Source organism: Sphingobium xenophagum NBRC 107872 (genome assembly GCF_000367345.1).
Classification (GTDB): domain Bacteria; phylum Pseudomonadota; class Alphaproteobacteria; order Sphingomonadales; family Sphingomonadaceae; genus Sphingobium; species Sphingobium xenophagum.
In genome coordinates this window covers 1-57,671 of record NZ_BARE01000006.1, presented here as the reverse complement: position 1 = coordinate 57,671, position 57,671 = coordinate 1, and the positions used below count along the sequence as shown (strand labels likewise).

General features: G+C 61.1%; 49 protein-coding genes, 2 tRNA genes, 1 pseudogene and 1 riboswitch. Of the genes and pseudogenes, 26 read left to right on the top strand and 26 right to left on the bottom strand.

The annotated features are described in order from the left end of the window. The first annotated feature begins 353 nt into the window (after positions 1–353). The 3 genes and pseudogenes from SX1_RS02910 to arsB all read left to right on the top strand — a co-directional run bounded on the left by SX1_RS02910 (position 354) and on the right by arsB (position 2,145). Complete coding sequence (locus SX1_RS02910; RefSeq protein ID WP_019051838.1) at positions 354–686, top strand: ArsR/SmtB family transcription factor; 333 nt, start codon at positions 354–356, stop codon at positions 684–686. Between the two features lie 16 nt (positions 687–702). Next, positions 703–1,113: an arsenate reductase (glutaredoxin) gene (gene arsC / locus SX1_RS02905; protein ID WP_019051837.1), complete on the top strand. Its 411-nt coding sequence runs from the start codon at positions 703–705 to the stop codon at positions 1,111–1,113. After that, a pseudogene (arsB, locus tag SX1_RS22345) lies at positions 1,113–2,145 on the top strand (ACR3 family arsenite efflux transporter). Before arsC ends, arsB begins: the two are co-directional and overlap by 1 nt. A gap of 3 nt (positions 2,146–2,148) precedes the next feature. On the opposite strand, the gene SX1_RS02895 reads toward arsB, so the two are convergent. The 4 genes from SX1_RS02895 to SX1_RS02880 all read right to left on the bottom strand — a co-directional run bounded on the left by SX1_RS02895 (position 2,149) and on the right by SX1_RS02880 (position 3,624). Continuing rightward, entirely contained in the window at positions 2,149–2,490 is a 342-nt protein-coding gene (locus SX1_RS02895; protein ID WP_254908086.1) for a 3TM-type holin, read from the bottom strand. A gap of 5 nt (positions 2,491–2,495) precedes the next feature. After that, on the bottom strand, positions 2,496–3,035 hold the full coding sequence (locus SX1_RS02890) for a glycoside hydrolase family 108 protein (RefSeq protein WP_017181737.1): 540 nt from the start codon (positions 3,033–3,035) through the stop codon (positions 2,496–2,498). 97 nt (positions 3,036–3,132) lie between these two features. Further along, positions 3,133–3,372 (bottom strand): hypothetical protein, encoded by a 240-nt coding sequence (locus tag SX1_RS02885; RefSeq protein ID WP_019051836.1) that lies wholly within the window; start codon positions 3,370–3,372, stop codon positions 3,133–3,135. 165 nt (positions 3,373–3,537) lie between these two features. Next, a tRNA-Leu gene (locus tag SX1_RS02880) sits at positions 3,538–3,624 on the bottom strand. 169 nt (positions 3,625–3,793) lie between these two features. Between SX1_RS02880 and SX1_RS02875 the strand changes: the two genes are divergently transcribed. Then, on the top strand, positions 3,794–4,288 hold the full coding sequence (locus SX1_RS02875) for a hypothetical protein (protein ID WP_017181739.1): 495 nt from the start codon (positions 3,794–3,796) through the stop codon (positions 4,286–4,288). A gap of 5 nt (positions 4,289–4,293) precedes the next feature. On the opposite strand, the gene gltB is transcribed toward SX1_RS02875, so the two are convergent. From gltB to SX1_RS02845, 6 genes are all read right to left on the bottom strand, one after another. Further along, a complete protein-coding gene (gltB, locus tag SX1_RS02870; protein ID WP_019051834.1) occupies positions 4,294–8,832 on the bottom strand; it encodes a glutamate synthase large subunit in 4,539 nt (1,512 codons plus the stop codon). A gap of 86 nt (positions 8,833–8,918) precedes the next feature. Further along, positions 8,919–9,641, bottom strand: a complete 723-nt coding sequence (locus SX1_RS02865; protein WP_026149441.1) for a DUF2059 domain-containing protein — start codon at positions 9,639–9,641, stop codon at positions 8,919–8,921. Further along, positions 9,641–11,089, bottom strand: coding sequence for an NAD(P)-dependent oxidoreductase (locus SX1_RS02860; protein WP_019051832.1), 1,449 nt, complete (start codon positions 11,087–11,089; stop codon positions 9,641–9,643). Before SX1_RS02860 ends, SX1_RS02865 begins: the two co-directional genes overlap by 1 nt. A 165-nt stretch (positions 11,090–11,254) precedes the next feature. Further along, the gene (locus SX1_RS02855; RefSeq protein WP_017181743.1) at positions 11,255–12,064 is read right to left on the bottom strand and encodes an undecaprenyl-diphosphate phosphatase; all 810 of its coding nucleotides are present in this window, start codon (positions 12,062–12,064) and stop codon (positions 11,255–11,257) included. Positions 12,065–12,190: 126 nt separating this feature from the next. Beyond that, the gene (locus SX1_RS02850; RefSeq protein ID WP_019051831.1) at positions 12,191–13,117 is read right to left on the bottom strand and encodes a complex I NDUFA9 subunit family protein; all 927 of its coding nucleotides are present in this window, start codon (positions 13,115–13,117) and stop codon (positions 12,191–12,193) included. Positions 13,118–13,193: 76 nt separating this feature from the next. Beyond that, complete coding sequence (locus SX1_RS02845; protein WP_019051830.1) at positions 13,194–13,772, bottom strand: TMEM165/GDT1 family protein; 579 nt, start codon at positions 13,770–13,772, stop codon at positions 13,194–13,196. A gap of 18 nt (positions 13,773–13,790) precedes the next feature. Next, positions 13,791–13,981: riboswitch (yybP-ykoY riboswitch) on the bottom strand. Positions 13,982–14,014: 33 nt separating this feature from the next. On the opposite strand from SX1_RS02845, the gene SX1_RS02840 reads away from it, so the two are divergent. Next, positions 14,015–14,431 carry a DUF1801 domain-containing protein gene (locus tag SX1_RS02840; RefSeq protein WP_019051829.1) on the top strand — a complete coding sequence of 139 codons (417 nt, stop codon included), beginning with the start codon at positions 14,015–14,017 and terminating at the stop codon, positions 14,429–14,431. An 8-nt stretch (positions 14,432–14,439) separates the two neighbouring features. Here the strand turns inward: SX1_RS02840 and SX1_RS02835 are convergent, their stop codons facing one another. The 4 genes from SX1_RS02835 to yajC all read right to left on the bottom strand — a co-directional run bounded on the left by SX1_RS02835 (position 14,440) and on the right by yajC (position 17,881). Continuing rightward, positions 14,440–14,781: an Mth938-like domain-containing protein gene (locus SX1_RS02835; RefSeq protein ID WP_081490874.1), complete on the bottom strand. Its 342-nt coding sequence runs from the start codon at positions 14,779–14,781 to the stop codon at positions 14,440–14,442. Positions 14,782–14,837: 56 nt separating this feature from the next. Next, positions 14,838–15,821 (bottom strand): protein translocase subunit SecF, encoded by a 984-nt coding sequence (gene secF / locus SX1_RS02830; protein ID WP_019051827.1) that lies wholly within the window; start codon positions 15,819–15,821, stop codon positions 14,838–14,840. Between the two features lie 118 nt (positions 15,822–15,939). Further along, entirely contained in the window at positions 15,940–17,538 is a 1,599-nt protein-coding gene (gene secD / locus SX1_RS02825; RefSeq protein WP_019051826.1) for a protein translocase subunit SecD, read from the bottom strand. Positions 17,539–17,545: 7 nt separating this feature from the next. Continuing rightward, positions 17,546–17,881 carry a preprotein translocase subunit YajC gene (yajC, locus tag SX1_RS02820; RefSeq protein ID WP_017181750.1) on the bottom strand — a complete coding sequence of 112 codons (336 nt, stop codon included), beginning with the start codon at positions 17,879–17,881 and terminating at the stop codon, positions 17,546–17,548. A 202-nt stretch (positions 17,882–18,083) separates the two neighbouring features. Between yajC and SX1_RS02815 the strand changes: the two genes are divergently transcribed. Next, positions 18,084–18,160: transfer RNA gene (locus tag SX1_RS02815), tRNA-Pro, on the top strand. A gap of 114 nt (positions 18,161–18,274) precedes the next feature. Here the strand turns inward: SX1_RS02815 and SX1_RS02810 are convergent. From SX1_RS02810 to SX1_RS02800, 3 genes are all read right to left on the bottom strand, one after another. Then, a complete protein-coding gene (locus tag SX1_RS02810; RefSeq protein WP_370670727.1) occupies positions 18,275–18,757 on the bottom strand; it encodes a PilZ domain-containing protein in 483 nt (160 codons plus the stop codon). 181 nt (positions 18,758–18,938) lie between these two features. Beyond that, on the bottom strand, positions 18,939–20,048 hold the full coding sequence (locus SX1_RS02805; protein ID WP_019051824.1) for a glycosyltransferase: 1,110 nt from the start codon (positions 20,046–20,048) through the stop codon (positions 18,939–18,941). A 6-nt stretch (positions 20,049–20,054) separates the two neighbouring features. Next, on the bottom strand, positions 20,055–20,840 hold the full coding sequence (locus SX1_RS02800) for a sulfite exporter TauE/SafE family protein (protein ID WP_017181753.1): 786 nt from the start codon (positions 20,838–20,840) through the stop codon (positions 20,055–20,057). 296 nt (positions 20,841–21,136) lie between these two features. On the opposite strand from SX1_RS02800, the gene SX1_RS02795 reads away from it, so the two are divergent. The 4 genes from SX1_RS02795 to SX1_RS02780 all read left to right on the top strand — a co-directional run bounded on the left by SX1_RS02795 (position 21,137) and on the right by SX1_RS02780 (position 23,589). Next, positions 21,137–21,625, top strand: coding sequence for a hypothetical protein (locus SX1_RS02795; RefSeq protein WP_019051823.1), 489 nt, complete (start codon positions 21,137–21,139; stop codon positions 21,623–21,625). Positions 21,626–21,710: 85 nt separating this feature from the next. Next, complete coding sequence (locus SX1_RS02790) at positions 21,711–21,977, top strand: spike base protein, RCAP_Rcc01079 family (RefSeq protein WP_019051822.1); 267 nt, start codon at positions 21,711–21,713, stop codon at positions 21,975–21,977. Then, entirely contained in the window at positions 21,977–23,245 is a 1,269-nt protein-coding gene (locus tag SX1_RS02785; protein WP_019051821.1) for an SGNH/GDSL hydrolase family protein, read from the top strand. The genes SX1_RS02790 and SX1_RS02785 overlap by 1 nt, the downstream gene beginning before the upstream one ends. 155 nt (positions 23,246–23,400) lie before the next feature. Beyond that, on the top strand, positions 23,401–23,589 hold the full coding sequence (locus SX1_RS02780) for a hypothetical protein (RefSeq protein ID WP_026149440.1): 189 nt from the start codon (positions 23,401–23,403) through the stop codon (positions 23,587–23,589). Positions 23,590–23,593: 4 nt separating this feature from the next. Here the strand turns inward: SX1_RS02780 and SX1_RS02775 are convergent, their stop codons facing one another. From SX1_RS02775 to SX1_RS02765, 3 genes are all read right to left on the bottom strand, one after another. Further along, a complete protein-coding gene (locus SX1_RS02775) occupies positions 23,594–23,905 on the bottom strand; it encodes a hypothetical protein (RefSeq protein WP_229380560.1) in 312 nt (103 codons plus the stop codon). 99 nt (positions 23,906–24,004) lie between these two features. After that, positions 24,005–25,486: a TolC family outer membrane protein gene (locus tag SX1_RS02770; RefSeq protein WP_019051819.1), complete on the bottom strand. Its 1,482-nt coding sequence runs from the start codon at positions 25,484–25,486 to the stop codon at positions 24,005–24,007. Between the two features lie 102 nt (positions 25,487–25,588). Further along, on the bottom strand, positions 25,589–26,911 hold the full coding sequence (locus tag SX1_RS02765) for a cell wall hydrolase (RefSeq protein ID WP_019051818.1): 1,323 nt from the start codon (positions 26,909–26,911) through the stop codon (positions 25,589–25,591). 136 nt (positions 26,912–27,047) lie between these two features. Here SX1_RS02765 and SX1_RS02760 point away from each other — a divergent pair, with 136 nt between their 5' ends. Then, positions 27,048–27,944 (top strand): sulfotransferase family protein, encoded by an 897-nt coding sequence (locus SX1_RS02760; RefSeq protein ID WP_043145228.1) that lies wholly within the window; start codon positions 27,048–27,050, stop codon positions 27,942–27,944. Beyond that, a complete protein-coding gene (locus tag SX1_RS02755; protein WP_019051816.1) occupies positions 27,932–29,110 on the top strand; it encodes a sulfotransferase family protein in 1,179 nt (392 codons plus the stop codon). The genes SX1_RS02760 and SX1_RS02755 overlap by 13 nt, the downstream gene beginning before the upstream one ends. Here SX1_RS02755 and SX1_RS02750 read toward each other — a convergent pair. Continuing rightward, complete coding sequence (locus tag SX1_RS02750) at positions 29,044–29,841, bottom strand: WecB/TagA/CpsF family glycosyltransferase (RefSeq protein ID WP_026149438.1); 798 nt, start codon at positions 29,839–29,841, stop codon at positions 29,044–29,046. The two genes, SX1_RS02755 and SX1_RS02750, sit on opposite strands and share 67 nt — an antisense overlap. A 161-nt stretch (positions 29,842–30,002) precedes the next feature. Between SX1_RS02750 and SX1_RS02745 the strand changes: the two genes are divergently transcribed. Further along, positions 30,003–30,545 carry a polysaccharide biosynthesis/export family protein gene (locus SX1_RS02745; RefSeq protein WP_229380562.1) on the top strand — a complete coding sequence of 181 codons (543 nt, stop codon included), beginning with the start codon at positions 30,003–30,005 and terminating at the stop codon, positions 30,543–30,545. Positions 30,546–30,854: 309 nt separating this feature from the next. Then, the gene (locus SX1_RS02740) at positions 30,855–32,231 is read left to right on the top strand and encodes a sugar transferase (protein ID WP_255209686.1); all 1,377 of its coding nucleotides are present in this window, start codon (positions 30,855–30,857) and stop codon (positions 32,229–32,231) included. Between the two features lie 73 nt (positions 32,232–32,304). On the opposite strand, the gene SX1_RS02735 is transcribed toward SX1_RS02740, so the two are convergent. Beyond that, positions 32,305–33,120: a glycosyltransferase family 2 protein gene (locus SX1_RS02735; RefSeq protein WP_026149437.1), complete on the bottom strand. Its 816-nt coding sequence runs from the start codon at positions 33,118–33,120 to the stop codon at positions 32,305–32,307. 285 nt (positions 33,121–33,405) lie between these two features. Between SX1_RS02735 and SX1_RS02730 the strand changes: the two genes are divergently transcribed. The 3 genes from SX1_RS02730 to SX1_RS02720 all read left to right on the top strand — a co-directional run bounded on the left by SX1_RS02730 (position 33,406) and on the right by SX1_RS02720 (position 38,011). Then, the gene (locus tag SX1_RS02730) at positions 33,406–34,758 is read left to right on the top strand and encodes an O-antigen ligase family protein (protein WP_255209685.1); all 1,353 of its coding nucleotides are present in this window, start codon (positions 33,406–33,408) and stop codon (positions 34,756–34,758) included. A gap of 2 nt (positions 34,759–34,760) precedes the next feature. Continuing rightward, entirely contained in the window at positions 34,761–35,681 is a 921-nt protein-coding gene (locus SX1_RS02725; protein WP_043145197.1) for a sulfotransferase family protein, read from the top strand. 155 nt (positions 35,682–35,836) lie between these two features. After that, complete coding sequence (locus tag SX1_RS02720; RefSeq protein WP_217996399.1) at positions 35,837–38,011, top strand: GumC family protein; 2,175 nt, start codon at positions 35,837–35,839, stop codon at positions 38,009–38,011. A gap of 217 nt (positions 38,012–38,228) precedes the next feature. Here SX1_RS02720 and SX1_RS02715 read toward each other — a convergent pair whose 3' ends face one another. From SX1_RS02715 to SX1_RS02705, 3 genes are all read right to left on the bottom strand, one after another. Continuing rightward, the gene (locus tag SX1_RS02715; RefSeq protein ID WP_255209684.1) at positions 38,229–38,765 is read right to left on the bottom strand and encodes a prolyl-tRNA synthetase associated domain-containing protein; all 537 of its coding nucleotides are present in this window, start codon (positions 38,763–38,765) and stop codon (positions 38,229–38,231) included. 63 nt (positions 38,766–38,828) lie between these two features. Beyond that, on the bottom strand, positions 38,829–40,808 hold the full coding sequence (locus tag SX1_RS02710) for a tetratricopeptide repeat-containing sulfotransferase family protein (protein WP_019051808.1): 1,980 nt from the start codon (positions 40,806–40,808) through the stop codon (positions 38,829–38,831). Between the two features lie 75 nt (positions 40,809–40,883). Next, positions 40,884–43,466: a TonB-dependent receptor gene (locus SX1_RS02705; RefSeq protein ID WP_019051807.1), complete on the bottom strand. Its 2,583-nt coding sequence runs from the start codon at positions 43,464–43,466 to the stop codon at positions 40,884–40,886. A 513-nt stretch (positions 43,467–43,979) separates the two neighbouring features. Here SX1_RS02705 and SX1_RS02700 point away from each other — a divergent pair. The 8 genes from SX1_RS02700 (at position 43,980) to SX1_RS02665 (ending at position 55,460) form a co-directional block, all read left to right on the top strand. After that, the gene (locus SX1_RS02700; RefSeq protein ID WP_026149435.1) at positions 43,980–45,233 is read left to right on the top strand and encodes a sarcosine oxidase subunit beta family protein; all 1,254 of its coding nucleotides are present in this window, start codon (positions 43,980–43,982) and stop codon (positions 45,231–45,233) included. Between the two features lie 16 nt (positions 45,234–45,249). Beyond that, positions 45,250–45,549, top strand: a complete 300-nt coding sequence (locus SX1_RS02695) for a sarcosine oxidase subunit delta (RefSeq protein ID WP_026149434.1) — start codon at positions 45,250–45,252, stop codon at positions 45,547–45,549. Beyond that, entirely contained in the window at positions 45,546–48,539 is a 2,994-nt protein-coding gene (locus SX1_RS02690; protein ID WP_019051804.1) for a sarcosine oxidase subunit alpha, read from the top strand. The genes SX1_RS02695 and SX1_RS02690 overlap by 4 nt, the downstream gene beginning before the upstream one ends. 9 nt (positions 48,540–48,548) lie before the next feature. After that, on the top strand, positions 48,549–49,115 hold the full coding sequence (locus SX1_RS02685) for a sarcosine oxidase subunit gamma (protein WP_217996398.1): 567 nt from the start codon (positions 48,549–48,551) through the stop codon (positions 49,113–49,115). 132 nt (positions 49,116–49,247) lie between these two features. Beyond that, complete coding sequence (glyA, locus tag SX1_RS02680; protein ID WP_026149433.1) at positions 49,248–50,516, top strand: serine hydroxymethyltransferase; 1,269 nt, start codon at positions 49,248–49,250, stop codon at positions 50,514–50,516. A gap of 48 nt (positions 50,517–50,564) precedes the next feature. Then, entirely contained in the window at positions 50,565–51,950 is a 1,386-nt protein-coding gene (locus SX1_RS02675) for an L-serine ammonia-lyase (protein ID WP_019051801.1), read from the top strand. A 186-nt stretch (positions 51,951–52,136) separates the two neighbouring features. Further along, the gene (gene fdhA / locus SX1_RS02670) at positions 52,137–53,324 is read left to right on the top strand and encodes a formaldehyde dehydrogenase, glutathione-independent (protein WP_026149432.1); all 1,188 of its coding nucleotides are present in this window, start codon (positions 52,137–52,139) and stop codon (positions 53,322–53,324) included. A gap of 144 nt (positions 53,325–53,468) precedes the next feature. Then, the gene (locus SX1_RS02665; RefSeq protein WP_019051799.1) at positions 53,469–55,460 is read left to right on the top strand and encodes a BCCT family transporter; all 1,992 of its coding nucleotides are present in this window, start codon (positions 53,469–53,471) and stop codon (positions 55,458–55,460) included. A gap of 94 nt (positions 55,461–55,554) precedes the next feature. Here the strand turns inward: SX1_RS02665 and SX1_RS02660 are convergent, their stop codons facing one another. Further along, positions 55,555–56,706 (bottom strand): GlxA family transcriptional regulator, encoded by a 1,152-nt coding sequence (locus SX1_RS02660; RefSeq protein WP_019051798.1) that lies wholly within the window; start codon positions 56,704–56,706, stop codon positions 55,555–55,557. Between the two features lie 238 nt (positions 56,707–56,944). On the opposite strand from SX1_RS02660, the gene SX1_RS02655 reads away from it, so the two are divergent. Continuing rightward, positions 56,945–57,671 (top strand): electron transfer flavoprotein subunit beta/FixA family protein (locus SX1_RS02655; protein WP_019051797.1); only part of this gene is annotated, 727 nt, incomplete at its 3' end.

The window sequence follows — 57,671 nt, the reverse complement described above, 5'->3', positions numbered from 1 at the left end:
GAAGTCGGCCATAACGGGCTTCAACATAGCGAAAGGAGGTGATCCGATGTCTCATGGTTCAGCAATGGGGTCGGTCAAGTCCATTCGGGGAACGCGCCGCTGAGCGACGCCATGCCGTCGATCTCCCTCCACATCGCGAGATAAAGCGCGCCGATATACAGGCCGTCTCCCGGTGGAGAAGATAGCGCGACCTTCGTTTCCCCTGGGCGGCACTTCCGGCCGCTGACCATGCACATGATGGGCCGTCGGGCTTTGACCCGGCGGCCCCTCTCATTTGCGTTTCTCGCCGCCGCGATTCCTTTCTTTCCTCACAACCGACTTGCCATGCTCCATATATCCATTAATCTGGATATATGGAAAACGAATCCGCAATAGCTGCCTTGGGCGCTCTCGCCCAGTCCACGCGGCTCGACAGTTTCAGGTTGCTCGTCCGCCACGAGCCCGATGGCCTGCCCGCCGGGGAAATCGCCCGGCTGGTCGGAGTCCCGCAAAATACCATGTCGTCCCATCTGGCGATCCTGTCCCGCGCTGGACTGGTCCGCGCGGAGCGGCAGAGCCGATCCATTCATTATCGCGCCGATCTGGAGGCGTTGGGCGCACTGACATTGTTCCTGCTCAAGGATTGTTGTGGCGGGAACGCGGCTTTGTGCGCCCCGATCATTGCTGAACTGACCCCTTGCTGCTGATCCAAAGGACATTCCCTTGGCCACCGACATCATCATCTATCACAACCCCGCCTGCGGCACGTCGCGCAACACACTGGCGATTATCCGCCATGCCGGGATCGAGCCGCATGTCATCGAATATCTCAAGACGCCGCCGTCGCGGGCTTTGCTGGAACAATTGATCGCCCGTGCCGGCATCGCGCCGCGCGCCCTGTTGCGGCAGAAGGGCACGCCTTTTGCCGATCTGGGGCTGGACGATCAGACGCTGCCCGACGCGGCGCTGATCGACGCGATGATGGCGCACCCCATATTGATCAACCGCCCGCTGGTCGTGTCGCCCAAAGGGGTGCGACTATGCCGCCCGTCCGAGGCGGTGCTGGAGTTGTTGCCCCATCCGCTGCCCACACCCTTCGTCAAGGATGATGGCGACGTGTTGGGAGCCGCCTGATGTCATTGTTCGAACGCTATCTCAGCCTCTGGGTCTCGCTGTGCATCGTCCTGGGGATTGGACTGGGGCATCTGTTCCCGTCAGCCTTCGCGCTGATCGCTGGAGCCGAGATCGCCAACATCAACCTGCCGGTAGCGGCGCTGATCTGGCTGATGATCATACCCATGCTGCTGCGGATCGACTTTGCTGCGCTGGGCAGCGTAAGGCGGCACTGGCGCGGTGTCGGGGTGACGCTGTTCATCAATTGGGCGGTCAAGCCTTTCTCCATGGCGCTGCTGGGCACATTGTTCATCGGCCATTTGTTCGCGCCCTACCTGCCTGACGGACAGGGGCCGTCCTATATTGCGGGCCTGATCCTGCTGGCCGCCGCCCCCTGCACCGCGATGGTGTTCGTCTGGTCCAACCTGCTGGATGGCGATCCAAGCTATACGCTCAGTCAGGTGGCGCTCAACGACCTGATCATGCTGTTCGCCTTTGCGCCGATCGTTGGACTGCTGCTGGGCGTCGCCTCGATCAGCGTGCCATGGGATACGCTGCTGCTGTCGGTCGGCCTCTATATCGTCGTGCCCGTGGTCGTCGCCCAATGGCTGCGCCGGGCGCAGTTGCGGGCAGGCGGACAGGCGGCTCTGGAACGGCTGCTGACAAGGCTCAGGCCATTTTAGCCTGCTAAGCCTGTTCGCTACACTCGTGCTGCTCTTCGCCTTTCAGGGGGAGCAGATCGTCGCCCAGCCGCTGGTCATCGCGCTGATCGCAGTGCCGATCCTGCTTCAGGTCTATCTGAACGCAGGCCTTGCCTATTGGCTCAGCCGCAGCATGCGCGTCGACTGGTGCGTTGCGGGACCGGCTGCATTGATCGGTGCATCCAATTTCTTCGAACTGGCGGTCGCCGCAGCGATCAGCCTGTTCGGCCTCCACTCTGGCGCGGCTCTGGCCACTGTCGTCGGCGTATTGGTGGAAGTGCCGGTGATGCTCTCTATCGTCGCTCTCGTGAAGCGTTCGCGCGGCTGGTATGAAGGGCGCGCGGCCGCCTAGGCGCTACCGCTCTGCCCCCTTCGCCTTGCCCCATGCGCGCGCGGCAGTGTAGCCCAGATAACCTGTGCCAAACAAAGCGTAGAGCGGTTCAGGCAGGGCGTTGAGATAGTCGCGCATCCCCGCCGTGATCGCCGCCGCCATAGCGGGTCGCCACCCCGCGATGACGCCCATCGGCAGCGACCAGAGCAGCAGCGCATACATGACATAGAGGAAAGTGGGCCGCGCGCGCATAGCCCAGGGATCGGGATCGATAGACTCGGAAACCATGGCTTCATATCCTGATTGAAAAGACAGTTCCGGGCGTCGTTCGCGCGATAGCTTGGCGCAAAACGCACGAGTGTTCATAAGAGCTAACCGATTCGGTTGGCCAGCCAGCCGTAGAGAAACGCCTCATTGGCGGGGCGGTTTTCCGCGAGCGCGATATAGCGTTCACCCTGCATCGCTTCGATCGCCTTCAGCAGTACCGCCTCACCCGCCTTGCCCCGCAACGCACGAAAGGCGCGCAATGCCCCCAGCGTCCTTGCGCCGATCGCCCGGTCCAGCGTCAGATCCGGATAATCGCGCTGGTTGCGATTGAGCGCGTTAAGGGCGCGCTGGAGAAAGCCGGTCGCGGTTCCCACGCCCATATTGACCGCAGTATCGAACAATTCGGCCGCGACGGAGGGCGCGGTTTCCGCGACGAAGGCGTAACCGGGCTGATCCCAGTAAATCCGCCGGTAAATCGCCACCGCCGTCGCGCGCGGCAAAGCTCGCATGTCGCCGACAAACCCATTGTCCCGCGCCACCGCCTGGGTAATCCCCCAATTGGTCGGCCCGCCCCGGTCAGCCGGATGGTTGGAATAACCGCCTTCGCGGGCGATAACATCGTCAATGAGCGTAAGGATGTCCATGCTGCGCCTCTCTGTCTCGAACGAGGCGGATCATTTATCCCATATGGTTTGTTGTAGGACAGGGGAAATTCCGGCCGAAGATCGGAAACCGAACCTGTCAGCTTTCTGCGCGCAGTTTTTCCGCCAGTTGGGCGATTTCATCCGGCTCCAGCAGCCAGGTGCGCGTCCGGCGACCTTCCCGATGAACCGGCTGGGTCAGCAACACACGCGCCTGCGCCTTGGCCTCTGCCTTGAAGATCGCGAAATGCTGCGCGCATTGGCGGATCGTGCCGATCAAGGGCGCCTTGCCATCCAGATCAATCATGGTGGCTGGCTGATCCCAGTCTATGGCGGACATGGCAGCTTCCTTTCATCTCGTCATCCGGGTCCGTCCCGCGCGCCCGCGTCAGATAGGCGGTCGAACCACACCCCTGCAAGGTCCGTGCGATCAAGCGCAATTGCCCCTGCCCTTGCGGGGCGGGGACTGTCAATTCCGGCTGATCCTGAGCATCAGGCAAGTGAATGGTGCGGCCAAGAAGACTCGAACTTCCACGGGCTTTCGCCCACAACGACCTCAACGTTGCGCGTCTACCAATTCCGCCATGGCCGCACATTCAAAGGGAAACCGGCAGGACCGGCATCTGGTAGGCGCTGGCCATTAGCAAAGGCTTTTGCGCCATGCAACAACCGATCTGCATCTGCGTTATGATTGATTGTCGTGCACGATGCGGCACGCCGAAAGGCCAGTGCCCGCCAGCAAAAGGATGGAAAGCAGGACCATGCAGCATTGGATACTGTCAGGCGTGACAGTGGCCGCCGCGACGGTCATGGGACTGGGTTTGGGCGCCTATGTCACCAGTCCGCAATCCTCTGCTCCAAGAACACAGAAAGATGTCGCCTATGCCGAGCCCAGCGATAGCAGCCTGTCCGATCAGGTCGCCGATCCGGCCGGTCGCGGTCCCGACATAATCCGCTGTACCGGTTGCGGACCAACGCTGGTGGAACGGCAAATGGCTTCGGACATGGCGGGACTGGACGCAGACGGCATGATTGACGGCACCAGCGATCCGGTCGTGCGTGACTATCTGGCACAAGGAGAGGCGGCGGAAGCGGTCGATCCCGTCCCACCGCCATCACCGATTCATCAGCTGCCACCGCCAATTGCGCGCTTCGCCGCCGGAGAGACGGCCACGCCTCCACCGACTCTGCAACCTGCCCAAGGGAAAGCCCCTCCTGCCGTCATGGCGACGGCAGCAGGCAGTTCCTTCCCTTAGAACGCCTATTCGGCAGCAACGACCTCCGCCGGCGCATCGCTCAGCGGATGGGTAAGGCGGCTGATCATCTCCTTGGGGCACACTTGCCAGATATAGCGCCGCCAACGGTCCCAATCCTCCAATATGGTGCTGGACCATTTGCTGTCGGTCGCCTTGGCGTGCTGGGCGATCAGATCCTTGACCTGCGCCTCCCAATGCGCGCTTTCCAGCCGCTGCCAGACGATCCCTTCCGGGTTGGCCCGCGACATGAAGCTGCCATCCTCGTCCAGGATGAAGGCCATCCCGCCGGTCATGCCCGCGCCGAAATTGGCGCCGGTCTTGCCCAGGATCACGGCAATGCCGCCGGTCATATATTCGCACCCATTGGCGCCGCAGCCCTCGACCACGACCTGCGCGCCCGAATTGCGGACCGCGAAGCGTTCGCCCGCCTGCCCTGCCGCGAACAGCTTGCCACTGGTCGCGCCATAAAGGACGGTGTTGCCGATGATCGTATTATCCTTCGACGACAGGGGGCTGGAGACGGTCGTGCGCACCGTGATGATGCCGCCTGACAGGCCCTTGCCGACATAGTCATTGGCGTCGCCGAAGATTTCCAGCGTGATCCCCTTGCACAGGAACGCGCCCAGCGACTGGCCCGCGGACCCGCGCAGGCGCACGGTCAGATGTCCATCGGCCAGCGCCGACATGCCGAACTTGTCAGTCACCGCCGACGACAGGCGCGTGCCGACCGCGCGGTGCGTGTTGCGCACCGTATAGGTCAGTTGCATCTTCTCGCCCCGCTCGAACACTGCCTTGGCGTCGCGCATCATCTGCGCGTCCAGGCTGTCGGGCACGTCGTTGCGCCATTGCTTCAGGCTGAAACGGCGCTGGTCGTCGGGGGCGTCCACCTTGGCCAGGATCGGGTTGAGATCCAGATCGTCCAGATGTTCAGCGCCACGATTGACCTGCTTCAACAGTTCGGTCCGCCCGATCACCTCGTCCAGGCTGCGGAAGCCCAGCCGGGCCAGCACTTCGCGAACTTCCTCGGCGATGAAGGTCATCAGGTTGATGACCTTTTCCGGGGTGCCGGTGAATTTGGCGCGCAGCTTTTCATCCTGCACGCACACGCCCACGGGGCAGGTGTTGCTGTGGCACTGACGCACCATGATGCAGCCCATGGCGACCAGCGACAATGTGCCGATGCCATATTCCTCCGCGCCCAATATCGCGGCGATCACGATGTCGCGCCCGGTTTTGAGGCCGCCATCGGTGCGCAGCTTCACCCGATGCCGCAACCCGTTGAGGGTCAGCACCTGATTGGCTTCGGACAGACCCATTTCCCATGGCGTCCCGGCATATTTGATCGAGGTTTGCGGGGATGCCCCGGTTCCGCCGACATGGCCCGCGATCAGGATGACGTCGGCATGCGCCTTCGCCACGCCCGCTGCGACCGTGCCGATGCCCGCCTGGCTCACCAGCTTGACGCAGACGCGTGCGCGCGGATTGATCTGCTTGCAGTCGTAGATGAGCTGCGCCAGATCCTCGATCGAATAGATGTCATGATGGGGCGGCGGCGAAATCAACGTCACGCCGGGCGTCGAATGGCGCAGCCTGGCGATGAATTCGGTGACCTTGAAGCCGGGCAGCTGCCCCCCCTCGCCCGGCTTGGCCCCCTGTGCGACCTTGATCTCTATCTCTTCGGCCGACGCCAGATATTCGGCATGAACGCCAAAGCGGCCCGACGCGATCTGCTTGATCACGCTATTGGCATTGTCGCCATTTTCATAGGGTTTGAAGCGCGCCGCATCCTCGCCGCCCTCGCCCGACACCGCCTTCGCGCCGATCCGGTTCATCGCGATCGCCAGCGTCTCATGCGCCTCAGGCGAGAGCGCCCCGAGCGACATGCCCGGCGTCACGAAACGCTTGCGGATTTCCGTGGTGGCCTCCACCTCGTCGATCGGCACGGCTTCGCGCGCGAAATTAAACTCCATCAGGTCGCGCAGATAGACCGGTGGCAGATCGCGCACCCCGCGCGAGAATTGCAGATAGGTCGAATAGCTGTCGGTCGCGACCGCCGTCTGCAACAGGTGCATCAGTTGCGCGGAATAGGCATGCGCCTCCCCACCGTTGCGCTGGCGATAGAAGCCGCCGATGGGCAACCGCACGACCGATGCGTCATATGCCTGCTGATGGCGCAGGATCGCGCTATAGTGGAGCGAGGCATAGCCTTCGCCCGAAATCTTCGCCGGCATGCCTGGGAACAGATCATTGACCAGAGCGCGCGACAGGCCGACCGCTTCGAAATTATAGCCGCCGCGATAGCTGCTGATGACCGCAATGCCCATTTTGGACATGATCTTGAGCAGGCCTTCGTTGACCGCGACGCGATAGCGCTCGAAACAGGCGTCAAGGTCGAGAGACCCGAACAGCCCGCGCGCATGGCGGTCGGCGATGCTGGCTTCGGCCAGATAGGCGTTCACCGTGGTCGCGCCCACGCCGATCAGCACCGCGAAATAATGGGTATCGAGCGCCTCGGCGCAGCGCACGTTGATGGACGCATAGGAACGCAGCCCCTTGCGCACCAGATGCGTATGCACCGCGGCCGCCGCCAGCACGCCAGCAATGGCGATGCGCGTCTCGCTGACGCCCTCGTCGGTCAGGAAGATTTCTGTCCGCCCTTCACGTACCGCCTGCTCGGCTTCCTCGCGAATGCGTGCGATTGCCGCGCGGAGCTGCTCCTGCCCGCCATTTGCCGGGAAGGTGCAGTCGATTTCCGCGACCGCCGGACCGAAATGCGCCTTCAGCCGCGCCCACTCCGCGCTGGTCAGAACCGGCGATTCCAGCACGAGCACATGGCTGTTCTGCGCATCCTGCTCCAGGATGTTATGCAAATTGGAAAAGCGCGTTTTCAGGCTCATCACATGCCGTTCGCGCAACGGATCGATCGGCGGGTTGGTGACCTGGCTGAAATTCTGGCGGAAGAAATGGCTAATCGTTCGCGGCTTGTCGGAAATGACAGCCAGCGGCGTGTCGTCGCCCATTGATCCGATGGCCTCCTTGGCATCCTCCACCATCGGCGCCAGGATCAGTTCCAGATCCTCCAGCGTCAGGTTGGCCGCCACCTGCCGCCGCGTCAGTTCCGCCTTGTCCCAGTCGGGCAGCGCGGTCGGCGCATCGGTCAGGTCGCTGATCGCCATGAAGTCCTTGATCAGGTCGCCATAGGGCCGCTCACCCGCGATCCGATCCTTGATCGCGGCATCGTCGTAGATTTCGCCCTCGGCCAGATCGATGGCGATCATCTGGCCCGGACCCATGCGCCCCTTGCGCACGATGGTGGTTTCGGGAACCACGACCATGCCGGTCTCCGACCCGACGATCAGCAGATTGTCGCCAGTCAGCGTGTAGCGCAGCGGGCGCAGTGCGTTGCGATCCACCCCGGCCACGACCCAGCGCCCGTCCGTCATCGCCAGCGCGGCAGGGCCATCCCACGGCTCCATGACGGAGGCGAGATAATCATACATGTCGCGATGCGCCTTGGGCAGTTCGCCATTGTCGGCCTGCCAGGCTTCGGGCACGAGCATCAGCTTGGCGGTGGGCGCATCGCGGCCCGACCGGCAGATCGCCTCGAACACGGCGTCGAGCGCAGCGGTATCGGACGCGCCCGCCGGAATGACCGGCTTGATATCCTCCGACTGCTCGCCGAACGCGAGGCTAGCCATCTTGATCTCGTGGCTCTTCATCCAGTTCTTGTTGCCGCGGATGGTGTTGATCTCACCATTATGGGCAAGCGTGCGGAACGGCTGGGCCAGCCACCATTGCGGGAAAGTGTTGGTCGAATAGCGCTGGTGGAAGATCGCTACCCGGCTCTCGAACCGCTCGTCCTGCAAATCGGGATAGAATACCGACAGCGATTCGGCGAGGAACAGCCCCTTGTAGATGATGGACCGGCACGACAGGCTACAGACATAGAAATCATTGATCTGCGCGGCGATCACCTGCTTTTCGATCCGGCGACGGATCAGATAGAGGTCCTTTTCGAACTCGGCCTGATCGCGCACTTCGGGCATCGGCCCGGCGATCATGATCTGCTCGATTTCGGGGCGCGTGCGCTGCGCCTTTTCACCGATGACCGACACGTCCACCGGCACCTGCCGCCAGCCATAGATGGTATAGCCCGCGTCGATGATCTCGCTCTCAACGATGGTGCGGCAGGTTTCCTGCGCGCTGAGGTCCGTGCGCGGCAGGAAGATCATGCCGACAGCCAGGCGATTGGGCAGCGGCTTGTGACCGGAGTCCGCGATCGCATCGTCAAAGAAGCGCACCGGCAGGTCGACATGGATACCTGCGCCATCGCCAGTCTTGCCATCGGCATCGACCGCGCCCCGATGCCACACAGCTTTCAGCGCATCGATCGCGGAGGCGACTACACGGCGTGAAGGGCGGCCATCCGTCGCGGCAACGAGGCCCACGCCACAGGCGTCGCCTTCCAGGTCTGGATGATACATGCCCTCGGCGGCGATCCGCGCGCGTTCTTCGGGGCTTGCGGTGAAGTTGGTGTCCGTCATGATGACTTACCCTTGCCTGTAGCCGTCCATTTTTGGGCACGGCCGCTGTCATTTCCGTTGATTGCCGACCTGATCGGCGTCGATTGTCAGTTTGCCTTCTTCGCGTCCTTGCCGAGTAAGGCGGTAAGACGGTCGCGTTCAGCTTTTGTCAGCTCATTATATGTTCGCGGCTTTGGCAGCTTTTCGAGTTCGGCTGCGGACGATTTCATGATCTCCGGCATGGCCTGCATCATCTCAGGCATAACCTTCTGCATCCGACCAATATAATGCGGATCGGCGGCAAGCTCCATGAAACCCGCACCGAACTTGGCGCCAATGGGGGTCTTTAGAAACGTAGCGATCTGGTCCAGTTCGGCAGCAGTGTATCGGTAGGCGAAGGCCTCGGCCATGCCTTCCCGCATATCCGGCTCATATCGCCCCATGAAACGGCCCATCGCCGGCATCATGGTGTTGACGACGACGTCCATCCGCTTGCGGAAATTCGGGTCGATGATCGCCATCATTTCCTCGACGGTACCCTCGCCCAGATTATCCACCTGTTTTGGATCAAGGCCGCCCATCCTCAGAAATTCGCGGATCGGCATCTTGGTCATGCCATCCATCATCGGCCCCATCATCTTCTGCATCATCGGCCCCATCATCTTTTCGATGGTGCCGTCCGGCAGAATGACAGAAGCGATCGGCTTGGCCTTGGCCAAACGTACCGGATCGACAGATTGACCTGTTGCCGTCGAAGCCTCAGCCTGAACCTGGGCACCGGCCGGAGCCGATAGGAGCAGGCACGAAAGGGAGAGAAAAGCAGCGCGCATCACGCCGCAACCCTCTCGCCCGCTGCCTTGGCTTTCGCCTTCAAATAGCGGTGCATATGCTCGGTCACGTCGCGGCCGTCGCGGATCGCCCAGACGACAAGGCTTGCGCCGCGCACGATGTCGCCTGCGGCGAACACGCCGTCCATGCTGGTCATCATCGTCTTGTGATCGACGCGCAGCGTGCCCCAGCGGGTGACGGACAGGTCGTCCGCGCCGAACATTTTCGGCAATTCTTCAGGGTCATAACCAAGCGCCTTGATGACCAGATCGGCCTCCAGCGTATGTTCGCTGCCCGGATCGGGCTCGGGCGCGCGGCGGCCCGATGCGTCGGGGGCGCCCAGCCGCATCCTGGTGACCTTGACGCCGGTGACATGCTCGGTGCCTTCAAAGGCGATCGGCGCGGTCAGCCAGACGAATTCGACGCCTTCTTCCTCGGCATTGGCGACTTCGCGCTGCGATCCGGGCATATTTTCCCGGTCGCGGCGGTAGAGGCATTTGACCGATTTCGCGCCCTGGCGGATCGCGGTGCGGACACAGTCCATCGCCGTGTCGCCGCCGCCGATGACGACGACATTCTTGCCGGTCGCGAGCAGGCTGCCATCCGCATGTTCGGGGACATCGTCGCCAAAACCGGCTTTGTTGGAGGCGGTGAGATAATCGAGCGCCTTGACCACGCCCGGCGCGCCAACGCCCGGCGCGCGAATGTCGCGGGGCTTGTAGACGCCGGTGGCGATCAGGATCGCGTCATGCTTCTCACGCAGCGCTTCCAATGTCGCGTCGCGGCCAACCTCGAAATTTTCGTGAAAGACGATGCCGCCATCGCGCAACCGCTGGACCCGGCGCATGACCACGTCCTTTTCCAGCTTGAAGCCGGGGATGCCGTAGGTCAGCAATCCGCCAGCGCGATCATGCCGGTCATAGACATGCACCTCATGCCCCGCCGCGCGCAGATATTCCGCCGTGGTGAGGCCAGCCGGCCCCGCACCGATCACGCCGATCGACTGGCCGGTGGGCTTGCCAGGGACCAGCGGTTCGACCCAGCCTTCCTTCCAGGCGGTGTCGGTGATGAACTTTTCGACACTGCCGATCGTCACGGCGCCATGGCCGGAAAATTCGATGACGCAATTGCCCTCGCACAGCCGGTCCTGCGGGCAGATGCGGCCGCAGATTTCGGGCATGGTGCTGGTCAGGTTGGACAATTCATAGGCTTCACGCAGGCGGCCTTCGGCGGTCAGGCGCAGCCAGTCGGGGATGTGATTGTGCAACGGACAGTGAGTTGAACAATATGGCACACCACATTGCGAGCAGCGCGACGCCTGTTCTTCCGCCTTGTCGAGGATGAAGCTGCGGCTGATTTCCAGAAAGTCGTCGGCGCGGGCATCGGCATCGCGCTTGTCGGGGTAGGCTTGTCCCTTGCCTACGAATTTCAGCATTGGATTGTCGGCCATGATACGCCCCTGACTCAAGTTACAAGGGCGCGCATAGCATAAAAACCCGCGGAGTCACGCGGATTCTGTATTTTAGGTCAATAGTGCTGTCTAAATTACACCCTGTATCCACTCTAGTTGCGAAATGATCGCAGGAACTTATCGCATAAATAGACCGTTTCGGCCCTATCTCATCCCCAGCCATATCAGAGCGGCCACGCCAGCGACGATTCGGTACCAGGCAAAAGGCGCGAAGCCATGTTTGGACACAAGCCCGACGAACCAGCGGATGACCAGCAACGCGACAATGAAGGATACGACAAAGCCCAAGGCTATGCTGCCCCAGCCTACCGCTGCGCTGGTGATCTGATCGCCCTTCTTGATCAGTTCCAGCGCGGTTGCGCCCAACATGGTCGGGATGGCGAGAAAGAAGCTGAACTCCGCCGCCGTGCGCCGTTCGACCCCGAGCATCAGCGCGCCCATAATCGTCGCGCCGGACCGGCTGACCCCCGGCACCATGGCCAGACACTGGATGAAGCCGATCGCCAATACACGCACCGTCGGAATATCGGCGATGCCATGAAATCGCTGATCCTTGACCGCCCGTTCGATCAGCAGGATCGCGATGCCACCGGCAATCAAGGCCCAGGCAACCACCTGCGGCGCGCCAAGCAGAATTTCGATATAATCGTGCAGGGCAAGGCCGATAACGGCCGAGGGCATGAAGGCGATCAGCAGATTGCGCAGGAACCGCCAGCTTACCGGCTCACGCCGCAAAAGCCCCATGCCGACCGCCCAGAAAGTGCGCCAGTAGAGCACAACGACCGCCAGAATGGCGCCAAGCTGGATGACGACGTTGAACATCGCCCAGGTCGATGCATCATAGCCCAGCAATTCGCTGGCCAATATGAGGTGCCCGGTCGAGGATACCGGCAGAAATTCGGTCAGCCCTTCGACAATACCCAGCAGGATGACGGTCAGATAGTGCAGGTCCATGATTGGGATCGTCCTCCGATAATCATCCCGTCACCCCGAACGTCATGCTGAACATGCTTCAGCATGACGATGAAGGAGAAGATTGTCTTGCAGCTGATAGCCCCGCGTCGCGGCGGAGCCATGCCCTTAGGCGCTCACCCGACCGGCGAAGCGACCATGCTTGCGGTAACGGACCATCCATTTGTCCGCGACCCCCGCCATCGGCGTAGCGACGACGCCCAGTGCGTCCAGCCCCTTGGCCCCCGGCGCCACGACATTGTCACGCCCCAGCATCGCCAGTTGATCGCTGGTGATCGGCCCGCCCGGCAGCATCGCAAGCAGCTTCGCAGCCGCATGCGGCACATCGACCAGCGCCTTGTCCCGGCCAGTTGCCCTGGCGATCCACTGGTTGATGTCCTTCATGCTCAGCACCTGCGGCCCGCCCAGTTCGTAGGTCTGACCGCCATGGACACCGGGCTGCTCTGCCGCATTGGCGATAGCCTGCGCGACATCAGCGACATAGACGGGCTGGAACCTGGTCGCGCCGCCGATCACGGGGACCACTGGCAGCATGGCGACGATCTGCGCGAAGCGGTTGAGGAACTGGTCCTCCGCACCGAAGATGATCGACGGACGGATGATGGTGGCGTTGGGGAAAGCAGCCTTTACCGCCGCTTCACCTGCCGCCTTCGACCGGCCATAGGCAGACGGGCTATCGGCGTCGGCACCGATCGCCGACATATGGACCAGCGCGCTGACACCGGCGTCCGCCGCCGCCGTGGCGACATTGGCCGCGCCGCGATGGTGAAAGGCGTCGAAATCGCCCTTCAATATGCCCACCAGGTTGATGACGATGTCGCTGCCTGCCACGGCTCGCGCCACGCTGGCGGGGTTGCGGATGTCGGCGGCGATGAACTGTACCTGGCCCAGCCCGCCCAGTGGCTTGACCCGCAGCGCAGTGGCGGGATCACGCTGGGCAATCCGCACCCGCGCGCCGCGCGCCAGCAGCACCTGCGCCACCTGACGACCGACAAAGCCGCCGCCGCCGAATATCGTAACCAGATAGTCTTTCATCACCTGACCCACGTTCGTCCGAGAGGGAATATGCTGCCCATTCCCTTGCCCCAGCCGCGCCGCGCTGACAACCGCTTTACCCGATCCAGCCGACCAAATCGGCGATCATCCACAGGCCCAGCAGCAGGAACAGCAACGCGGCGCCAACCTGCAACGCGCGCATGGGCACTTTCCTGGCCAGCGCCTCGCCAAACAGCACGGCGGGAACATTGGCGATCATCATGCCGAGCGTGGTGCCTGTCGTCACCGCGATCAGATTATCGAATCGCGCGCCCAGCGCGATGGTCGCTACCTGCGTCTTGTCGCCCATTTCCACCAGGAAGAAGGCGACCAATGTGGTCAGGAACACGCCCGCTTTCGACGGTGCCCTGAGCGGCGCATCTTCGTCAATCTTGTCGGGCACCAGCGTCCATGCGGCCATGGCGATGAAGCTCAATGCTACGGCATAGCGGAACCAGTCCTGCGTCAGCACGCCCGCGATGGAGTGGCCCAGCAGGGCGGCGAGGAAATGATTGGCGATTGTCGCGATCAAAATGCCCAAGATGATCGGCACGGGCTTGCGAAAGCGCGTCGCCAGCAACATCGCCAGCAATTGCGTCTTGTCGCCCATTTCGGCAAGGGCGACGAGTGCGGTGGAGGTAAACAGAGCTTCCATCAGACAATATCCGGGGCCGGGCGGAAGTGATAGACGCAATGCCACCGTCGCCTCCCGCCCGGCCGGACAGAAAAGCGCCGATGCCATTGGTCTCGCCTTACGCAGATTGTTCCGCGTCCCCCATGCCATGACCTCTCGGCCAAATATGTTGACATAAGGCCCGCTCCATTTGCGCTGGAACGGCTGGCTACTCCCCAGATGACAGGCTAGCCTCTACGCGTCGAAGCCGGGGATGACAAGTCATGGGTAGGGACAGCAACAAGACGATCGAGACCGATAGCGACGCGGCAGCGTTTCTCGCCGCGGTCGAACCGCCCGAACGGCGGGAGGATGGGGAAAGGCTCGCCACGCTGATGCAGGCCGTGTCCGGCGAGCCGCCGCGCCTGTGGGGATCGTCGATCATCGGTTTTGGTCGCTATCATTATCGCTATGACAGCGGGCGCGAGGGGGATGCGTCGCGTATCGCCTTTTCCCCGCGCAAGGCGGAACTGGTCCTCTATCTTTCGGGCATATCGGACGAGGATTGCGGGCCGCTGGGCAAGCATCGGCGCGGCAAGGGATGTTTCTACATCAAGCGCCTGTCGGGCATCGACATGGATGTTCTGGAGGCGCTGATCCGGCAGAGCTGGTCCTATATGGCGGACAAGCATCCGACCTGAAGGACAGGTCAGAGCGGCAGCAGCGCTGCGACGATCCAACGTTCTTCGGCACGCAGCACGCCCCAGGCGCGGGCGGCGGCGCGGCTGTCCATTGCCTCTACGCCGATCCCCAGCGCCTCGACCGCGCGGACAAAGGGCCGGGGCGGCTGGCGCAATCCCGCGCCGGTGCCCAGCAACAGAAATTCGGGGCGCGGGTCCCCGTCGAACAGATCGCCCAGCGCGGCGAGCGTCAGCGCGTCGATCGGCGGGGCATCGTCCCACGCCATCGCCCGTACCGGGCTGAGCAACAGCCCGGTTGGAAACACATCGTCCCGCACCCGAAAGCCGCGCCCCTGGAAACCAGTGACGATCGGCCCCTGGCCGCTGTCGTCGCGGCGCAGTTCGATCCCGATGCGTTTCTCGCCGCTCAGGGCTGCGCTCCGTCCCGTGGGCCGACCCGTTCGGCCTGCGCGGCGATGTTGGCCTTGCTCGCTTTCTTCTCCGACGACATCGGGGTCAGCCCCAGCGAGATCAGCAGCGAGGAGGAGACATAGACCGACGAATAGGTGCCAACGATAATGCCCAGCATCATGGCCGCGGTAAAGCCACGCAGCACATGACCGCCAAACAGCAGCAGCGCGCCCAGCGCCAGCATGATCGTCACCGACGTCATCACCGTGCGCGGCAGGGTTTCGTTGACGGACAGGTCAATCAGCGCCTTCATGTCCATCTTGCGATATTTGCGCATATTTTCGCGGATACGGTCGTCGATCACCATCTTGTCGTTGATCGAATAGCCGACGATCGTCAGCACGGCCGCGACGATGTTGAGGTCGAATTCCAGCTGCGTCACGGCGAAAAAGCCCAGCGTCATCAACACGTCATGGACGATCGCGACGAAGGTGGAGACGCCGAACTGCCATTCGTAGCGGAACCAGCTGAACACCGCGATGCCCAGGATCGCCAGCACCACGGCCAGTACGCCATTCTGGATCAGTTCGCCCGATACCTTGCCCGATACCGTGTCATAACGGGAGAAAGTGACGCCGGGGAATTGCGCGGTCATCGCCTTGCGCGTCTTTTCGACCACAGCGTTGGCCGCGCCAGCGCCGCCCTGTTCAGGCAGGGGCAGGCGGATCTGCACCGTCTTGGGATCGCCGAACTGCTGGAGCGAGCTTTCGCCCACACCCAGCGATCCTATCGTCGCGCGGACCTTGTCGGTTTCCACATTCTGCGGAAATTTCGCCTCGATCATCAGACCGCCGACAAAGTCGACGCCCATGTTCAGCCCCTTGTAGGCCGTTGCGCCAAGGGCCAGCACGGTCAGCAAGGCGGTGAGCGCGAACGCCCATTTCCGCATCGCGACGAAACCGATATTGGTATTGTCAGGGACGAGTTTCAGAAGTTTCATGGCAGGCTTCCTTCGTCATCCCGGACTTGATCCGGGATCCAGTGCCCGGAGCGCTGCGCTTGGCGCTCTGGATCCTGACTTTCGTCAGGATGACGGGCAGGGAGGGGGAGTGGCGCGATCATATCGTGATGTCCGTCGGCCGGGTGCGGCGCACCCAGTTGGCGACGATCATGCGGGTGAAGGTGACGGCCGTGAACACGCTGGTCGCGATACCGATCAGCAGCACGATGGCGAAGCCTTTGACCGGGCCGGAGCCGAGCGCGAGCATGATGCCGCCGGCGATGGCGTGGGTCACGTTCGCCTCGAAAATCGTGCGGCTCGCTTCCTTATAGCCATGTTCGATCGACTGGACGACATTGCGCCCCCGCCGCCTTTCTTCGCGGATACGTTCGTAAATCAGCACGTTGGCGTCCACGGCCGTGCCGATGGTCAGCACAAAGCCCGCAATGCCCGGCAGCGTCAGCGTCGCGCCCAACATGCCCATCACGCCCAATATGACCGCCACGTTGATGGCGACCGCCAGATTGGCATACATGCCAAAGCGGCCATAGCTCACGAACATGAAGAGTGCGACCGCGACCACCGCGATGACCGACGCGATCAGCCCCGCGCGGATCGAATCGGCGCCCAGCCCCGGACCGACGGTGCGTTCCTCCACCACCGTCAACGCCACCGGCAGCTTGCCCGACCGCAGCGCGATCGCCAGCTGGTTGGCGCTTTCGACGGTGAAATTGCCGCTGATCTGCGCGCTGCCGCCCAGGATCGGTTCGTTGATATTGGGGGCGGACAGCACCTTGCCGTCCAGGATGATGGCAAAGGGGCGGTTGACATTCTGCGACGTCACCTGCCCGAATTTGCGCCCGCCAGAGCCATTGAAGCGGATGTTGACGATCGCCTGGCTATTCTGGTCATAGCCCTGCGTCGCGTCGGTCAGATCCTCGCCCGACACCATCACCTGCCGCTTGACCGCGATCAGCGGCACGCCCGATGGATTGTCGGGATAGGGCAGCACTTCACTGCCCACCGGCGCGCGACCCTGCGCCACTTCGGCGGGGTTGGCAGTGAAATCGACCAGCTTGAATTCCAGCTTCGCGGTCTGGCCCAGCAGATCCTTCAGCGCCTTGGGATCTTGCAGGCCGGGGACCTGTACGACGATGCGGTTGTCGCCCTGCTGCTGGATCGTGGGTTCGCGCGTGCCCATCTCGTCGATGCGCTTGCGGATCACTTCGGTCGCGACTTCCATCGCGCTCTTGACCGCATTGTTGATCCCCGCTTCGGTCGGGGTGATGACGATGGTGGAGCTGTTGACCACCTCGACATTGAAATCGCGCTGTCCGGTAAGGCCCGCGCCCTGCGTCAGCGGACGAATACGCTCGACCGCAGCGTCCACCTGCGACGGATCGCGGACCATGAAGCTGAGCTTCCCGTCGCGGCTGGAGATGTCGCCGATCGCGATCCGGGGGTCGCCCCGGCGCAATTCGGTGCGAACCTGCTCCTCCATATTGGTGAGCCGCTGCTTGGCGACATCCTGCGTGCTGGCTTCGAGCAGCAAATGGCTGCCGCCCGACAGGTCGAGACCCAGATTGACCCGCGTCTGCATGAAACCGGGCAGCCGGGTGACGACCGAATCCGGCAGGAAGCTGGGTACGGCGCACAGCACACCGATCGCCAGCGGCAGGATGATCGCAAAGACCGCCCAGCGCGAAAAGTTCAGCATCGTGGGATCAGTCGTTCGCTGGCTTGGCAGTGGTCGGGTCGAGCACGTCGGTCAGGGTGGACTTGACCGCCTTCACCTTCATGCCCGGCGCGATTTCGACTTCGGCGTAAATCTCGTCCACGCGCGTGACCTTGCCCAGCAGGCCGCCACCGGTGATCACCTGATCGCCTTTTTTCACTGCGTCGATCTTCGCCTTGTGCGCCTTCATCCGCTTTTGCTGCGGACGGATCAGCAGGAAATAGAATACCACGAAGATCAGGACCAGCGGCGCCATCTGCACCAATATGCCGCTGCCGGATGCTGGCCCGCCCGCAGTCTGGGCAAAGGCTGTCGATATGAACATGGGTGGGACTTTCCTGAAGCAGGTCGCGCCTTGGTTTCTGTCGGCCGCAGGACGCACATAGCGCCCACGGATCAAGCCGCGGCGGCTACCACAGATGCAGGCGGGGAGGCAATATGATTAGGCCGATACGCAGCAGCCGCAAAAGAGCAGCATCGAACCCCTTGCAACTTGGCGAATGTGCTTCTAAGAGCCGCCCTCCGGTCGGGACGTAGCGCAGCCTGGTAGCGCATCACACTGGGGGTGTGGGGGTCGGAGGTTCGAATCCTCTCGTCCCGACCAAATTTTGGAAAAAGTGCGGCCGTCCGGCGGAAGGGCGCACGAAAATCTCCCAGGCGCTATCGCGCGGGAGTCCATGTTTAGCAGCGATGATCGTGTTGGGTGGCGGACGCGGCCCTAAATGAGAAACATGGCTGCCAGAATCAGCAGCCAGATGGTCAAGGCTGCACCAGCGACCATCGCCAGTTTTTGAGGTGGGCTGAGACCCGCTGTTTCTGCGGACAGTTCAGAACCATCCTTTTCCGCAATATTCGCGGGAGCGGCCTGATATTTGAAGTTTTCCTGGACGACGGAACTGTCGAAGCGGAGAATCGTGTCGAGTTCCGCGCGATTGAGTGGCTGCACGAAGGCGCAGCCAGCGATCGTTCCTTCGACACGGACGATCCGCACTGCCCTGATGCCGACGCCCGGCACGCCGATGGTCGTCGCCTGATCAGGCAAAATCTCGAAAGGCAATTGCATACGAAAGCCGGTGAGCGAGATATCCTCGATCTGCACGTCGAACGGCGTATCCTCACCATCGCGCAAGGTCGAAGCGCGGTCCAGCTGCATTCGCTGCGCGCCACGATTATCGCTGTACAGGGTCGCTCGAACTGACATTGGCAGGCTCCATAGCCGGGGACGGCAATTTGGACCCATTCGCCTAAGAAATCGTAAAGATACCGTTGAGGATCGAACGAGAAGCGGCGGAAAGCAGGCCGGCTTTGGGTGGGCTAGCACGGATCGACCTGGGCCGCGACGCGCAGCCCCGCCGGTGTTCATCCCATCATCGTGCTGACGTTCAGCCCCGCGACCGCAAATGGCCAAACAGCGCCATATAATTGTCGACCGCGCGATCCAGCGTGAAATCGGCTGCGCGCGCTTTGGCCGATACCCTGTCGAGCGGCATATCCAGAGAAGCGCCTATGGCCTTGGCCAAGGCGTCGCTGTCATCGACAGGGACGAGCAGTCCGAACCTGCCGCCTTCGAGCACTTCGAGCGGGCCGCTGGGGCAATCGGTCGCAACGATATTGGCACCGCAGGCAAGTGCTTCGATCAATACGGTCGGCAAGCCTTCCCAACGCGACGACAATATGAAGGCATCGGCAGCGCGCATCATTGCGAATGGGTTGCGGCTGAATCCTGCCAGATCGACATGATCGTCCAGGTTCAAGGATTTGAGCTGCGCCTCCAATTGCGGACGCAGCGGGCCTTCGCCCAGAATGACCAACCGGACGGGGCGTTCATCCAGCACCTTGCGCACAGCGCTGATCAGGACATCGAAGCCCTTCTGGTGATGCAGTCGCCCGCAACCCAACAGAACGGGTATGCCTGCCCCGTCGGTCAACCAGCGATGTTCCGCCGCTTCGCCCGAAAGCGCCATCAGCCCGTCGGTGACGACAGGATTGTGGATGACCTGATGATTGTGCGGGTGACCGCGCGTAAAGGCCAGGACAGCCGATTCGACGCCCTGAGAGACGCTGACGACCCGCGAAATGCCCGGATAGACGAATCGCGCCAGACGATAGGCCGCCTTGACCGAGCGGTTGGTCAGCAGCGCATAATTCTGCCCCATCTGATTATGTTCGACCGCCACATGCGGGATGCCCGCCCGTGCGATCCGGTTGGCCAGCGCAGCGGCGACATTAACATGGGTGAGATGGCTGACGAGAATATCCGGCCGTGCCGAACGCAGCCAGCGGGCAAGCGGGCGAATGCTGGAAATGGAACGGCGATTGCCAAGATCGACCAGTTCGATCGCCGGATCGAGATCGTCGAGATAAGGGCCTTCCCGCCGTGCCAGGATCAGCGTAACCCGTTCGCCGCGCGCCACCAGTCCGTTCATCAGCAGGACGGCCACACGCTCCGCCCCGCCGCCGGCAAGGTCCTGAAGAAATGTCGCGACGTGCATAAGTGACTAGCCCACCAGCAGCTTTATGCCGACCAGCATCAGTACCAGCGCCAGCACCGACCGGACCAGACGGTCGGGCAGTTTGGACGACAGCAGCGATCCGACGATGATGCCCGGTATCGATCCGACCAGCAGCGACCCCAGCAAGGCAAAGTCGACATTGCCGATCCACAGGTGGCCAAGCCCCGCCACAGCCGTCAGCGGCACGGCGTGGATAATATCAGTGCCCACCAGGCGCGCCGCCTTCATCCGCATGGGATAGAGCGCGATCAGCATGGTCGCCCCCAGTGCGCCCGCCCCCACGGACGTCAGCGTGACGAGCACGCCCAGGATGAATCCGGCCAGCACCGTCAGCGGCAATTGCATACGCCGGAAGCGTTGCGCCGTGTCCTCCTGCATATCGCGGGCATAATCATGGATTTGCCGACGCGAAAGCGTGGCGATCGCCGTCATGATCAGCAAGACGCCGAGCGCCGAAAGGATAAGATCACTCTGGAAGGAACTGCGGGGCAGTTTGGACAATAATGCGATCGTCAGGACGGATGCCGGAAGGCTGCCCATCAACAGGCGACGCACCACGGTCCAGTCGGGCTTCCCGAAATGATGATGGACGACGCCCCCGACGGTCTTGGTGATCGCCGCGAACCACAGGTCGGTCCCGACGGCAGTGACTGGCACGATTCCAACCAGCAGGATGAGGATGGGTGCCATCAGCGACCCACCGCCCACGCCGGTTATTCCAACGAGCAAGCCCACGAGCAGGCCAGCCAGGCTGTGCACCCAATCGATCATCAATACGCGTCCCCCTTGCCCGCTCAGTGACGGACGACTGGTCGGACATGCACGATTGGCTTGTGCTTGGGAAGGCGCAACTTGGCCTTGACCCGCTTGTAAATGGCTCTCTGCTCCCTTCGTCGGTCGATCAATTCGGCCAATATCCACTCAACATATGATCATGAAGCCGGGCACGGGCGTCCTGCGAGGCAAATTCGTGGTTTTCCGCCAGTTAACCCTAACGAGTGATTCGGGTTTAAGGGAGGCGGGCCTATGCCGTTTTTGGCACCAAGACACGGCGACAAGGTAACGGCATGTTCCCCAATCCAAAATCCCTCATCCTGACCACGCGCTATGCGCTTGGACTGATGACGCTGGCCCTTCTGGCCGCTGGGGTCATGCTTGCGACGGACAGGGTTCATTTGTCGCCTTCCGCCATATCCTGGTTGTCGCTCTCGGCGGTTGCGGTCCTGTTCCCGGCGCTGCTCGTGGCGTTTCCCCGTTCGCGTCGGTCCGATCTGCTGGCCGCGACGCTGATCCTGGTCATCTTGGCGGGTGGCGCACGCATCGCCACCGGGGACATTGCCGGATTGGGAGACATGTCCGCGATGATGATCCTGATCGTCGCGATATATCTGTCGTCGGGCATAGATATTTTGCGCCAGCGCGCACGCCGCTACCCCAACGAATTGTTCGAAGTCATCGCCATCGAGGAAAAACGGGCGCGCCGACGCGGGGACGCCAGGCGAGCCAGCCCGACCATGCGACCAGAAAATGCCAACTCTATGAACCAAATAGGATAAAATTTTTCGGTTGCCGATCCTATTTGCTGTCCTACAGGCCATGGCTCGGCATATGTGAGTCGCCTCTTCATGCAGGAGGCGCAAAATGACCGATCCCTATACCAGCTTCATCGACAATCCGATTGCATCGGCGCGGGCGCCATACGCCGTCGTTCCCCATGACAGCGACGCTCTGCCCGTCGTGCCCAAAGCGCTGTACATCGGCACTGGCGGCACGGTCATATTGCGGGGCGTCGATGGCACCGCTGACGTCAACTTCCTCAATGTCGCCGACGGACAGGTGCTGGATGTTCGCGCCCGTTACGTCCGCGCGACGGGCACGACAGCCGCCAATATCGTGGCGCTTGCCTGATGACCCGGCTCGGATATGGCTTTGGCCGTGGCGCGCGCGGTCCGGCAAACGCGCGCCCGGAGGCGCTATGGCGCCTTGCCACCGTCCGCGGCGGTGAAAGCGCCTATGGAATCGGCAATGTATCAACGCCCAATTCGGCGCGGACCAGCGGGCGCATAAGGGACATGCTGTCCAACGCGCACATCACCGCGTTGCGCTACGCCGATGCGGCATTCATCATCGGGTCCGACCAGGCCGAAACGGCAGTCAGCCCGCAATCGATACAAAGGGCGTTGGAAATCGGCCCGGCGGTCGGGCGGGTGACCTGGTCCGGCAGCGCTATCGGTACGATCCCCGGCGGCGCGCTGCTATGGTCCGACGATCTCCTGCCCGGCGCGCTCGGCCTGTCCGAATTCCCGCCCGGTGTCATGGTCTGGCATCGATCGATGAAGGACAATCTGGTCGGTGACACCCGCGCCAACTTTCCCATGACCGGGCCTGGTACGCCTGAGGGAGAAGATCAGAGGGGCACCACGATCGGCGTAGATCGGTTGATGCAAACTGGCGCTCTTCCCGCAGATGGCGGAGCAAGGGCCCAAATCGATGGTGCACCGGGGGTACTGATCGGCCTGGCCAAAGATCATGGTCCCACTGTGCTGGTTTGCGGCGACAGTCGTTTCTATGGCGTATCGGGTAATGCCGGGCCCGGCACCGGGACGGCGGGCGGGCCGCCACGCATGGCGTTGGAACAGGCGGGCATTCCGCACGCGATGCAGGCACGGTCGGGGTCCAAGATCCAGGATTTTGTCGCGGGCGACTTCGCCAAGCCGGTCTTGCGGATCGGGATCATTGCCCATGTCAGCGACATATTATGCAACTGGTCCGTCAACGACATGAGCAGCGGACGCACGGCCAGCCAGATATTGGGGGACATCGCGGCCTTTGTCGCAAAGGCGAAGGCGATCAATCCGCAGGTGCGGATATGGTGGACGACGATGGCCCCCTCCACCAACGGGTCCAATATTCCGGTCGGGCTATACGCCAACAGCGCGAATGACGGGCGTCAGACGTTTAACAACGAGGTCAGGACCAACTTTGCGGCCTATGGGCTGTCGGGGCTTGTCGATATTTCAGCGGCAGTCGAAGACCCCACACAGACCGATCGTTGGGCCGACTTTGCCAATGACAGTTCAGATGGGCTGCATTCCCGCCAGACGGGGCAGGTCAAGGAAGCGGCGGTGATCAAGGCGTGGGCGGATGCGCTGCCCGCACCCCTGGCCGCTTATTGACGCGCACCGCGATGGCGAAATGACGGCGCGCGGCGCTCGCCATTTCGCCACGCTTGCGCCCACACAGGTGAAATCGCGGCTTTACCGGGCCTTGGCAGAATCTATCTCGCATTTCCAATCTCTATTGTTTAAGTAGAGATTTAAGGAGATGAGCCATGTACATGGAGTCAATCGTCGAGGTGGAAGCCGCTTTTGTCCCCTGGCGCGGTACGTCGCGTCCGCGCGCCAGGCGGCTCAAGCCATGGAAATTGTTCCGCAACTATGCGATTTTTGCCGCTATCGTGGCGATGATCGTGACGTTCTGGGCAGCTTTTGTCGCGGGGCTGATGCTCCTGCTACCCTGACTGGCTACAGACGAAGCAGGCTGTCGATCTGAGCCTCGCGGCGCAATTTCTCGCACTCGGCTTGCCAATGCGTTGCCTCCGCACGCAGGCGTTCAAACTTGTCCAGTGGGATCCAATGACGCGATCCGCCCAGCGAACCGTCCGCACGGACGGTGACGCTGTCGGCGAGCCGTTCCATCATCTGCGCCAGCTTTGCAAAGTCGCTCACGCGCAGGCTCACCTGGGCACCGTCGCTGGCTCCGTCAATCGCCGCGCGCATCTTGCCTGCTTCTGCCCGAACGATGGCGGCGATCTGTCCGGCTGATGTTGCTTCCATCCCTGCCTCCTGTCGATACAGCATCATCTGCGAACGAGAATGATAGCCAAAGAGGGTTAACCGCTCGTAACCATGGCGCGCCGTGCAGCGCGCCAATCGTTAAAAGCCGGAAAATCCGGGGATCAGTATGGTGGCTGGCTGCTGTGGCGGTGTGCCAGCCGTGCTGGAACTGATCGGCTTGGGTTGGGGCGCAAAGTCAAAATCCAGAAATTTGCCCGTGCTGCGCGCATAATTATCCTTGGGATCATAATAGGGCCGATCGATGCCCAGATCGCGCGCTTCGGCCCGGCCCATATTGGCCAGAAGCGTGAAGGCCGACACATAGGCGTCGCGGCGCGCACTGACCAATTGGACTTGCGTGTTGAGCAATTCCTGCTCCGCATTGAGGATGTCGAGGATGGTTCGCGACCCTGCGGAGTTTTCAACCTTTACGCCATCAAGCGCCAGTTCGGCCGACTTGACCGCTTCTTCTGCGGAGGTGATCGTTTCGAGTGCAGCGCGCCAAAGCGCATAAGAGGCGCGGGTTTGCGCGATCACGGCGCGTTCGGTCGCGGTCGCCTGCTCGATCGCGCTCGATTCGCGTGCGACGGCCTGGCGCTGCTGCGCGCCGGGGCGCCCACCCTGATACAGGGGAATGGAAATAGTCGCCCCTGCTGATGCCGCCTTGTCATTGCGGACATTCACTATGCCGCCCTGATTGACTACCGTGGACCCCAGATAGTCCGTCTGCGATCCGTTGATGAAGGCGCTGACCCGCGGCATGATCTGGCCATTGGCGGATTTCACGTCATATCGCGTCGCGTCGCGGGCCTTGTTGGCCGCAAGCAAGGCAGGATTGTTTGCCAGCGCCAGCGCCACGGCCGCTTCTGCACTTTCAGGCAAGCCGGGCAGCGCGGGGGGCACTTCAAGATTTTGCGGCGGCTTGCCGACAAGGGCGATGTAATTTTCCTTCGACGCGATGAGCTGCGCCTGGGCGCTTTGCAGGCTGGAGCGCGCCAACGCCAGGCGGGAGCGGGACTGGGCCACGTCGGTCCGGGTCAGATCGCCAACCTCGAACCGTTCCTGACCAGCGCTGAGGTTGATGTCCAGCGCACGGACATTCTGGCGGTTCAATTCGACGATCGCACTGTCGCGCAACACATTCATGTAGGTCGCGACAATGGACTGGAACAGATTCGCCTCGACGCTGCGCAGCGAAAACTGGCCGGATTCGACCCGCAATTTAGCGGCGTTCACGGCATTGCGGACGGAGCCACCATTATAGAGCGGTAAAACCACCTGCGCGTTCATGCTTAGCGCTTCACCCGCAGAAATCTGGGGAAACTGGCGATAGATATTGTTGGAATAGCTGATGCTGCTGTCCGCGAAGGGAAGGCCGCTGGACCGCTGGATGGCGACACTCTCGTCAACGGCGCGCTGGTCGGCCCGGGCTGCGGTGATGGAAGGGTTGTCCTTGTACGCCAGTGCCAATGCTTCCATCAGCGTTTCGGCCGACGCTGGCGTCCCCACCATGGCAACCGCGATTATCGCTGCCAGCTGGAAAAAATTGCTTCGCCGTCCCATCATTGCCTTGCCCCACATTCCACCCCGCAGCAGGCATGCTGCTTGCGCACAGCCCTGCCAGAATAAGGTTAATGGTTCGCAAAGCATGTTTGCGTCCACATGCCGCCAGACGCGACCGGCCTATTTGGGCAAAAGCCCCATGCGGTTGTCAGGCAGGCACTGCCGCGGATCAGGCCGGTCGATCACGGCGCAGTCGAAAAGAACGGTTTCCTTGCGCCGATCTCCATCCACCCGATAGAAGAACGACATGGTCCGTGCCGCAGCGGCGGATATGACAGAACCGGATGGCAGGTCGCCAGGGTTGAGCCAGCCGATCACGGTACATTCCGGCTTGTCGCGGCACATGCGATAGGCGGTGACGGCATAGGAACCCGCAAATGCGCCGGGTTCCAGCGACAACATATACGCGCCGGCAGCGGGTGCGGCGTCATGCAGTCGGCTGCCCTTCAATATCCATGCAGGAACGTCCGTCCCGGCATCCTTGCGATCGGCGCCGTTTGCCACCGACGAACGATCGCGCCAGTCGCCCATTTTGGCAAGGTCGTAGGAGAGGATGGAGGACGGGCCATCTTCCTTTTTCTGATCGCCCGACAGGCTGGCGATCGACGCTATGACGGGTTCATCCGACATGCTGACCCTGCGCAGCATCCCTGCATGGGACCAGCGGAAAAATATATGCCCGCGTACCATCACCAGCTTGTCCATCTGCGCGGACCAGTAAGGCACGACATAGTCGGTGTGATAATGGGTTGCGGTGCTGACAGCCCCGAACACATAGCCGTTCAACGCGGCCTTCGCGGCGATCAGCGCCCGCGACCAGGCTGATGCGCTGGGGCGGCGCCGCACGATCGAGCCGTCGCAGGTAAAGGTGAACTGGCAGCCGATGGCGCGCTCGCTGCCCTGAAACACGACGCCGCACACGCTTTTGGGAAAGGCCGGGTGGCGCACGCGGTTCACCACGACCTGTGCCACCGCGCGCTGGCCAACCGGATCGTCACCGGCTTCATAATAAGCCGCGCTCGCCAGACATTCCTGCGCCCGCCGCCAATTGTCCGCCGACCCCGAATAGATGAACGGAGGCGCGGGAGGCCGGGGCGCCGTGGAAAAGGGCTGCGCAGCGTTGATCGCACGCGCATCGGGCGCGGCCAACGGCTTGAAGATCAGGGGCGGCGGTTCCACGCCGGTCGCCGATCGACCGGTCGCCATGTGCGATCGCGGATCATAATTGGGGGGCACGCCATAATCGGGCTGCGACGGGACCGCTGTGAGCGCGTCGACAAAATGAACCGCCAATGACAGGCCCGCGGCCAGGATCAGCCCGCATAATAGGATCGCGACGGTCTGGCGCGCCGACGGCTTGCCCCAACGACGAGGCACCGCATATTCGACCACGGCCGGATCAATGTCTGCGTTTTGATCGGCGGATGGAAGAGATGCAGTCATCTGGCGAATCCAATTTTGAAGCAGCCCCCTAACATCAAATGGTTAATGATGTGGGAAGAAAATGCGATTGGTTGTAGAAGAAGAATATTCCATGCGAGTCAAAACCTGAATGGAACGGGAGGGGCGAAATAGTCTGATGGACATGCCTACCGAACAGACCCTGCGCCGGCGGATTCTTTATCGTCCCCGTTCGTTCATTGCCACTGCGCGACTCCAGGCGCTACTGGCCGTTCGGCGCGGTGACCGCATGTCGCCCCATATCTTCATCGTCGGCGCACAAAAGGCAGGCACGACATCATTGTTCCGGGATCTGGCGAACCACCCGCAGATCATCGCGCCGGTCGCCAAGGAAATCCATCAGTTCGACAGGCACAAGATGCGCCCGCTCGACAATTATCTCGCCCACTTCCCGTCGTTGCAGGATGCAGAGGAGCGCATGCGCCGAGTGGATGCGCCGGTGATGACGATGGATTGTACCCCTTATTATTTCATGCATCCCCAAGCCGCCGAACGCATCAGCGCCTTTTGCCCGGACGCGAAAATCATCGTAATGCTGCGCGATCCATGCGCGCGTGCATGGTCGCATTATTGGCATGAAGTCGCGCGCGGTTTCGAAACATTGGAACCGGAGGCAGCCTTCGCCGCCGAAGCTGAACGGATCATCAAGCCGCACGACCATGTCGGGCCCGACAGGCAGGCGCGCTTCGCGCACCAACATTACAGCTACTGCGCGCGCAGCGAATATGACGTGCAGATCAGCCGGTGGCAGGCGCTGTTCCGATCCGATCAACTCCTGTTCATCGCCACGGAGCGATATCAACAGAATCCGGCAGCAGAGCGCGATCGCATAGCGGCATTTCTGGCGATCGGACCTTTCGCGCATGCGCAGGACCAAGGCAGGCTGAACGAGGGACGCTACCCTGCCCCTGCCCCTGCCATGGCCGCCTGGCTAGACCAGCGCCTGCACCGATCGCGAGAGCGTACCCGCGCCATGCTCGGCGTCGATTTCGGGTGGCCCACATGGCGCGGATAATCCAGACCCCGCCCCCCGCGCCTGTCGGCACCCAACCGGCCTGGCCTGCGCAGGGTATCCCGCCGGGCGATTCAAGCCCCTGCTCCACGCATCGGGAATATGGCGCGAAGGCTATCCCCTCAGCGATCGGGAAAGAAATAACCCCGATATTCGTCGTTGGCTGCCAGCGAAGCGGATCAACCCTGCTGGGGGCCATGCTGGGCAGTGGGAACCGCATGATCGCAACGCCCGAGTCGCAATTTGTCGCCGACCTGATGCCTCATGATCCTCGCCAGATCATGGAGTTGGGACGGGCGATCGACGCGATCACGGCCCATCCGCGCTTCAAGCTGTGGAATTTTTCCATCGGCGATCTGCGCCCCGCCGGATACGGCACGTTCATGGACGCGGTGAATTGGCTGGTGCGGACCTATGGTGCCCGATCGGGGCGCATGGATATAGATTATTGGGTGGAACATCAGCCGGGCAATGTGCGGCATATGCGGGCTTTGGCGGAGGCGTGTCCGGACGCGCGATTCGTCCATATCGTCCGCGATGGACGAGCCGTAGCCAATTCGCTGCTCAAGGTTGACTGGGGACCAAACAGCATTTCCAGCGCGGCCCATTTCTGGTCTCAACGGGTGGCCATGGGCATGGCGCTTCGCGACTGCCTGCCGCCCAACCGTTGGGCGCGCGTGCGATATGAGGATCTGCTCGCCCGGCCGGATGAGGAATTGCGCCGCATTTGCGCAACGCTGGAATTGCCCTTTGACGAGGCGATGATTGCGGCGCGCGGCTATCATGTGCCGCCATCGACCCGCAAACAACATCATCTGGTCGGCCAGGCGCTTGCCCCCCAACGAATCGATGCCTGGCAGCAGGAATTGAGCCAGCGGCAGGTCGAGATATTCGAGGCGCATGTCGGCCCGCTGATCACCTATCTTGGCTATCAACTTTCCTTTGGTCGTTCAGCGCGCCTGCCCAGTGCCGCCGAAACCGCTCGCATGATCATGGTCCAGCTTTTTCAGGGCTATCGTAACCGGCTGAAGCTTGCGATCAACATCGGCAGGGCACGCGCAGAGCGGACTGTTGCCGATAATGGGAGCACGGCCGCTACCGCCTATCCCTGGCGGCGTGGCGTCTTGCGCAGGATCTGCCAGATGGCGTCCAGATTGGTGGTCAAATAGCGCCAGAACAACCGGCGCGGCTCCAACGCCATGCGATACAGCCATTCAAGGCCCGCCCGCTGCATCCACATCGGCGCGCGCGGACGACTGGCGGACAGGAAGTTGAACAGCCCACCGCATGTCTTGACCCAGGCGATACCGCCGAAGCGATGCAGGTTGCGCGCGACGAAAACATCTTCCCTGGGCATCCCGAGAGCGACCCACAAAATATCCGGTCGAGCATCGAGGATTTGCTGGACCACGGCATCTTCTTCTTCGGCGGAAAAATAGCCGTTGCGCGCGCCAGCGATCACAAGGCGCGGGTAAAGCTGGCGAACCCGCGCGACGGCCCGGCCATTTTCTTCGTCCGTCGCGCCAAGGAAATACATGCTGTAGCCATGATCCTGCGCCGCTGCGGCAAGATCATGGAACAAGTCGGTCGTCGCCGCGCGATTGGGAATTTCCCGGCCGGCGATCAGCCTGGCCGCCCACAATACAGGAACGCCGTCAGCCGCCACCGCGTCAGCGTGGCGATAGGCGTCCCGAAATACGCGGTTACGCGCATATGCGGAAATGACATTGCCATTGATCGCAGCGTGGTAACGGGTCGTCGCGCGGCCCTCGCGCGCCTCACGGCAGTCATCGAGCATCAGTTGCACCCATTGCCCAGTGGACAAGGGCGAAACTGGAATGTCGGCAATGATGACGGGCGCGACAGGTTCAGGCGAGTCGGATAAATGTAGTGACTTCATCGCTTCCCGTGCCCATCAGCATATGTCGATGTTGCTTGTCACACCGCCATGGCAAGGTCAATAAAGACCGTTATTCCGCTTATTTGCCTCGGCGATTCGAGGGAAAATTGTGAAATTGGGGGTTTGCTATGCGCTCTAAAGCCTGGATTGTGGCGACAATCATGATGAGTTCGGTACTGACGACCGGATGCACCACCAGTGGCCCGCTGCCCGCGGCAGCGCCCGGATCAGTGGCCGCGACGACGACATACCGGATCGGGGCTGGCGACAAGTTCCGTCTGAACGTATTCAACGAACCCGCTTTGTCCGGTCAGGAATATTCGGTGAATACCGAAGGGGAAGCATCGCTGCCGCTGATCGGGCTGGTCAAGGTCGACGGCATGACTCCCCGTGAAGCAGAAGCGGAAATCACGAAGCGCTATGCTGCCGGTTTCATCAATAATCCGCGTGTAAATATCGATATCAGCCAGTATCGGCCCTTCTATATTTTGGGGGAGGTCAAGCAGCCGGGCCAATATCCCTTCGCCACGGGTCTGACCGTGCTTAGCGCCGTCGCCATCGCGCAGGGCTATACCTATCGCGCGGACCAGAAGCGGGTGTTCGTGCGGCATGGCGACAAGTCGAGCGAGGAATCCGTACCGCTTGCTGCGGATACGCCCGTACTGCCTGGCGACACGATCCGTATTCCCGAACGCTTCTTCTGATCGCCAGGCCTATGGTCGCTTTGGGCTTTGCAGTCCCGACCAGACGCCTCGACAGGAGATATTGGCAGACCCTGTGTGCAAATGTGCACGGGGTCTTTGCCCCAGCGCCTAATCGTGACTATAATGTGCAACAACGGTCCAAGGCGTGAACGCACCCGACTGGCGCGCGCGTATTGCGTACTTGTCCCATTATTGCTTCACGGTTTCAAAATGAAACATTAGACGGCATAAACTCATTGCCTGGCATAAGGCATCCGGTAATGTTGGGGTATTAAGATGCCCGCGTCGAGCAGGTATTAAGGGGTAGCCGTGTATATAGCCGCGGGAACTAGTACTTCGGCTGAGAAGTCCCGTAGGGATGGCAGTCTAATTCGTGTCGGCATCTATGGGCTGCAATGGGCGCTCGACGTGCTGATCCTGATCGGCAGTTTTTCTTTTGCCAGCCTAATGCGTTTTGGCCACCTGCCCGTGGGGGAGAGCCGGAACTGGATTATCGTCCTGGTATCCGTATTCATGGTCATCGCCTTTTACGGTCGACTTTACACGCTCGATTCCATGCAATCGCTCACCACATCGGTCAGGCGCGCGGCCATGGCCATGATGTGGGCCCTGTCGATTGCCGTTCTGGGCTTTTTCGCGTCGAAACATGTCGATACCATGTCCCGGCTGGTACTGTTCACGGGCACGATCACGGCGTTCACGCTGCTGCTTTTGGTTCGCCTTCCTTTCTTCCTCCTCATCCACCGCATCGTCGGCAATCGGCTTTTGCGCAAATTGTTCATCGTGGACGGCGTGGAACCGCGCGAAATGGAAGGTTATGATATCGTCCTTTGCGCTGATCTCGGTTTGAAGATCGATCTGCACGATCCCGCCGTCCTGCATGCGCTGAGCAGCAAGATCCGCGAATATGACCGTGTGCTTGTCGATTGTCCGGTCCATGAACGTGAAAACTGGTCCCTTTTCCTGCAAGGCGTAGGCTGCATCGGCAGCCTGCTGATCCCCGAACTGCAACCCGTCATTTCCGATCATGCCAAGTTGAGGCTGGAATCGGCGTCTATCCGTGTTTCCACAGGCCCGCTCGATTTGCGAAGCCGTGCATTGAAGCGGGTTTTCGATCTGGCAGTGACCTGCTCCGTGTGCCTGTTCCTTGCGCCCTTGCTGGCGATCACCGCCATCTGCATCAAACTGGACAGCAAGGGGCCGGTACTGTTCAAGCAGCTGCGCATGGGCAGGGGCAACCGGCTATTCTATGTCTACAAGTTCCGCAGCATGCGGGACGATCTGGCCGACGCTACCGGCAGCAAATCGGCATCGCGCGACGACAAGCGGATCACGCGCGTCGGACGGATCATTCGCGCCACCTCCATCGACGAATTGCCTCAGCTTTTTAACGTGTTGCGTGGCGACATGTCGCTGGTGGGGCCAAGGCCGCATGCTCTTGGTTCGAAGGCCGGCAATGACCTGTTCTGGAAAGTCGATACGCGCTATTGGCTGCGTCATTCGACCAAGCCCGGCATTACCGGACTGGCTCAGATCCGTGGGTTCCGAGGCGCGACCGAAACCCATCGCGACCTGACCGAACGCCTGCGTTACGATCTTGAATATCTGCGCAACTGGTCGATTTTTCGGGATATCAGCATCCTGCTCGCGACCTTTGGCGTGGTCGTGCACAAAAACGCCTATTGACCGCTATCGCAGGATCGGGACTGCCGGGCTCGCTCCATAGAAGTAACGACGCGCGCTGTTGCAACTGCAATACTCAGTTACCCCTTCGCCGCACGGCCCATTGCTGTAGCGGATATTTGGCAAAGTTTCGGGCCAGATCGCGCAGCGCAAACAGCCAGTCCGTCGCTGGACGATCGCTCAGGGAACGGATCGCTCGCCTCTGCACCTCGAAGGTGGAGAGAAAATAGCCCGGTGACCAAGCGAATTTCTGTCCGAAATGATAGCGTTTGGCAATCCGCACCGGCGCGCAACGGGCAAGCCGAAAACCCGCCGCGCCGAGACGTACCCAAAGATCATAGTCGAAATGGCTCCGACGATTGAGGGCATAATTGCCCACCGCCTGCATGGCGTCGCGCCGGATGCATGAACCTGAATGGGAAAGCTGGTTCTTGCGGCCCAATCGATGGGTCACATCGGTCAGCGCCGTTGCCTGAGGCTGAATGCGTGTCCAGTCGGCAGTCTCGCCAGGGCCTATCATCAACCGTTCAAAACTGATCGCGGCGACATCCGGCCGGTCATCCATGACAGCGCACGCCGTTTCCAGCCAGGTCGGATGCGCCAGATCGTCCGCGTCGAGAATTGCCACGAGCGGCGCGCTTCCTTGCGACAATGCGAAGTTGAGCGCCTTGCCACGCCCCCGATCAGCATTGGTGAACAAGGCAAACCGGCCATCCTTGTCGCAAAATGCTCGCGCGATGGCCGCGCTGTCGTCCGTGCTCCCGTCATCCACCAGAATGAAGCGGGCATCAGCCAGTGTCTGGGACGACAGGGATGCCAGAGTGGGCTCCAGCGTGGCGGCAGCATTGAAAAACGTGCAAAGCAGATCGATGCTGGCCGGCGGCAACGTCATATGGCGCATATCCTGACATGAAAACGCCACCCTAGTCGGCAGGCGAGACTCTGTACCCCACCGCGAGGCCTCTCGCAAGCAGAGGCGGACGTCGGGCGAAAGACGCCTGACGCTCAACGGTCTGTCTCGAAATGGCTCCTTGGCACATCGATCGAAGCGATAAGCCGACGAGATCATGCGGCAGGCAAATGCAAACTCTGAAACTGGCAAATGGTTTATGCACTGGACAAAGCCGGACGCTTCTTGGACAGACAATGCTGTCCTGCAACAAGGCGACCGACGCTGATGACGCAAATGCTTTCGGCAAACTCCGCACGACCGCCCGCCATGGCCGGCGGCACGCGTGCGCATAGCAATCTGGAACTGCGCTATGCCATCGGGATAGTCGTCTATATCCTGCTCTATCCAGCCCTGCTGTCCGCGCTCGCGGGCAATTGGGCAGGCGCGATCGAACAGCGCGAGGAAGGGTCAGCGATCATCCAGCTGCTCAGCATCGCGGTCTATGGCCCCGCCCTGTTCATCATGATCGCACGCTTTGGCGAAGTGCTGCGCTATCTTCGCCCGGCCTGGCCGCTATTGCTGTTGCTCGTTTGGGCGGGCGCATCGATTATGTGGTCCGTTCAGCCCGATGCGGCCGTCCGCCGCTTTTTCGCCCTGATCCTCTTCAGTCAGGCCGTGTTGTTCGTCGCAATGCAGCAACGGCACGAACAATGGCTGCCGATCTTGGCGAAGATCTGCTTTGCCGTGCTGGTCATCAACGTGATTTCGCTCGCGATTCCCGGCGTAGGGTTCAATTTCGTCGGCAAATATGCTGAAAGCGGGTCGATCCGCGGGATTTACCCCGGCAAGAATTATTTCGGCCCGGTACTGGCCTTTTCCATGCTGGTTTTCGCGACACAGGCCTTCGCAACAAAGGGTTCTACCCGCCGTCGATGGGCAGCGGTCGTGCTGGTCAGTCTGGTGATGCTCTTTTTCTCCAACTCCCGTACGCCCTTGATCGGCTTTGTCGGCGGGCTCGGCGCCATGTGGCTTACGCGCTTTGTCGTGATGCCCGAAGGATGGCAGCGGCGCCTTACCTTACAGTTGCGCGCGGGTCTGTCGGCCTTTGCCCTGTTCGGCACCATCGTCGTGCTGCCATCGCTGATGATCGGATTGCTGACGCTGCTGGGGCGCGACCTGACTCTGTCGGGCCGTACGCGTCTGTGGGATTATGCTTATGCCATCGGCATCAATCGCCCAATGATGGGGGCCGGATACAAGACCTTCTGGGTCGACAAGCTGACGGCCAATCTGCGTGACTTCCATGCGCATTGGTCGGAAGGTTCAGCGACCATGGCGATGACGGCGAACGGCCATAACGGCTATCTCGACATGTGGCTGGAACTGGGAATGGTGGGGCTGATTTGTTTCCTGTTCGCCTGGTTCATCCTTCTGGCGCGCAGTCTGCGCAACATCCGGCAGACCCGTGATCCCGCCAACCTGTTCCACATCGGCGTATGGGCATATTATTCCATATATAGCATCACCGATTCCAACATTCTGACACATTCCGACCTTAGCTGGTTCTTTGTGACCTATTGCTTCCTGACGCTGGGCATTGCGTCCTATCGGACGCGCCCGCGCCAGGTGCAAAGTTGAATATGGCTGCTCTCATGACCGTTCCCAATCTTATCGTGGCTGGCTCGCAGAAATCGGGCACGACATCCTTGTGCGCAGCGCTGGAGCAGCATCCCGACTGCTATCTTTCCAATCCCAAAGAACCCAACTTCTTCTCGCGCGCCGTCAACGAACAGCGGCTTGCAAGCTTCAGTCGCTGTTTCCGCGGCGTTCCCGACGATGCGCCGGTCGTTGTGGACGGCACGACCACCTATATGGCGGACCCGGCCATAGCCGAGCGGATTTACCGCCTGCTGGGCCCCGACACAAAATTCATCTTCGCCCTGCGAAGCCCGCGCAAGCGCGCCTATTCCGGCTTTCTCCACATGCTCAAGCGGGGGCATGAACGCCGCACCGCACAGGAGGCCTTCCTCTCCCTGCCCGACGATCCCGTAGCCGCGGTTCAGGCCGAACGGGCCAATATCGAGGTCGCAGCGGCTGCCCGCCAAGTCGTCGCCGGGCCCTATGTGCGCCAATATGATGATGTGCTGTGGAATTTCCGCTATCTGACCAACAGCCTGTTTGCCGACCAGATCGAACCGTTTGAACGTCTGTTCGGTCAGGACAATATACTGATCCTGTTGTTCGAGGATATGGTGACCGATTTCATGTCCGAACGGGCGCGGATCGCCGCATTTCTCGACATTCCAGAACAGGGTTTGCCCCAAACTCTGCCGCGCGAGAACCAGACCCGCATGCCGGACACCGGCACATTATGGGGCAGGATCGACGAGCAATTGCGCCGTATCAAACGGGGCAATTTCGTTTTTGTGCGCAAAGCGGAAGGGCAGGCGCCGTCCCGCGCGCCATCCGATGTCGATGGCAAGTTGACGCGTCTGACCGACAGCGAAGTCACGGTTTGGGAACAGAGGCTTGGTCGTGATTTGCGGGCGATAGGGTGGTGACCGGCAACAGTAAGGTTACCGTTGTTGACTCACTTCTGCCGCGATGCAAGAACCCTGATTTCAGGGCATCTCCTCGTGTCAGAAAGTAAATCTTTCACCACGATGACGATGGACAAATATCAGGTCGGCGCAAAGTCGGCGCAAAGGAAGCAACGATGACAACGGCTGAAGGCCAATATGTAACGCCTACAGAAGACAGCCCAATTGATCTGCGCACTTTGTGGCTGATCATGCTGCGCAGGCGGATACCCTTTCTCATCGTGGCGACGGTCGTGCTGGCAATCGGCTTGGCCGTCGCGCTGATCATCCCCAGCACATATGTCAGCTCAACCAGCGTGTTGATCGAACGTCGATCGACCAATGTTGCAGAGGGGCAGTCGATCGTATCGAGTTTGCCTGCTGATTCGGCTGCGGTCGATACCGAAGTGCAGGTTTTGCGTTCGCCCGACCTTGCCCGTCGCGTCGCCGAGAAACTCCATCTGGACCGCGATCCGGAATTCAACCCCAGACTGCGCGATCCCGGATTTGGCGAATGGCTGGGCGGGCTGTTCGGCAAATCCCCCCCGCCTGTGCGGCCGGGGCTGGATGTTGTCACCAACTCGCTGCTCAATCATATGTCGGTCGGGCGACAGGGCCTGACCTATGTCATCAACATCAGCGTGTCGTCGCGCTCGCCCCAGACCGCAGCCGACATAGCCAACGCAACAGCGCGCGAATATCTGGCGCAGCAAGCCGAATATAAGCGATCGGTCGCCGAGAAGGCGCAAAATTTCTACACAGAGCGCATGCGCGCGCTGAGCACGGATGTGCAAAGCAATGCGTCCAGTGCGTCCTCCATTCGGGCGCGCACCGGCATTACCAGCGGCTCGAACCCCTCTTCCTATGATGAGCAGACCATCGCGGACCTGCGGCGGCAACATTCCGAAGCGTCTGCCAACCTGGCCGCCAAGCGCGCGCGTTACAATGCCGCCAGCCGTTCACAGAACAATCCGTCGTCATTGCCCGACGTGCTCGCATCGCAAGTCATCCGCGACCTGCGTTCGCAGCGTGCGAAAATCGCGGTCGATGCGTCGCAGGCCACTACCCGCTACGGTGAGAACCACCCCGAAGTGGCGCGGACCCGCAACCAGCTGGCCGAAATCGATGCTGAAATCGCGGCTGAAACGCGCCGGATCGTTTCCGGTCTGGCGGCCGAAGTCAGCACTGCACAGCAGGAAGTCGCCAGCCTTGGCGCCGCGATCGCCCAGCAGCGATCGGCCGCAATACGCAATTCCGACGCATCGGTGACTGCCCGGAAATATGACACGGACGCCGACGCATCGCGCGCAGTCTATGAAGACCTGGCCAAGCGTCGCAAGGAAACCGTCGCCACGGACGAACTCGCCACGCCCGACGCCAGCATCGTCTCTGTCGCTTCGCCGCCCAATTCGCCCAGCTCGCCCAACCGGCCTCTGCTGATCCTGCTGACGCTGGCGGCCGCTCTCACCTTCGGGTTGCTGGCGATCATCATCGCAGAGCTGCTCGATGTGAAGATCAGCTCCGGTGAGGATGTGAAACGCCATCTGGGGCTCAATCGCATCGCATCCATCCCTGGGGTGAGCCCAAAAAACTATAACGAGCATCTGGCGCGTCTTGTCTATGAAAAGCCTCAGTCGAGCTTTTCTGAAGCAGTCCGGGCGCTCAACATGACGCTGCGCGGCGGACATGCCAAGCAGGCCCTGCCGACGGGACAGGTGATCGTCATCACATCGGCCCTGCCGCATGAAGGCAAGACGACCATCGCGACGTCGCTGGCCCTGTCCATAGCCAAGGCAGGCAGCCGCGTATTGCTGATCGACGCCGACGTGCGCCGGCCGCAGGTCGCCGCATCATTGGGGATCGCGACGCCCGAACATGGCATAGCCGAAGTGGCCACCGGCAAGATCGATCTGGCGTCGGCCCTGGTGTCCACTGGCACCCCGCTTGATCTGCTGCTGGTCGCCGTGACCGCCAAGGGCATAGACATTTTCTCAAGAGGCCAGTTTTCGGACCTGATCGAAAAGGCCCGCAAGAAATATGATGTCATCGTGATCGATACGCCGCCTGTCCTGGCCGTTAGCGATGCGACGGTCATCGGTCGGGAGGCCGACCATGTGGTGTTCATCACCAGGTGGCGCCGGACATCGCGCTTTGCTGCAAAAGCGGCGGTGGAAGCGCTTAAGGCCAGCGAAGCGCCCTTGTCGGGCGTGGTCCTCAATGCCGTCGACCTCAAGAAGCAGTCGCTCTATGCGGACAGTGATCCGCTGGCCTTCTACGGTGCTTATAAGGCCTATTACGCCAACGAAGAATGACAGACCGCTTCGTTTGACGGGGTTAAGCTAAACTCCTGGGCGGGATGCGCTGATAATGGGCATCCCGCCCAAATAGTGCGTAGCAAGAGAGTCGAGAGCATGACGCGCGGCGCGAACCAGGCTCGCTCACCCAACGTGTGTCATCCTGTTCCCATACACTATGGATTGATGACCGGCGCGCGCCAGGCGCATAGGCTTGGCCGCAATGGCTACATCGTCAGGGCAGCTTGACGATACGGGGCTCATGCCCCTTGTCACCCAGCCAGCCTGTCAGGGCGTCGAACGGCATCGCGATCGTCGCGGTATTGCGCAGGGGATGGACGGCGATCAGCGGCTGATCGTCGAAGCTTGCATCGAACACCACGGTCAATTCTTCGGCCGACGCATTGGGCGCAGCGAGGGGCGAAACCGCGCCGGGTGTGATGTGGAGCAGGCGCTCCATATCATCCGGCTTTCCGAACGAAAATTTTCCCGCGCCCAGCAGTTCGGCAAAGGCTTTCAGATCGGCACGACGATCATGCGGTAGTGTGATGAGCCAGAAATGCCCCTTTTTGTCCTTCAGAAACAGATTTTTGGTATGTGCGGCCGGCAGCGCCTCATGGATGGCAGCGCTTTCGTCGACCGTATAGACAGCCGCATGTTCGTGCTTCTGCACAGGGACGCCGCGCGCGGCGAAATCGGCGTAAATTTCATCTTCGGTCATCGGCGGCAGGATGACGAGCCCGAATGGCAGCCGCGCGGACAATGGCGTCACGCTTTCCGGACATTTGCGACACATCCCCTCCCAGCCGCAGCGTGGGCATGAGCCAGCGAACCCCTATGCCAGATCGCCAAGCGCCTTCCTCAGATCGCCCAGCCAGGGTTCGAAAGGTTTCCAATTGTCCACGCCTTCCCGGTTGATGGGACGGCGAACCTGCTCGGAACTGGCGGTGCGGACCGCCCGGTCTGTCTTGTGGAAATCAAGGCAGGACTGTTCGAACGGAACCCCCACATAATCAACTATTCGTCGCACCTCCGCTTCTAGATCCGCCAGCACATCTTCATGCTGGACGCGCAGGATACGGTCGGGTGGGAGTACCCTTTCCCAATGAGCCATCAGATCGACATAGTCGCTATAATATTGCCCGATCTCGGTCAGCCCATAGGTGAATTGCTGGCCATCAGCGAAGAGTTGTTTGAAGCCCGAAAAGCAGCAATCCATCGGCGCGCGCCGGGCGTCGATGATCTTTGCGTTGGGCAGGATCAGGTGGATAAGGCCGATATGCCGGAAATTATTGGGCATCTTGTCGATGAAAAAGGGCGCGCCCTTGCGATGGATGCGGGTATTTTCAATATAGGCTTCACCCATCTGCCGCAGTTGATCGGCGGGCAGATCATGCAGGATCGCCGGATAGGCATCGCGCCCCCGCCCCCTTAACTGCTGCGCCAGCGCCAAAATATCGGGCAATTCCAGCGTGCCGTCGATTTGACTGTGTGAAGCCAATATCTGCTCCAGCAGCGTCGAACCAGCGCGCGGAAGGCCCAGGATGAAGATCGGGTCCGGCGCAGAGCAGCCATTGCCCGCATTTTTGTCGAACAGATCGGCCGTGCACGCTTCGGCCTGCGCCCGCAGTTCCGCTGTCATCTGGTCGGCGCTGTAGCGCAATTGTTCGCGCTTCAGCCTGTTGCCAGCGTCGTAGAAGCGGAAGGAATCCGCATATTCCCCCCGGTCCTCATGCGCTTTGCCAAGTGCGAAACTCAGGTGGACACGGTCCATCAGTCGCAGGTCGTCGCGGGCAAGCTGGGCATGCATCGCCGCCACCTCGCCGTCCTCGAACCGGAACGTTTTAAGATTGGCCAGCGCGTACCAGGGATCGCCGAGGTCAGGGCGCGCCGCGATGGCGGCACGATAGGAAGCAATGGCTTCCTGCTGCTGCCCACAGGTTTTGAGCGCATGCCCCCGCGACGTCAGCGTGGCCGGATCATCCGGCATGCGGGCCAACACGGACTCGAACAGGCCAAGCGCCTTGTCATATTTGCCCGTCTGCATATTTTCGATCGCGAGATGCGACTGAAACAGCGGATTGTCGGGCTGGAGGTCGACGAGATGCTGCGCCTGCGCTTCCGCCGCAGAGAATTTCTGCCGTCTGCGCAGAACCTGCATATAGTCGAGCCGAATCTGGATATTGTCCGGTTCGAAAGCGACCGCGCTTTCCAGCAGAAATTCCGGATCGTCGAATATGCCCAGCCGTACGCCGATATCGGCGAGCAGGCGCATCGCTTCGACATTATGCGGATTTTCGCGAAGGAAGTGGCGGCACAATTCCTCCGCCTTGAGGATGCGTCCTTCATGGATATGGTTGAGGACGGCAAGCAACATGCGCGGCAATCCGGCAAGCCGCTCCGCCTGCGCCATGCAATTGCGCGCCTCGCCTTCCCTGCCGCGTTGGGCGAGCAAATTGGCCTGGTGCGTCCAGCTCGCCTCCAATGATGGATTGAATTCGCAAGCCCGGCGGTAGGCGACGATGGCGCCCTCCGGATCGCCGGTATCGCGGGCCAGATGCCCCGCCTCCTGCCAACCACGGCCATGTTCAGGATGGGACTGGCGCAGACGCCGTACAAAATCACGCGCGCAATCGAATTTTCGCGCATAGCGCGCAGCCACGGCGGCGATGTAGAGCGCGTCGCCATTGGCCGGGTCGTCGCGAAGCAGCCCTTCGCACAGGTGGATGGCGCGGTCATGCGCCTGCTGCTGCAGCGCCTGCCTTGCCTCAGTCAGCACGTCGTCCTTGTTTTCGTCGGTCGCCGCACCGTTCATATCAGTTCCATCGCCCCAAGGTGGGAAGCGGCCCGGAAAGACCGCTTCCCTCTATCGTAGCAACAAGGCGTCGGTTCAATAGTTGAACGAGAGGCGCATGCCGACCGTCAGCGGACGGGCCACGACTACCCGCGATACGCTGTAGACCGCATCGCCGCTGGTCTGCGCCGCCTTGTCGGTCAGATTGTCGCCGAACAGTTCGACCGACCAGTTGTCCTTCTCCACACCCGCCGACAGGCCGAAGGTCGTATAGCTGTTCAGCTTCGTCCGGTTGGGAAGGATGACGTCGGTATATTTCGATGACGAATGCACCATCTGCGGCATGATATGGGCCCGCAACCCTGTGTCACCCAACTGCCATTCATAACGGGCACGCAGATTGCCCTGGAAGGACGGGGCATAGGCCAGTTTCTGACCGACCTGCACATAGCTGGTCTGGAGCAGGACTTTCGTGATCTTCGTATCGATGATCGAGAAGCCGCCCGACACCGTCAGGCCGTCAACCGCAGCCGGTGCGAATGTGACCTCGCCCTCAACGCCCTTGGTCCAGGCATTGGCCGCATTGTCCGAAAAGAACAGGTTGGAAATGCTGGGATCGAGAATGCTGGTCTGCAGCCCCTTGATATCGACGAAGAAAGCGCTGCCGTTGAACAGCAACTGATTGTCGAACAGCTTGGTTTTCCAGCCGATTTCATAGTTCCGGACGTCGTCAGTACCGACCGCATAAGGCACGGTGTAACCGTTGCGGGTCGTGCCGCCGGGCCGGTTGAGGAGCCCCGGACGGAAGCCTTCGGAATAGGTGGCGTAGAACATGACATTTTCGACCGGGGTGAGCTTCACCGTCCCCTTGAAGATGACGCCCGTGGCCTTGGCCTGGTCCGGAATGCCGGCAATATCGCCGGAATATTTGACGCTCAGATTGGTGCCGTAAAGCTGGCGATCGACCGAACCCGAACCGAAAGTGGGCGAAATCCTGTTGTTGAAGGAGGAGTTTGCGCTGCCTTCCAGATCGTTGGTCACATTATAATAGCGCGCGCCGAAGGTCGCGGTCAGAAGGTCCGGCACGACGTCGAAGCTGGCTTCGCCGAAAATGCCAAACTGCCTGTCGCTACGCTTCACATCGTTACGGAAAATGACACCCGCCGGGAACGGCCCCGGATCGCTGAAATAGCCCGGTCCGGCATTGCCGATCAGGCCTGTGACCGATGTATTGGTCAGCGGGTAGTTTGGCAGGAAGCCCGGCGTGACCCCATCGGCGCCCAGGGCGCGGATCGATCCCTGATAGTTGAAGTCGTTGCGTTCCTTGAGAATCTGGTTGCTGAAGAAGCCGCCCGCCGTGACCCTGAAGCGATTTTCAGCCGGGGTATTGAACCGCAATTCCTGCGTGAAGCTCTTCAATTTCGACTTGGACGTCACGAAGAGATTTGGCGGCTGGCAGGTGCCGGTCGGGTTCATGCCACCATAATAGACGGTGGTGTCGCAGACATAATAGGGAATGTAGGGACCAACGAACAAATAGTCGGTATAGTCGACCCGCTGGTTGGTCTCACGTTCCGTATAGGCGCCGGAATATACCATTTCCAGCGCGCCGAGACGGCCTTCGACAGTCCACGCCGTGTTGCTGAAATTATCCTTGGTCTTGTCCTGCTCAAAGCGCTCGATCTTGTATTCGCCAAGGGTCGGATCTTCGGAGAATACGCCGTCCGTATCAAGACCCTGGCGGCTATGCGCGACCTTGAGCGACCAGTCGGGCGCGAATTTCCACAAGGCCGTCACGCGGAAACCGCGATAGTCGGCGTCGTTGAAATTATCCTCCACCAGACCGCTATTGTCCGCCTGAAGGAAGGTGACGCCAGACAGGTTGGCGCCGCCCTGGCCGGTCGCCTGATTGCCGACCAACGTGCCGTTCTGACGAAGATCGGTAGCCCTGCGGAACCGTCCGCTCTGGGCAACGCTGCGCGTGCCGCGGACGTTGTCGATATAGCCGCCCTGATGATCGAGATAGGCGACCGCACGTACCGCGAAATTATCCGCAACGGGAATATTGACGACGACCTGGGCATTGTTGCTCATGTCACCGCCCTTGGTGAAGGATACACCAGCCTGGGCGCGGCCTTCAAACTCCCCGATTTTGGGCTCGTTGGTGATGAAGCGGACCACGCCGGCCTGGCTACTCGCGCCGAACAGGGTGCCCTGCGGACCTGCAAGCACTTCGACGCGGGCAAGATCGGCCGCATAGACGTCAAGGTTGCGACCCGGTTGGGACAAGGGTTGCTCGTCCAGATAGGTGGCGACGTTGGGTGCAAGGCCCGATACACCAGCGGTCGTCAGGTTCGGCGTTGTCGAGGCGAGACCGCGAATGTAAATCGTATTCTGGCCCGGACCGCCTCCGCCCGCCGTTACGTTGGGCATCTGCGCGATGATGTCGGCCGTGTTGGCGACCCCCAGTTGGGCCAGCGTTTCGTTGCCCATCGCCTGGACGGCGACGGCGACCTTCTGCATGCTTTCGCTGCGCTTGGTGGCGGTAACGACGATTTCCGCAACGCCGGATCTGGGGGACGCGTCGTCACCCCCTTCGTCCTGAGCAAAGGCGGGCATCGCAACCATATGTGAAGCGATGATCGCGATGAAAGAGGTAGCCCCGAATAGCGTCTTCATACAATCCCCCATCTAAGGATAGAATATTATTTTATGAATTTTTTCGACCTTAAATTCGCAAATTATCACAGAATATTCGACGACCAGTATTTGCCCGAAATAAAGTCCGGACAATCTGTCATTTTACTGTCGCTTAACTGTGAAAATTTAACGATATGCACGAATAAATCTTATAAATTTTGGAACAAATTAAAGATTCAAATCATTTCGCATTTGATCTGCCTATCCCAGGAAGATCATCGGATATTTGGAGTGTCTCGGAGCATGATCCCCTGACAGGGTAACTGCGTGAATGGATGCGCCATCGCTCTTGAAGATTTGCGTCATTCTTGACATCCAGCCGGCCACAGCCTGGCTCTTCACTATGTCGATTCTTCAAACGGCACCTTACATCCCATAGCGGACGGCGATCCGGTTTAGCCATGTCGTTTAGCTGCGACGCGGATGACGCAAACATACTGTCTCATTCGTCACCACCGCATGATGATGCGCAATCAACATTGGAGGGATGGCGTGACGCGCTTTTCTTGGACATCGCTGCTCACCAACGCGCTGACCGGCCACAAGAACTGGGACCAGCAATGGCCGGACTCAGAACCGAAGGCTGAATATGACGTCGTTATCGTGGGTGCGGGCGGGCATGGCCTGGGCGCCGCCTATTATCTTGCCAAGGAACATGGCGTCACCAACGTCGCGGTGATCGACAAGGGTTGGCTTGGCGGCGGCAATACGGGCCGCAATACGACCATCATCCGGTCCAATTATCTCTATGACGAAAGCGCCGCGCTCTACGAACATGCCATGAAGCTGTGGGAAGGGCTGTCCCAGGAACTGAATTACAACGTCATGTTCTCGCAGCGGGGCGTGATGATGCTGGCGCACAACGTCCATGACGTGCAAAGCTTCAAGCGGCACATTCATTCGAACCGACTGAACGGCATCGACAATGAATGGCTGACGGCTGAGCAGGCAAAGGCATTCTGCCCCCCGCTCAACATTTCGCCCGATGCGCGTTATCCGGTGGTGGGCGCCGCGCTTCAGCGGCGCGGCGGCGTCGCCCGCCATGACGCGGTCGCCTGGGGCTATGCACGCGGCGCAGCTGCGCGCGGCGTCGACATCATCCAGAACTGCCCGGTCACGGCGATCCGCCGCGACGCCACCGGCAAGGTCATCGGCGTGGAAACCGCGCGCGGTTTCATACGGGCGAAGAAGGTGGCGGTGTCGGCGGCTGGCAACACGTCAGTCGTGATGGATTCGGCCAATGTCCGCCTGCCGCTTGAAAGCTATCCGCTCCAGGCGCTGGTATCGGAGCCGGTCAAGCCGATTTTCCCGTGCGTCGTCATGTCCAACACAGTCCACGCCTATATTTCGCAATCCGACAAGGGCGAACTGGTGATCGGATCGGGCACCGATCAATATGTGTCCTACAGCCAGCGCGGCGGCTTGCCGCTGATCGAGCATACGGTCGCGGCAATCTGCGAAGTGTTTCCGATCTTCAATCGCATGCGGATGCTACGCAAATGGGGCGGCATCGTCGATGTGACGCCGGATCGCTCGCCGATTATCGGCAAGACCCCGGTGCCGGGCCTCTACGTCAATTGCGGTTGGGGCACCGGCGGGTTCAAGGCGACACCGGGTTCGGCCAATGTCTTTGCCCACACTATCGCTCGCGACGAGCCGCACCCGATCAACGCGCCTTTCACGCTGGAGCGCTTCAAGACCGGCCGACTGATCGACGAAGCGGCGGCCGCCGCGGTCGCGCACTAAAGACGGAGCGCAGCAGATGCTTCTCATCCATTGCCCCTATTGCAATGCCGAACGTCCCGAAGTGGAGTTTGCCTATGCCGGCGAGGCGCATATCGCGCGCCCGACCGACCCTTCGCAGCTCGACGACGATCAATGGCGCGACCATCTTTACATACGCTCAAACCCGCGCGGCCTGCATTATGAACGCTGGCGCCATATCCATGGCTGCGGGCGCTTCTTCAACGCGGCCCGCGACACCCTCAGCGACAAGTTCGTAACGACATACAAGGCCAGTTTGCCCCGTCCGCAGATCGTGCAAAGCGAGGATACCCCGTGACCAACCATCGCATCGCAGGCAAGGGCCGGGTAGACCATGGCCGGCCGGTCCATTTCACCTTCAACGGCACCCGCTATGAAGGGTTTCAGGGCGATACGCTCGCTTCCGCCCTGCTGGCCAACGGCGTACATCTGGTGGGTCGGTCGTTCAAATATCACCGTCCACGCGGCATATTGGCCGCAGGGTCGGAGGAGCCGAACGCACTGGTCGGCGTGACGCACGGCCCCGGCCGATTCGAACCCAACACCCGCGCCACGGTGCTGGAAATCTCGCAGGGGCTGTCGACCAATAGCCAGAATCACTGGCCTTCGCTCAAGCGCGACATAGGCGCAGTCAACGATGCGGCCTATATGCTGTTTTCGGCGGGCTTCTATTACAAGACGTTCATGTGGCCTAAGTCCTTCTGGAACAAGGTTTACGAGCCGTTCATCCGGGGTGCGGCGGGTCTTGGCGTGTCGCCGACGCAGCCGGATCCCGACACCTATGCCAGCCGCCATGTCCATTGCGACGTGCTTGTGGTCGGTGCAGGGCCAGCGGGGATCGCTGCCGCCCTGTCCGCCGGTCGCAGCGGCGCAAAGGTCATCCTGCTCGACGAACAGGCGGAATTTGGTGGTTCGCTGCTGTCTGAAACCGACGCGAGCATTGACGGGCGTTCGGGCTGGGACTGGCTGACCATGGCGATGACCGAGCTTGCCGCACTGGACAATGTAACCCTGCTCCCGCGCACGACCGCGATTGGCTATTATCACCAGAATTTCGTCGGCCTGTGCCAGCGCCTGACCGACCATCTGGCCGATGTTCCGCAGGGTACGCCGCGCGAACGCATGTGGAAGGTTCGTGCAGCGCAGGTGGTACTGGCGCAGGGCGCGATCGAGCGTCCGCTGGTTTTCCACGGCAACGACCGGCCAGGCGTGATGCTGGCGGGTGCAGCCCGCACATATCTCAATCGCTACGGGGTTAAGGTGGGGCAAAGCGCCCTGGTCGTGACCACGCATGACAGCGCCTGGCTGGCCGCTTTCGATCTGGCGAAGGCAGAGGGCAAGGTTGTCGCCATCGTGGACCTGCGCCCCAACATCTCCTCCCATCTGCGCGCAAAGGCGGACTCGCTGGGGATCGAGGTTCTGGCGGGCTGGACCGTTACCGGCACCAGCGGTCGGCTGCGGATCAAGTCGGCACGAGTGCGCCCTGCCGACCCGACAGCCGGCGGCGCGCGTACCATCGCATGCGACGTGCTGATGATGAGCGGCGGCTGGACGCCCAGCGTCCATCTTTTCTCGCACACCAAGGGCAAGCTCAACTGGCATGAGGAAGAGCAGGCTTTCCTGCCGGGCGAACATGCCGAAGCCAGCCGCACCGTCGGCGCAGGCAATGGCAGCTTCGGCCTGGCCAAGGCGCTGGCAGAAGGGGCCGAGGCCGGAGCCGACGCAGCCTCCGACGCTGGCTATAATGGCCGTTCCGCCCAATATATGGTGACGGACGAAACCGAGCTGACCGGCATTCGCGTCCGCGAGTTGCCGACCGACCAGAATCCGGGCAAGGCGAAAGCGTTTGTCGACTTCCAGAACGACGTGACCGCCAAGGACATCCGTCTGGCGGTGCGCGAGGGCTTCAAGTCGATCGAACATGTCAAGCGCTACACCACCAACGGTATGGCAACCGATCAGGGCAAGACGTCGAACATCAACGGCCTGGCCATCGCCGCGGACGCTGTGGGTGCGCCGGTTCCGGCGGTCGGCCTGACGACATTCCGTCCGCCATATACGCCGACGACCTTCGGCGCCTTTGCCGGCTATAACCGGGGCCGCCTGTTCGAAGTGACGCGCAAGACGCCGATCGACGGCTGGGCCGAGGCGAAAGGGGCTGCCTTTGAACCCGTGTCGCTGTGGCGTCGCGCATGGTATTTCCCCCAGGCTGGTGAGGATATGCATGCTGCGGTAGCGCGGGAATGCGCAGCGGTGCGTGCGTCGGTGGGGATTTTCGACGCATCGACCCTGGGCAAGATCGAAATTGTCGGCCCGGATGCTGCGGAATTCATGAACCGCATGTACACCAACCCCTGGACCAAGCTCGCCCCCGGCCGCTGCCGTTACGGCCTGCTGCTGGGCGAGGACGGGTTCATCCGCGACGACGGCGTGATTGGCCGTATGGCGCCGGACCGGTTCCACGTCACCACGACGACCGGCGGCGCAGCGCGCGTGCTCAACATGATGGAGGATTATCTCCAGACCGAATGGCCCGATCTCAAGGTCTGGCTCACCTCTACGACCGAACAATGGGCTGTCATCGCGCTTCAGGGGCCGAACGCCCGCCGCCTGCTGGAACCGCTGGTCGAGGGCATCGACCTGTCGGACGATGCCTTCCCGCATATGGCGGTGGCCGAAGGGCACATCTGCGGCGTGCCGACCCGCCTGTTCCGGGTGAGCTTCACCGGCGAGCGGGGCTATGAGGTGAACGTCCCCGCCCGCTATGGTCGCGCCATTTGGGAAAAGCTGTTTGCCGACGGTCAGGCCTATGGAATCACACCCTATGGCACAGAGACCATGCACGTCCTGCGCGCGGAGAAGGGCTATATCATCGTCGGCCAGGATACGGACGGCACGCTGACCCCCGACGACGCCGCCCTCGGTTGGGCGATCGGCAAAGCCAAGCCTGACTTCGTCGGCAAGCGATCCCTCACCCGCCCCGATATGCTGAAGAAGGACCGTAAACAGCTGGTCGGGCTGCTGACTGACGATCCCATGATGGTGCTGGAGGAAGGCGCGCAGATCGTGTTTGATCCGAACCAGCCCATTCCGATGAAGATGGTTGGCCACGTAACGTCCGCTTATTGGAGCGCCAGCCTCAATCGCTCGATCGCCTTCGGGGTCGTAGAGGGCGGACATTCGCGCATGGGCGAAACCATTTACATCCCTATGCCCGACCGAACATTGTCCGCGAAAATCACCGGGATGGTCTTTGTCGACCCCGAAAACTCCCGCCTCAACGCATAAGGAAGCGCCATGACGATGCATCCTCATCACCCCTTGAGCGGCGAAGGCATTGCGCTCCACAAGCCCTTTCCGCTCACCATCCGGCCGCTTGCGGACAAAGCGCGCTTCAGCCTGCGCATCGACCCGGACCAGCGGATTGCAGCCTCCGCCGTTCTGGGCCTCAATCTGCCCGGCAATATCGGCGACGTAGCATATGCCGGCGAAAAGACGGCTGTGTGCCTTGGTCCCGACGAATGGTATGTGACCGTTCCGGTTGCGGACCAGGCGGAAATCGAGGCCGGCTTCGCCGCGCTTTATGCGCAGCAGCCCCACAGTCTGGTCGATGTCAGCCATCGGGAAGTGAGCATCGGGATCGAAGGCCGCGATGCCGCGCTCGTGCTGCAATCAGCGATCGCCTTTGATGTGGACGCGATGGCGCCTGGCAGCGGTTGCCGAACGATATTCGACGGCAAGGCGCAGATCATTTTGCTCCGCGATGCGAAGGATCGGTTCCAGATCGACGTCTGGCATTCCTTTTCGGAGCATGTGTGGCATTTCCTCCAGGTCGTGGCCCGCGAAATCGAACTCGACATCTAGGCCTGGATCTAGCCGCTGGCCGTCTCGATCGGACCAGTAGGACAGACTGCACTTTTTCATTCGCGCGATTTCCGAGCCGGTACTCCATTGGCTGAATTCGCTCCTGACCATGCTATTTTCGGAGATGTCGATATGACGCAGAGCACGTCCCATGCAGGCATGAAAGATCGTGCCGTTGCGGAAGCCATCGAACGCGAACTGGGTCGCCAGAAGGACCAGATCGAACTGATTGCATCGGAAAATATCGTTTCCGAGGACGTCATGCGGGCGCAGGGATCGGTCCTGACGAATAAATATGCCGAAGGTTATCCTGGCAAACGCTATTATGGCGGCTGCGAATATGTCGATGAAATCGAAACGCTGGCCATTGAGCGGGTAAAACAGCTTTTCGGCGCGGCCTATGCGAATGTTCAGCCGCATTCAGGCGCTCAGGCCAACCAGGCCGTGTTCTTTGCCCTGCTTCAGCCCGGCGATCGTATCATGGGCCTCTCGCTTGCCCATGGCGGCCATCTTACCCATGGTTCGCCGGTGACCATGTCGGGCAAATGGTTCGACGTCGTCAGTTATGAAGTGCGCGAGTCCGACCAGCGGATCGACTATGACGATCTGCGCGCCAAGGCGCTGGAAACCCGGCCAAAGCTGATCGTCGCGGGCGGCTCCGCCTATCCGCGCGAGATCGACTTCGCGGCCTTCCGCAGCGTCGCTGATGAAATTGGCGCCTATCTGATGGTCGACATGGCCCATGTGGCTGGTCTGGTGGCAGGCGGCGTCTACCCAGACCCGATCCCCCATGCGCATATTGTCACCTCAACCACGCACAAGACGCTGCGGGGGCCACGCGGCGGCATCATCCTCACCAATGACGAAGCGCTTGGCAAGAAGATCAATTCAGCGGTGTTTCCCGGCAATCAGGGCGGCCCACTGATGCATGTCATCGCGGCGAAAGCGGTGGCGTTCGGTGAAGCCTTGCAACCCGAATTCAAGCTTTATGCCCGCAATGTCCTGAACAATGCCCGCGCGCTCAGCGACACGTTGATCGAAGGCGGCCTGAACATCGTTTCGGGCGGCACCGACAGTCACGTCGTGCTGGTCGACCTGCGCCCCAAGGGCGTCAAGGGCCGCGACGCGGAACATGCGCTGGAACGGGCTGGCCTCACCTGCAACAAGAATGCGATCCCCTTCGATCCTGAAAAGCCGGCAGTCACCTCCGGTGTCCGTCTGGGCACGTCAGCGGGCACGACGCGCGGATTTGGGGAGGCGGAATTCCGTCAGGTCGGCGCGCTTGCGCTGCGCGTGATCGACGCGCTGGCCCGCAACGGTGCGGAAGGCGACCCGGTGGTGGAGGCGGAGGTTCTGGCCGATGTGCAGGATCTATGCCGCCGCTTCCCCATTTACCAATGACCGGGAAGCAGGCAAGCTGCACCTGACCTGACATCGACGAGGCCTGCCATGTTTCTAAGCGTCTTCGATGTGTTCAAGATCGGCATCGGTCCCTCCTCCTCTCATACGATGGGGCCGATGACGGCGGCGGTCGCCTTTCTCGACCTGCTGCGGCAATCCGCGGCATCGCAGAGGGCGGTTCGGATTCGGGCAACGCTTTATGGTTCGCTCGCCTTCACGGGCAAGGGCCATGCCACGGACCGGGCCGTCACGCTCGGCCTGCTGGGATGGCTGCCGGCGGATCTCGACATGGAAAGGGCCGAAGCGGAACTGGCGGACCTCAGGGAAACCACCACGTTGCGCCTGCCCGGCCTGCCCAATCTGGCCTTCGACCCAGCGAAGGACGTCATCTTCGACTATGGCCCTCCCCTGCCCGGCCATGCCAACGGCATGATCCTGTCCGCCATGGACGAAACCGGTGATCCGGTATTGAGCGAAACTTATTATTCCATCGGTGGCGGTTTCGTCGTCAGCGCGGCGGAACGCAACGCACCGCGGCAGATGGCCGCCGAAGAAGTCGCGGACTGGCCGTTTCCGTTCGAAAATGCCGCGGCGATGTTGCGGATGGCGGATGCCAGCGGCCTGTCTATCGCCGAAATGAAGCGCCGTAACGAAGCGGTGTCACGCGACGAGGCCGATGTCGAGGCGGGCGTGGCGCGCATCTGGTCGGTCATGAACGGATGCATCGAGCGCGGGTTGAGGCAGGACGGCGAGCTGCCTGGCGGCCTGCGCGTCAAGCGTCGCGCCGCCCATATTCACCGCCAATTGATGGAAGAACGCAAGTCCAACTCCATCCAGCCTCATGCCTCGTCCGACTGGCTCAGCGTCTATGCCATGGCCGTGAACGAGGAAAATGCGGCGGGCGGCAAGGTTGTGACGTCGCCGACCAACGGGGCGGCGGGCGTGGTGCCATCGGTGCTGCGCTATTATCTGGATCATTGCCTGGGAACGGACCCGTCGAAAGTCTCCGACTTCCTGCTGACCGCCGCGGCGATTGGTGGGCTGATCAAGCATAACGCCTCCATTTCCGGCGCGGAAGCAGGCTGTCAGGGAGAGGTCGGATCAGCAGCGGCCATGGCGGCGGCGGGGCTGTGCGCCGTATTGGGCGGTACGCCGCAACAGGTTGAAAATGCCGCGGAGATCGCGCTGGAACATCATCTGGGCATGACCTGCGATCCGGTTGGCGGACTGGTTCAGGTGCCCTGCATCGAACGCAACGGCATCGGCGCGACAAAAGCCGTCGCGGCGGCTTCCCTGGCGCTGCGCGGCGATGGTTCGCATTTCATGCCGCTCGACAATTGCATCGAGGCCATGCGGCAGACCGGCGAGGAAATGAGCACGAAATTCAAGGAAACGAGCCTGGGCGGCCTTGCCGTCAATCTGCCCGAATGCTGACTAAAGCCGGTTAGCCCCGCGACATGGCGCATTTGTAATTGCCTGCGTCGCAGTCATGATGGCCCCCGGCGAACCAGAATGCTCCTCTTTGCAGCAAGCCGACGAGTCGATCCACGACGGAAGGAACCAGCCGGAAATTCGAACATCTCGTCGCGACCAAAAGTACGAAGCAGAGAGGATAAGGATATGAGCAAGAACCGAGGTGTGGTGTATCTGGAACCGGGCAAGGTCGCGGTACAGGACATTGCTGATCCGAAACTCGAGGCGCCGGATGGCCGCCGTATCGACCATGGCGTCATTCTGAAGGTCTTGTCGACGAATATCTGCGGTTCCGACCAGCATATGGTGAGAGGCCGCACGACGGCCCAGCAAGGGCTGGTGCTGGGTCATGAGATTACCGGCGAAGTGATCGAAAAGGGCAGCGATGTCGAAATGCTGGAAATCGGCGACATCGTATCCGTGCCGTTCAACGTAGCATGCGGTCGTTGCCGCACCTGCAAATCGCAGGACACGGGCGTCTGCCTGACCGTCAATCCTGCGCGGGCGGGTGGTGCCTATGGCTATGTCGATATGGGCGGATGGATCGGCGGACAGGCGCGCTACGTCATGGTGCCCTATGCCGACTTCAACCTGCTGAAATTCCCCGATCGCGATCGGGCGATGGCAAAAATTCGCGACCTGACGATGCTGTCCGACATTTTGCCGACCGGCTTCCACGGCGCGTTGCGCGCGGGCGTCGGGGTCGGCTCGACCGTCTATATCGCGGGCGCGGGTCCGGTGGGTCTTGCCGCCGCTGCATCGGCGCAGATCTTGGGCGCGGCGGTCGTGATGATCGGCGATTTCAACAAGGATCGCCTGGACCACGCCGCCAAGGTCGGCTTCACGCCCATCGACCTGTCGCAGAGCGACCGGCTTGGCGATCTGGTAGCGGAGGTCATCGGCACCGACGAAGTGGACAGCGCAATCGACGCCGTTGGTTTCGAGGCACGCGGCCATACGGGCGGAGAACAGCCCGCCATCGTCCTTAACCAGATGATGGAAATCACCCGCGCGGCCGGATCTATCGGCATTCCGGGCCTCTATGTGACGGAAGATCCCGGCGCTGTCGACAATGCGGCAAAGCAGGGTAGCCTGTCATTGCGGTTCGGGCTGGGCTGGGCAAAGGCGCAGTCTTTCCACACCGGCCAGACGCCCGTGCTCAAATATAACCGGCAACTCATGCAGGCGATTCTGCACGATCGTCTGCCGATCGCCGACATCGTCAACGCACGCGTCATCTCACTGGAGGATGCGCCCCAAGGATATGAATCGTTCGATCACGGCGCAGCAACCAAATTTGTTCTTGATCCGCACGGACTGCTCAACGCCGCATGATCTATCCTGCGCTCCTGATCGGCCTGTTCCGATTGCGGCGCGAAGGTTGAAAAGTGACAAATCCGGTCGGCCTCCGAAACATGTCGGGGGCCGAAACCGGCATAGTGAATTCATTCGGCAGCATAACGAATTGGGGGCGTGGTGATGTTCCGGTTTATCATAAATCCACCGGTGTTTTTCGGATCGGTGAGCATCATTCTGCTGCTGCTGGGGGTCGGCGCCTTTTTCCCCCATCAGGCGGAGGCCCTGCTGTCGGACGTAGAGGCACGGGTTCTGGCCGAAGTAGGCTGGTTCTATCTGCTGGCCGTCGGGATTTTCCTGTTCTCGGTCACGATCCTGTGCATCAGCCGATATGGCAATCTGAAACTTGGCCCGGACGATTGCGAGCCTGACTTCCGCTTCGGGTCCTGGGTCGCGATGCTGTTCGCGGCGGGCAAGGGCATCGGCCTCATGTATTATGCCGTGGCCGAACCCATGATGCATTATGCAGCGCCGCCTGACGCCGATCCCATGACGATCGCCGCGCAGAAGGATGCGATGAGCATCACCTTCTTCCATTGGGGCATTCATGCATGGTCGATCTATTCCGTGGTCGGCCTTTCGCTCGCCTATTTCGGCTATCGCTACAATCTGCCGCTGACGATCAGGTCGGGCCTGTACCCTCTCCTTAAAGAGAGAATTCGTGGTCGGATCGGCGACGCGGTAGACATTTTCGCTATTTGCTGCACCGTATTTGGACTTGCGACATCGCTTGGCCTGGGCGTGCAGCAAGTCAATGGTGGCCTCAATTATCTGTTCGGCCTGCCGATGACCATTCCGATTCAGGTGATGCTAATCGTCATCATCTCGACCATTGCCACGCTGTCGGTGCTGTCGGGCCTTTCCAAGGGCATCAAATTGCTGAGCGAGATCAATATCATTCTCGCACTGGGCCTGATGCTGTTCGTGCTGATTGCGGGGCCGACCATCCAGCTGATGCGCGATCTGGTCCAGAATATGGGGCTTTATCTTACCTCCTTCGTGCCCCGCACCTTCAACATCTACGCCTATGAGCCCAAGCCCTGGATCAACGCATGGACGCTGTTCTATTGGGCATGGTGGATCAGCTGGGCGCCCTTCGTCGGCATGTTCATAGCGCGCATTTCGCGCGGCCGGACAGTGCGCGAATTCATTCTGGCCGTCCTTCTCTTGCCCACCGCCTTCACCTTCATCTGGATGACCGTGTTCGGCAACACGGCCCTGATTCTGGATCAAGGCGTAGCCGCAGGCGCGATATCGAAGGCCGTATCGGGCAATGTTTCGATCGCCCTGTTCAAATTCTTCGAATATCTACCCTGGGCCACGGCGACGTCGGCGCTGGCCGTGTTCATGGTGGGTATCTTCTTCATCTCGTCCCAAAGCTCCGGCTCGCTGGTGATGGACATCATCGGATCGGGCGGCAAGACGCAGACCACGACCTTGCAGCGGCTGTTCTGGTGCGTGCTGGAAGCACTGGTCACGATCATTCTGCTGATCGCGGGCGGCCTGGCCGCGCTGAAGGCGGCGACCATCATTGCCGCCCTGCCCTTTGCGCTCGTGATGCTCGTCCTGATCTTTGGCCTGTTCAAGGGCATGAAGGCGGATGTCGCGCAATATGAAGTCGGCAACGGCCGGTCGCGCGGCGCTCCCTCTTTCGCGCCCGAACCCAGTTGGCAGGCCCGGCTCGCGCTGGCGCTCCACACGCCCAAACAGGCGGATGTGGTCGACTTCATCGGCAAAACCGTGCTTCCTGCGCTGGAAGCGGTGGCAGCGGAGCTCACCCGTAGCGGTCGCACCGCGTTCGTTTCCAGGGAGGATGGCGCAATATGCCTGAATTCGGCCACGCCCGACTGCCGCGGTTTCCTGTATGGGGTCCGGCCGGGGTCTCACAAGCTGCCGATATTCTCACCCATTGAGGCAGCGAACATCAGCGAACGGCATGAGGCGCGGACCTTCTTTTCGGACGGAAGCCGGGGATATGACATCATGGGCATGTCGCAGGAACAGGTCATTGCGGACATATTGGCCCAGTTCGAACGCTATCTGGCGGTGTCCTGCTCGCCCGATGCCAGCCTGCTGGCCAAGGCGCCCGCACATGGCGGCATCGCCACCGCCTGATCGATCGGAGGCAGGGGGTTCGCTCCCTGCCTTCGACACAGCTAAGCCAGGTTAGGGAAGCCAGGTCGCTGCGCTTGGCCGCCGCCATGCACGGTCAGATCATGGCGGAGTGATCTTTGCCGATCGTGATCCAGTCGGTGTCCGGAATAAACGCTTCGCCCATATCCTCTAGCGCAGCACAGTCCAATTCCAGCGGCATCGTGCCAGCCCGGCCCGGCGATGACACCCGGCTCTCGAACGGAGAGTGGCCGAACCTGCGACGGAACATCCGGCTCATATGCGACGAGTCGCAAAAGCCGCATTCCACCGCGATCATGGTGATGGATTTATCCGTCTTTTCAAGGAAATGGCGGGCGATCGACAGCCGCACGTCCATGAAGGCGACTTGGGGAGACATGCCCAGACTTGTCTGAAACCGGCGTTCCAGCTGTCTTTTGCTCTTGCCCATCCTACGGGCGATTTCCGCCACGGACAGCGGCGCATCGATATTCTGCTGCGTAATCAGCAGGGCACGGCGAACGATGGGATCCTGCGTCTTGAACTGGAGGGGAATGCCCGGCTGGGGCTTTTCAGCATTCAGCGCATCGTCTATGATCATGATGTGCAGGCTTTTGCTGGCCTGCGCACGGCCGATATGCTTTTCGACAAGATAGGCCGCGAGATGTGCGGAACTGGCCCCGCCCGAACAGGTCAGCCTGTCCCTGTCGACGATGAATATCTGATCGGCAACCGGTTCTAGCCCATCGAACTGCTCCAGAAAATCGCGGTGATGGAACCAGCTGACGCAGCATTTATAGCCTTTGAGGACGCCTGCTTCGTGCAGGATGAAGGCGCCGGTGCAAATACCCACCAATGGTATCCCCGCGGCCGCAGCTTTCCTGAGATATTCCAGATAGTCGCTGCCGACATTGCCTATCTCATCCACCAGGCCGCCGACGACCACGATATAGTCGAACTTGGCGGGATCGCCCAATCGCTCATTGGGTTGAACGGTGACACCAGAACTGGAGGACACCGCCTCCATCGTGTTCGACAATATCTTCCAGTCGCACAATATCTGCCTGCTGCGGTCCCCTTCGTCAGCAGCCAGTCGCAGGACATCGATAAAATTCGCAAATGCGCACAGGGTGAAGCGCCGTGTCAGGATGAAGCCCACCGACAGGCGCGTGCCGTTCGCCTGACGCCGCATCGCGGCGTTCAGCGCTGTCGGAGAACGGGTTTCCACTTCTCTCGACGACAGAATCATCGCCGGCCTCCCTTTTTATGAACTTTATCTGACATGTCGTAGAGATAGCAAGAAACTGACGCAAATGTTCTTTTCCCCACCAGACTTGCGTCGCAAACCTACTCCTTACTGACGGCATTCCTGAGCGATCCGCAGACTGTCCGGCCGCTCTGTCACGGGAGCGGCTTCCCGGTCCCGGATCAACCGAATGGGAGGTCGCAACGCCTTGATCCATATGGATGTTGGAGAGGATTGCCGAATGAAAGTGGTGGTACCCGTCAAGCGTGTGGTTGATCACAACGTCAAGATTCGCGTCAGAACCGACGGCTCTGGCGTCGACCTGTCCAATGTGAAAATGTCCATGAACCCCTTCGACGAGATCGCTGTCGAGGAAGCCGTGCGCCTGAAAGAGGCGGGCGCGGTAGATGAAATCATTGCGGTGAGCGTCGGCTCCGCTCAGGCGCAGGACGTATTGCGCACGGCGCTCGCCATGGGGGCCGATCGCGCCATCCTCATCAAGAGTGACGGGCCGGTAGAGCCACTCGATGTCGCAAAATTGCTGAAAGGGGTGGTCGTGGCCGAAGCGCCCCGCCTGGTATTGCTCGGCAAGCAGGCGATCGACGATGATGCCAATCAAACAGGACAGATGCTTTCGGCGCTGCTTGGCTGGTCCCAGGCAACCTTCGCTTCGCAGGTGGCGCTGAACGGCGACCATGCGCAGGTGACCCGTGAAGTCGATGGCGGCCTTCAGGTGATTGACGTCAGCCTGCCGACCATCGTCACCGTCGATCTGCGCCTCAACGATCCACGCTACGCCTCCCTTCCCAACATCATGAAGGCGAAGAAGAAGCCGATCGAGGAAAAGGCCCCCGCCGATTACGGCGTCAATGTCGATGCAAGACTGAAAATCCTCAGGACCGAGGAACCTGCCGCGCGCGCGCCCGGCATCAAAGTCGGCAGCATCCCTGAGCTTGTCGAAAAGCTGG

Coding starts and splice junctions, on each gene's coding strand:
- secF (WP_019051827.1), bottom strand. CDS start 15,821: ATGAAACTTCTGAAACTCGTCCCTGACAATACCAATATCGGTTTCGTC.
- fdhA (WP_026149432.1), top strand. CDS start 52,137: ATGAGCAAGAACCGAGGTGTGGTGTATCTGGAACCGGGCAAGGTCGCG.
- SX1_RS02725 (WP_043145197.1), top strand. CDS start 34,761: ATGGCTGCTCTCATGACCGTTCCCAATCTTATCGTGGCTGGCTCGCAG.
- SX1_RS02750 (WP_026149438.1), bottom strand. CDS start 29,841: ATGAAGTCACTACATTTATCCGACTCGCCTGAACCTGTCGCGCCCGTC.
- SX1_RS02785 (WP_019051821.1), top strand. CDS start 21,977: ATGACCCGGCTCGGATATGGCTTTGGCCGTGGCGCGCGCGGTCCGGCA.
- SX1_RS02665 (WP_019051799.1), top strand. CDS start 53,469: ATGTTCCGGTTTATCATAAATCCACCGGTGTTTTTCGGATCGGTGAGC.
- SX1_RS02685 (WP_217996398.1), top strand. CDS start 48,549: ATGACGATGCATCCTCATCACCCCTTGAGCGGCGAAGGCATTGCGCTC.
- SX1_RS02875 (WP_017181739.1), top strand. CDS start 3,794: ATGCAGCATTGGATACTGTCAGGCGTGACAGTGGCCGCCGCGACGGTC.
- SX1_RS02840 (WP_019051829.1), top strand. CDS start 14,015: ATGGGTAGGGACAGCAACAAGACGATCGAGACCGATAGCGACGCGGCA.
- SX1_RS02890 (WP_017181737.1), bottom strand. CDS start 3,035: ATGGACATCCTTACGCTCATTGACGATGTTATCGCCCGCGAAGGCGGT.
- SX1_RS02790 (WP_019051822.1), top strand. CDS start 21,711: ATGACCGATCCCTATACCAGCTTCATCGACAATCCGATTGCATCGGCG.
- SX1_RS02660 (WP_019051798.1), bottom strand. CDS start 56,706: ATGATTCTGTCGTCGAGAGAAGTGGAAACCCGTTCTCCGACAGCGCTG.
- SX1_RS02745 (WP_229380562.1), top strand. CDS start 30,003: ATGATGAGTTCGGTACTGACGACCGGATGCACCACCAGTGGCCCGCTG.
- SX1_RS02895 (WP_254908086.1), bottom strand. CDS start 2,490: ATGAACACTCGTGCGTTTTGCGCCAAGCTATCGCGCGAACGACGCCCG.
- gltB (WP_019051834.1), bottom strand. CDS start 8,832: ATGACGGACACCAACTTCACCGCAAGCCCCGAAGAACGCGCGCGGATC.
- SX1_RS02775 (WP_229380560.1), bottom strand. CDS start 23,905: ATGGAAGCAACATCAGCCGGACAGATCGCCGCCATCGTTCGGGCAGAA.
- SX1_RS02770 (WP_019051819.1), bottom strand. CDS start 25,486: ATGTGGGGCAAGGCAATGATGGGACGGCGAAGCAATTTTTTCCAGCTG.
- SX1_RS02710 (WP_019051808.1), bottom strand. CDS start 40,808: ATGAACGGTGCGGCGACCGACGAAAACAAGGACGACGTGCTGACTGAG.
- SX1_RS02765 (WP_019051818.1), bottom strand. CDS start 26,911: ATGACTGCATCTCTTCCATCCGCCGATCAAAACGCAGACATTGATCCG.
- SX1_RS02855 (WP_017181743.1), bottom strand. CDS start 12,064: ATGGACCTGCACTATCTGACCGTCATCCTGCTGGGTATTGTCGAAGGG.
- SX1_RS02800 (WP_017181753.1), bottom strand. CDS start 20,840: ATGATCGATTGGGTGCACAGCCTGGCTGGCCTGCTCGTGGGCTTGCTC.
- SX1_RS02735 (WP_026149437.1), bottom strand. CDS start 33,120: ATGACGTTGCCGCCGGCCAGCATCGATCTGCTTTGCACGTTTTTCAAT.
- SX1_RS02780 (WP_026149440.1), top strand. CDS start 23,401: ATGTACATGGAGTCAATCGTCGAGGTGGAAGCCGCTTTTGTCCCCTGG.
- SX1_RS02865 (WP_026149441.1), bottom strand. CDS start 9,641: ATGCGCGCTGCTTTTCTCTCCCTTTCGTGCCTGCTCCTATCGGCTCCG.
- SX1_RS02885 (WP_019051836.1), bottom strand. CDS start 3,372: ATGTCCGCCATAGACTGGGATCAGCCAGCCACCATGATTGATCTGGAT.
- SX1_RS02910 (WP_019051838.1), top strand. CDS start 354: ATGGAAAACGAATCCGCAATAGCTGCCTTGGGCGCTCTCGCCCAGTCC.
- SX1_RS02675 (WP_019051801.1), top strand. CDS start 50,565: ATGTTTCTAAGCGTCTTCGATGTGTTCAAGATCGGCATCGGTCCCTCC.
- SX1_RS02845 (WP_019051830.1), bottom strand. CDS start 13,772: ATGGAAGCTCTGTTTACCTCCACCGCACTCGTCGCCCTTGCCGAAATG.
- SX1_RS02805 (WP_019051824.1), bottom strand. CDS start 20,048: ATGCACGTCGCGACATTTCTTCAGGACCTTGCCGGCGGCGGGGCGGAG.
- glyA (WP_026149433.1), top strand. CDS start 49,248: ATGACGCAGAGCACGTCCCATGCAGGCATGAAAGATCGTGCCGTTGCG.
- SX1_RS02795 (WP_019051823.1), top strand. CDS start 21,137: ATGTTCCCCAATCCAAAATCCCTCATCCTGACCACGCGCTATGCGCTT.
- SX1_RS02695 (WP_026149434.1), top strand. CDS start 45,250: ATGCTTCTCATCCATTGCCCCTATTGCAATGCCGAACGTCCCGAAGTG.
- secD (WP_019051826.1), bottom strand. CDS start 17,538: ATGCTGAACTTTTCGCGCTGGGCGGTCTTTGCGATCATCCTGCCGCTG.
- SX1_RS02760 (WP_043145228.1), top strand. CDS start 27,048: ATGGACATGCCTACCGAACAGACCCTGCGCCGGCGGATTCTTTATCGT.
- SX1_RS02730 (WP_255209685.1), top strand. CDS start 33,406: ATGACGCAAATGCTTTCGGCAAACTCCGCACGACCGCCCGCCATGGCC.
- SX1_RS02720 (WP_217996399.1), top strand. CDS start 35,837: ATGACAACGGCTGAAGGCCAATATGTAACGCCTACAGAAGACAGCCCA.
- SX1_RS02705 (WP_019051807.1), bottom strand. CDS start 43,466: ATGAAGACGCTATTCGGGGCTACCTCTTTCATCGCGATCATCGCTTCA.
- SX1_RS02850 (WP_019051831.1), bottom strand. CDS start 13,117: ATGAAAGACTATCTGGTTACGATATTCGGCGGCGGCGGCTTTGTCGGT.
- yajC (WP_017181750.1), bottom strand. CDS start 17,881: ATGTTCATATCGACAGCCTTTGCCCAGACTGCGGGCGGGCCAGCATCC.
- SX1_RS02755 (WP_019051816.1), top strand. CDS start 27,932: ATGGCGCGGATAATCCAGACCCCGCCCCCCGCGCCTGTCGGCACCCAA.
- SX1_RS02810 (WP_370670727.1), bottom strand. CDS start 18,757: ATGTCAGTTCGAGCGACCCTGTACAGCGATAATCGTGGCGCGCAGCGA.
- SX1_RS02860 (WP_019051832.1), bottom strand. CDS start 11,089: ATGGCCGACAATCCAATGCTGAAATTCGTAGGCAAGGGACAAGCCTAC.